At 62.9% G+C, this 56,005-nt stretch carries 52 protein-coding genes and 1 tRNA gene (2 of these 53 only partly in view); 19 read left to right on the forward strand and 34 right to left on the reverse strand.

Features of this window, described 5'->3' with window-relative positions:
• From ACFPU0_RS07590 to ACFPU0_RS07620, 7 genes are all read left to right on the forward strand, one after another.
• Window positions 1–529, forward strand: the 3' portion of a protein-coding gene (locus ACFPU0_RS07590) for an Rnf-Nqr domain containing protein (RefSeq protein ID WP_377692257.1). It extends 26 nt beyond the left edge of the window; only the last 529 of its 555 coding nucleotides appear in the window; its start codon lies off the left edge, out of view; it ends in the stop codon at window positions 527–529.
• Window positions 526–1,902, forward strand: a complete 1,377-nt coding sequence (gene rsxB, locus ACFPU0_RS07595) for an electron transport complex subunit RsxB (RefSeq protein ID WP_377692258.1) — start codon at window positions 526–528, stop codon at window positions 1,900–1,902. The genes ACFPU0_RS07590 and rsxB overlap by 4 nt, the downstream gene beginning before the upstream one ends.
• A gap of 12 nt (window positions 1,903–1,914) precedes the next feature.
• Window positions 1,915–2,922: an RnfABCDGE type electron transport complex subunit D gene (locus ACFPU0_RS07600; RefSeq protein WP_377692260.1), complete on the forward strand. Its 1,008-nt coding sequence runs from the start codon at window positions 1,915–1,917 to the stop codon at window positions 2,920–2,922.
• Entirely contained in the window at window positions 2,919–3,527 is a 609-nt protein-coding gene (locus ACFPU0_RS07605; protein WP_377692261.1) for an RnfABCDGE type electron transport complex subunit G, read from the forward strand. Before ACFPU0_RS07600 ends, ACFPU0_RS07605 begins: the two co-directional genes overlap by 4 nt.
• Entirely contained in the window at window positions 3,524–4,093 is a 570-nt protein-coding gene (locus ACFPU0_RS07610; protein ID WP_377692262.1) for an Rnf-Nqr domain containing protein, read from the forward strand. The genes ACFPU0_RS07605 and ACFPU0_RS07610 overlap by 4 nt, the downstream gene beginning before the upstream one ends.
• Complete coding sequence (nth, locus tag ACFPU0_RS07615) at window positions 4,093–4,731, forward strand: endonuclease III (protein ID WP_377692263.1); 639 nt, start codon at window positions 4,093–4,095, stop codon at window positions 4,729–4,731. Before ACFPU0_RS07610 ends, nth begins: the two co-directional genes overlap by 1 nt.
• 108 nt (window positions 4,732–4,839) lie before the next feature.
• Window positions 4,840–5,019, forward strand: a complete 180-nt coding sequence (locus tag ACFPU0_RS07620; protein WP_377692264.1) for a PA3496 family putative envelope integrity protein — start codon at window positions 4,840–4,842, stop codon at window positions 5,017–5,019.
• A gap of 144 nt (window positions 5,020–5,163) precedes the next feature.
• On the opposite strand, the gene ACFPU0_RS07625 is transcribed toward ACFPU0_RS07620, so the two are convergent.
• The 23 genes from ACFPU0_RS07625 to ACFPU0_RS07735 all read right to left on the reverse strand — a co-directional run bounded on the left by ACFPU0_RS07625 (window position 5,164) and on the right by ACFPU0_RS07735 (window position 28,298).
• Entirely contained in the window at window positions 5,164–6,399 is a 1,236-nt protein-coding gene (locus tag ACFPU0_RS07625) for a hypothetical protein (RefSeq protein WP_377692265.1), read from the reverse strand.
• A gap of 773 nt (window positions 6,400–7,172) precedes the next feature.
• On the reverse strand, window positions 7,173–8,129 hold the full coding sequence (locus ACFPU0_RS07630; RefSeq protein WP_377692266.1) for a PDR/VanB family oxidoreductase: 957 nt from the start codon (window positions 8,127–8,129) through the stop codon (window positions 7,173–7,175).
• Window positions 8,130–8,145: 16 nt separating this feature from the next.
• Window positions 8,146–8,580: a RidA family protein gene (locus ACFPU0_RS07635; protein ID WP_377692268.1), complete on the reverse strand. Its 435-nt coding sequence runs from the start codon at window positions 8,578–8,580 to the stop codon at window positions 8,146–8,148.
• Complete coding sequence (locus tag ACFPU0_RS07640; protein ID WP_377692269.1) at window positions 8,577–9,596, reverse strand: Rieske 2Fe-2S domain-containing protein; 1,020 nt, start codon at window positions 9,594–9,596, stop codon at window positions 8,577–8,579. The genes ACFPU0_RS07635 and ACFPU0_RS07640 overlap by 4 nt, the downstream gene beginning before the upstream one ends.
• Window positions 9,597–9,619: 23 nt before the next feature.
• On the reverse strand, window positions 9,620–9,838 hold the full coding sequence (locus ACFPU0_RS07645) for a recombinase-like helix-turn-helix domain-containing protein (protein ID WP_084311601.1): 219 nt from the start codon (window positions 9,836–9,838) through the stop codon (window positions 9,620–9,622).
• A gap of 1 nt (window position 9,839) precedes the next feature.
• On the reverse strand, window positions 9,840–10,157 hold the full coding sequence (locus ACFPU0_RS07650) for a hypothetical protein (RefSeq protein WP_377692270.1): 318 nt from the start codon (window positions 10,155–10,157) through the stop codon (window positions 9,840–9,842).
• A gap of 7 nt (window positions 10,158–10,164) precedes the next feature.
• Window positions 10,165–11,130, reverse strand: a complete 966-nt coding sequence (locus ACFPU0_RS07655) for a VOC family protein (RefSeq protein WP_377692271.1) — start codon at window positions 11,128–11,130, stop codon at window positions 10,165–10,167.
• 13 nt (window positions 11,131–11,143) lie between these two features.
• Entirely contained in the window at window positions 11,144–12,628 is a 1,485-nt protein-coding gene (locus ACFPU0_RS07660) for an aldehyde dehydrogenase (protein ID WP_377692272.1), read from the reverse strand.
• A gap of 11 nt (window positions 12,629–12,639) precedes the next feature.
• Window positions 12,640–13,443: an aspartate dehydrogenase gene (locus ACFPU0_RS07665; protein WP_377692273.1), complete on the reverse strand. Its 804-nt coding sequence runs from the start codon at window positions 13,441–13,443 to the stop codon at window positions 12,640–12,642.
• A 10-nt stretch (window positions 13,444–13,453) separates the two neighbouring features.
• The gene (locus tag ACFPU0_RS07670; protein ID WP_377692274.1) at window positions 13,454–15,136 is read right to left on the reverse strand and encodes a thiamine pyrophosphate-binding protein; all 1,683 of its coding nucleotides are present in this window, start codon (window positions 15,134–15,136) and stop codon (window positions 13,454–13,456) included.
• Window positions 15,129–15,926, reverse strand: coding sequence for an SDR family oxidoreductase (locus ACFPU0_RS07675; protein WP_377692275.1), 798 nt, complete (start codon window positions 15,924–15,926; stop codon window positions 15,129–15,131). Before ACFPU0_RS07675 ends, ACFPU0_RS07670 begins: the two co-directional genes overlap by 8 nt.
• Window positions 15,913–16,746: an IclR family transcriptional regulator gene (locus ACFPU0_RS07680; RefSeq protein WP_377692276.1), complete on the reverse strand. Its 834-nt coding sequence runs from the start codon at window positions 16,744–16,746 to the stop codon at window positions 15,913–15,915. The genes ACFPU0_RS07675 and ACFPU0_RS07680 overlap by 14 nt, the downstream gene beginning before the upstream one ends.
• A complete protein-coding gene (locus ACFPU0_RS07685) occupies window positions 16,739–17,608 on the reverse strand; it encodes an alpha/beta fold hydrolase (RefSeq protein WP_377692277.1) in 870 nt (289 codons plus the stop codon). Before ACFPU0_RS07685 ends, ACFPU0_RS07680 begins: the two co-directional genes overlap by 8 nt.
• Before the next feature lie 8 nt (window positions 17,609–17,616).
• Window positions 17,617–18,153, reverse strand: a complete 537-nt coding sequence (locus ACFPU0_RS07690; RefSeq protein WP_377692278.1) for a cupin domain-containing protein — start codon at window positions 18,151–18,153, stop codon at window positions 17,617–17,619.
• Window positions 18,154–18,166: 13 nt separating this feature from the next.
• Window positions 18,167–18,928, reverse strand: coding sequence for an SDR family oxidoreductase (locus tag ACFPU0_RS07695; protein WP_377692279.1), 762 nt, complete (start codon window positions 18,926–18,928; stop codon window positions 18,167–18,169).
• A gap of 5 nt (window positions 18,929–18,933) precedes the next feature.
• Window positions 18,934–19,710, reverse strand: a complete 777-nt coding sequence (locus ACFPU0_RS07700) for an ABC transporter permease (protein WP_377692280.1) — start codon at window positions 19,708–19,710, stop codon at window positions 18,934–18,936.
• Window positions 19,711–19,719: 9 nt separating this feature from the next.
• Complete coding sequence (locus tag ACFPU0_RS07705) at window positions 19,720–20,715, reverse strand: ABC transporter substrate-binding protein (protein WP_377692281.1); 996 nt, start codon at window positions 20,713–20,715, stop codon at window positions 19,720–19,722.
• Between the two features lie 37 nt (window positions 20,716–20,752).
• Window positions 20,753–21,604, reverse strand: coding sequence for an ABC transporter ATP-binding protein (locus ACFPU0_RS07710; RefSeq protein WP_377692282.1), 852 nt, complete (start codon window positions 21,602–21,604; stop codon window positions 20,753–20,755).
• Between the two features lie 498 nt (window positions 21,605–22,102).
• On the reverse strand, window positions 22,103–23,416 hold the full coding sequence (locus ACFPU0_RS07715) for an NAD(P)/FAD-dependent oxidoreductase (RefSeq protein ID WP_377692283.1): 1,314 nt from the start codon (window positions 23,414–23,416) through the stop codon (window positions 22,103–22,105).
• 109 nt (window positions 23,417–23,525) lie between these two features.
• Window positions 23,526–24,890 carry a glutamine synthetase family protein gene (locus tag ACFPU0_RS07720; RefSeq protein WP_377692284.1) on the reverse strand — a complete coding sequence of 455 codons (1,365 nt, stop codon included), beginning with the start codon at window positions 24,888–24,890 and terminating at the stop codon, window positions 23,526–23,528.
• A 96-nt stretch (window positions 24,891–24,986) separates the two neighbouring features.
• Window positions 24,987–25,196, reverse strand: coding sequence for a hypothetical protein (locus ACFPU0_RS07725; RefSeq protein WP_377692285.1), 210 nt, complete (start codon window positions 25,194–25,196; stop codon window positions 24,987–24,989).
• A gap of 187 nt (window positions 25,197–25,383) precedes the next feature.
• The gene (locus tag ACFPU0_RS07730) at window positions 25,384–26,019 is read right to left on the reverse strand and encodes a response regulator transcription factor (RefSeq protein ID WP_377692286.1); all 636 of its coding nucleotides are present in this window, start codon (window positions 26,017–26,019) and stop codon (window positions 25,384–25,386) included.
• Between the two features lie 26 nt (window positions 26,020–26,045).
• A complete protein-coding gene (locus tag ACFPU0_RS07735; protein WP_377692287.1) occupies window positions 26,046–28,298 on the reverse strand; it encodes a PAS domain S-box protein in 2,253 nt (750 codons plus the stop codon).
• Window positions 28,299–28,529: 231 nt separating this feature from the next.
• Between ACFPU0_RS07735 and ACFPU0_RS07740 the strand changes: the two genes are divergently transcribed.
• The 4 genes from ACFPU0_RS07740 (at window position 28,530) to ACFPU0_RS07755 (ending at window position 33,611) form a co-directional block, all read left to right on the forward strand.
• Complete coding sequence (locus ACFPU0_RS07740) at window positions 28,530–30,152, forward strand: acyl-CoA synthetase (protein ID WP_377692288.1); 1,623 nt, start codon at window positions 28,530–28,532, stop codon at window positions 30,150–30,152.
• A gap of 119 nt (window positions 30,153–30,271) precedes the next feature.
• On the forward strand, window positions 30,272–30,601 hold the full coding sequence (locus tag ACFPU0_RS07745; RefSeq protein ID WP_377692289.1) for a DUF485 domain-containing protein: 330 nt from the start codon (window positions 30,272–30,274) through the stop codon (window positions 30,599–30,601).
• Window positions 30,598–32,256 (forward strand): cation acetate symporter, encoded by a 1,659-nt coding sequence (locus ACFPU0_RS07750; protein WP_377692290.1) that lies wholly within the window; start codon window positions 30,598–30,600, stop codon window positions 32,254–32,256. The genes ACFPU0_RS07745 and ACFPU0_RS07750 overlap by 4 nt, the downstream gene beginning before the upstream one ends.
• 92 nt (window positions 32,257–32,348) lie before the next feature.
• The gene (locus tag ACFPU0_RS07755; RefSeq protein ID WP_377692291.1) at window positions 32,349–33,611 is read left to right on the forward strand and encodes an OprD family porin; all 1,263 of its coding nucleotides are present in this window, start codon (window positions 32,349–32,351) and stop codon (window positions 33,609–33,611) included.
• 179 nt (window positions 33,612–33,790) lie between these two features.
• On the opposite strand, the gene ACFPU0_RS07760 is transcribed toward ACFPU0_RS07755, so the two are convergent.
• From ACFPU0_RS07760 to pcsA, 3 genes are all read right to left on the reverse strand, one after another.
• Entirely contained in the window at window positions 33,791–34,210 is a 420-nt protein-coding gene (locus tag ACFPU0_RS07760) for a cupin domain-containing protein (RefSeq protein WP_377692292.1), read from the reverse strand.
• A 7-nt stretch (window positions 34,211–34,217) separates the two neighbouring features.
• Window positions 34,218–34,658 carry a carboxymuconolactone decarboxylase family protein gene (locus ACFPU0_RS07765; RefSeq protein WP_377692293.1) on the reverse strand — a complete coding sequence of 147 codons (441 nt, stop codon included), beginning with the start codon at window positions 34,656–34,658 and terminating at the stop codon, window positions 34,218–34,220.
• A gap of 538 nt (window positions 34,659–35,196) precedes the next feature.
• Entirely contained in the window at window positions 35,197–35,919 is a 723-nt protein-coding gene (gene pcsA / locus ACFPU0_RS07770) for a phosphatidylcholine synthase (protein ID WP_377692294.1), read from the reverse strand.
• A gap of 263 nt (window positions 35,920–36,182) precedes the next feature.
• Between pcsA and ACFPU0_RS07775 the strand changes: the two genes are divergently transcribed.
• From ACFPU0_RS07775 to istB, 6 genes are all read left to right on the forward strand, one after another.
• Window positions 36,183–36,395, forward strand: coding sequence for a cysteine-rich CWC family protein (locus ACFPU0_RS07775; RefSeq protein WP_377692296.1), 213 nt, complete (start codon window positions 36,183–36,185; stop codon window positions 36,393–36,395).
• Window positions 36,395–37,087, forward strand: a complete 693-nt coding sequence (locus tag ACFPU0_RS07780) for a pseudouridine synthase (RefSeq protein ID WP_377692297.1) — start codon at window positions 36,395–36,397, stop codon at window positions 37,085–37,087. The genes ACFPU0_RS07775 and ACFPU0_RS07780 overlap by 1 nt, the downstream gene beginning before the upstream one ends.
• 398 nt (window positions 37,088–37,485) lie before the next feature.
• Entirely contained in the window at window positions 37,486–38,370 is an 885-nt protein-coding gene (locus tag ACFPU0_RS07785; protein WP_377692298.1) for an alpha/beta fold hydrolase, read from the forward strand.
• A gap of 97 nt (window positions 38,371–38,467) precedes the next feature.
• Window positions 38,468–38,541 (forward strand) — tRNA-Gly (locus ACFPU0_RS07790).
• A gap of 218 nt (window positions 38,542–38,759) precedes the next feature.
• On the forward strand, window positions 38,760–40,259 hold the full coding sequence (gene istA, locus ACFPU0_RS07795; protein WP_377692450.1) for an IS21 family transposase: 1,500 nt from the start codon (window positions 38,760–38,762) through the stop codon (window positions 40,257–40,259).
• Entirely contained in the window at window positions 40,252–41,052 is an 801-nt protein-coding gene (istB, locus tag ACFPU0_RS07800) for an IS21-like element helper ATPase IstB (protein WP_377692299.1), read from the forward strand. Before istA ends, istB begins: the two co-directional genes overlap by 8 nt.
• Before the next feature lie 255 nt (window positions 41,053–41,307).
• On the opposite strand, the gene ACFPU0_RS07805 is transcribed toward istB, so the two are convergent.
• The 3 genes from ACFPU0_RS07805 to ACFPU0_RS07815 all read right to left on the reverse strand — a co-directional run bounded on the left by ACFPU0_RS07805 (window position 41,308) and on the right by ACFPU0_RS07815 (window position 46,142).
• On the reverse strand, window positions 41,308–43,908 hold the full coding sequence (locus ACFPU0_RS07805) for a neutral/alkaline non-lysosomal ceramidase N-terminal domain-containing protein (protein ID WP_377692300.1): 2,601 nt from the start codon (window positions 43,906–43,908) through the stop codon (window positions 41,308–41,310).
• A 186-nt stretch (window positions 43,909–44,094) separates the two neighbouring features.
• Window positions 44,095–45,141 carry an AraC family transcriptional regulator gene (locus tag ACFPU0_RS07810; RefSeq protein WP_377692302.1) on the reverse strand — a complete coding sequence of 349 codons (1,047 nt, stop codon included), beginning with the start codon at window positions 45,139–45,141 and terminating at the stop codon, window positions 44,095–44,097.
• A 245-nt stretch (window positions 45,142–45,386) separates the two neighbouring features.
• The gene (locus ACFPU0_RS07815; protein WP_377692303.1) at window positions 45,387–46,142 is read right to left on the reverse strand and encodes a methyl-accepting chemotaxis protein; all 756 of its coding nucleotides are present in this window, start codon (window positions 46,140–46,142) and stop codon (window positions 45,387–45,389) included.
• 85 nt (window positions 46,143–46,227) lie between these two features.
• Here ACFPU0_RS07815 and ACFPU0_RS07820 point away from each other — a divergent pair, with 85 nt between their 5' ends.
• Entirely contained in the window at window positions 46,228–47,208 is a 981-nt protein-coding gene (locus ACFPU0_RS07820; RefSeq protein ID WP_377692304.1) for an IS5 family transposase, read from the forward strand.
• Window positions 47,209–47,338: 130 nt separating this feature from the next.
• On the opposite strand, the gene ACFPU0_RS07825 is transcribed toward ACFPU0_RS07820, so the two are convergent.
• Genes ACFPU0_RS07825 through ACFPU0_RS07835 form a run of 3 tightly spaced genes read right to left on the reverse strand, consistent with a single transcriptional unit; the run spans window position 47,339 to window position 52,140 of the window.
• Window positions 47,339–48,577 carry a HAMP domain-containing protein gene (locus ACFPU0_RS07825; protein ID WP_377692305.1) on the reverse strand — a complete coding sequence of 413 codons (1,239 nt, stop codon included), beginning with the start codon at window positions 48,575–48,577 and terminating at the stop codon, window positions 47,339–47,341.
• 48 nt (window positions 48,578–48,625) lie between these two features.
• Entirely contained in the window at window positions 48,626–51,010 is a 2,385-nt protein-coding gene (locus tag ACFPU0_RS07830) for an efflux RND transporter permease subunit (RefSeq protein WP_377692451.1), read from the reverse strand.
• Window positions 51,011–51,021: 11 nt separating this feature from the next.
• Window positions 51,022–52,140: a WD40/YVTN/BNR-like repeat-containing protein gene (locus ACFPU0_RS07835; RefSeq protein ID WP_377692306.1), complete on the reverse strand. Its 1,119-nt coding sequence runs from the start codon at window positions 52,138–52,140 to the stop codon at window positions 51,022–51,024.
• Window positions 52,141–52,952: 812 nt separating this feature from the next.
• Here ACFPU0_RS07835 and ACFPU0_RS07840 point away from each other — a divergent pair.
• Window positions 52,953–53,948 carry an AraC family transcriptional regulator gene (locus tag ACFPU0_RS07840; protein WP_377692307.1) on the forward strand — a complete coding sequence of 332 codons (996 nt, stop codon included), beginning with the start codon at window positions 52,953–52,955 and terminating at the stop codon, window positions 53,946–53,948.
• Window positions 53,949–54,097: 149 nt separating this feature from the next.
• Here ACFPU0_RS07840 and ACFPU0_RS07845 read toward each other — a convergent pair whose 3' ends face one another.
• Both ACFPU0_RS07845 and ACFPU0_RS07850 read right to left on the reverse strand, forming a co-directional pair.
• On the reverse strand, window positions 54,098–54,850 hold the full coding sequence (locus ACFPU0_RS07845; protein ID WP_377692308.1) for a hypothetical protein: 753 nt from the start codon (window positions 54,848–54,850) through the stop codon (window positions 54,098–54,100).
• 247 nt (window positions 54,851–55,097) lie between these two features.
• Window positions 55,098–56,005, reverse strand: the 3' portion of a protein-coding gene (locus tag ACFPU0_RS07850) for a DUF1329 domain-containing protein (RefSeq protein WP_377692309.1). It continues 445 nt past the right edge of the window; 908 of the gene's 1,353 nt are visible here — the last part of the coding sequence; its start codon lies off the right edge, out of view; the stop codon is at window positions 55,098–55,100.

Raw genomic sequence — 56,005 nt, forward strand, 5'->3', positions numbered from 1 at the left:
CGGTGCAGCGCTGGTCAACAACCTCGTCCTCGGCCTGCCGCTGGGTGCCGACAGCCTGCGCCAGCCGCGCAGCCGCTCGCTGGCCCTGGCCGGTGGCGCACTGATCGCCCTGGCCACCCCGCTCGCCTGGCTGATCGACCAACTGCTGCTGGCCCCGCTGGAGCTGGGCGCATTGCGACTGTTCGTATTCCTCCCGCTGCTGGCGCCGCTCGCCTGGCTCTGCCTGCAACTGCTCGCACGCCTGCGCCCCGCCCTGCCACGTGACGGCCTCTGGCCCCTGCTGCTGGCCAATGGCGCAGCCCTGGGCGCCATGCTGATCGGCAGCGCCGGTGGTTTCGCCAGCGCACTGGGTCTGGGTATCGGCGGCGGGCTGGGCTTCTGGCTGGTGCTGAGGCTGTTCGACGACCTGCTGCAGCAGGTGGATGAATCGCAGGTGCCGGCCGCCTTCCGTGGCACGCCGCTGCTGCTGGTCTGCGCCGGACTGATGGGCCTGGCCTTCCTCGGTTTCAACGGCATGGGGGCGCAATGAGCCAGGCCAAGCTGATCCCGCTTATCGATGCCCTGCTGCCACAGACCCAGTGCGGCAAGTGCGGCCACCCGGGCTGCAGGCCCTACGCCGAAGGCATCGCCCGGGGCGAAGCCATCAACAAATGCCCGCCCGGCGGCGCGCCCACCATCCAGGCGATCGCCGAGCTGCTGCACGTCCCGATCCTGCCACTGGATGCCCCCAACGGCCCGGTGCCGCCGCAGATCGCCTTCATCCGCGAGGCCGAATGCATCGGCTGCACCAAGTGCATCCAGGCCTGTCCGGTGGACGCCATAGTCGGCGCCGCCAAGCAGATGCACACCGTCATCACCGACCAATGCACCGGCTGCGAGCTCTGCGTGGTGCCCTGCCCGGTGGATTGCATCGACATCCTGCCGCTCGCCGAACCCGAGGCCCGCGCCCAGCGCCAGCGTGCCGACCAGTTCCGTGAGCGCTTCGAATTCCGCAATGCACGGCTCGCCCGCGACGAAGCCCGCCGCCAGGCTGAGCGCGAAGCCCGCGCCGCACGTGCCGCCCAGGCCCAGCAGAGCACCGCCGGGCCCACGGACGCGGTGCAGGCCGCCATCGAGCGGGTGAAGGCGCAGAAAGCCGCCACCCCCAGCCTCAGCGACCAGCAGAAGCGCCTGAAGATCGAGGCTGCCATGGCCCAGGTGGCACTGAAGAAGGCCGAAGCCCAGTTCGCCACCTACGGCACTGCCGATCTGGAAGCCCAGGTCGCCGAACTGCGCAGTGCCAACGACAAGGCCCAGGCGGCCCTCGAGGCGGCGCTGGAAACGCCGGCTGCGGCCACCGCCGTGCTGGACGAGGCCGCCCTCAAGCAGGCGAAGATCGCCGCCGCCATGAGCCGCGCCCAGCTCGCCAAGGCCGAGAAAGCCTTTGGCGACGCGCCGACCGCGGACCAGCAGGCCCAACTGGCCGAACTGCGCCTCGCCGTGGAGCAGGCCCAGCAGCGCCTGGACGCCGCCCAGGCCGCCCCTGCGGCACCCGCGCCCACTGAAGGCGTGGCACGCCTGAAGCAGGCCAAGATCGCCCTCGCCAGCCGCCGTGCCGAGCTGAAGACTGCCGAACAGCGCGGCGCCGGCGATGCGGAACTGACCAGGCTGCGCCAGGCCCTGACCGATGCCGAAGCGGCCCTGCACGCCGCCGAGGAGGCCTCCGGCAAGCAGCCACCGGCACTGCAGCGCATCGACAAGCGCCCTGTGGACCCGACCACTCGCGCCCTGAAGACCGAACTGGCCTACGCCCGCGCCGACCTCGGCAAGCTGGAGCGCCAGGCCGATGTCGACCCGACCGCCCTGGACCAGGCCCGCGAACGCCTGGCCAAGGCCGAACGGGCCCTTGCCGAACAGTCCTGACGGCATCCGGCCATGACCACCCGCCCGGCCTTCGACCCGCGTCCCAGCATGCAGCTGGTGCTGGTCGCCTGCCTGCCGGGGCTCCTCGCGCTGGTCTGGCAATACGGCTGGGGCAGCCCGCTGCAACTGCTGGTCGCCCTGGCCACCGCCCTGGCCTGCGAAGCCCTGGTGCGGAGCCTGCGCCAGCAACCCGCCGCGCCGGAGGCCTCGCTGTTCAACCAGCCGCTGCTGGGCGAAGGCAGCGCCCTGGTCAGTGCCACCCTGCTCGCCCTGGCCCTGCCACCCTACTCGCCCTGGTGGCTCACCGCCTGTGCCTGCACCTTCGCCCTGCTGTGCGGCAAGGCGGTGTTCGGCGGCTTCGGGCAGAACCCCTTGAACCCGGCCATGCTCGGCTACGCCCTGGTGCTGGTGGCCTTCCCCGCCCAGCTCAACCAGTGGCCCACGCCCGGCCAGCACCCCGGCCTGGGCGAATCCCTGCAACAGGTGCTGGGCATCGGCGGCGGGCTGGTGGACGGCTGGAGCCAGGCTACCGCCCTGGACAGCCTCAAGCACAACGACCGCCTGACCGTCGACGAACTCTTCGCCGGCCACCTGGCCTTCGGCAGTTTCGGCGGGCGCGGCGCGGAATGGGTCAACCTGGCCTTCCTCCTCGGAGGCCTGTTCCTGCTGCAACGCAAGGTGATCCGCTGGCACGCGCCGGTGGGCCTGCTGGCCGGGCTCTTCGTCATCAGCCTGCTGTGCTGGAACGGCTCCGGCTCGGACTCCAACGGTTCGCCGCTGTTCCACCTGTTCAGCGGCGCCACCATGCTCGGCGCCTTCTTCATCGCCACCGAACCCGTGTCCGGCGCCGCCAGCGACCGTGGCCGCCTGCTGTTCGGCGTCGGCACCGGGTTGCTGGTCTATGGCATCCGCACCTGGGGCGGCTATGCCGACGGCATGGCCTTCGCGATCCTGCTGATGAACCTGCTGGTGCCGACCCTCGATCGCTACGCCCCGCGCAGCCAGGAGCCGCAGCCATGAACGGCCGCAACCTGGCGATCCTTGCCCTGCTGGCGGGCCTGGGCCTCACCGTGCTGATCGCCGCCGACCAGTTGCTGGCAGGCCGTATCGAGGCCGAACGCCAGGCCGCCGACGAGCGCGCCCTGCTCGACCTGCTTCCCCCCGGCAGCCACGACAACCATCCCCTGGCCCGTCCCATCGCCCTGCCAGCCAGCGAACTGCTGGGCGTGCCGCCCCCCACGGAGGCCTGGCTGGCCACCCGGGAAGGCGCCCCGGTGGCGGTGCTGCTGCCGGTCACGGCCAAGGGCTACGAAGGGCCGATCCGGCTGTTGCTGGCGATCCGCCCGGATGGTCGGCTGCTGGCCACCAAGGTCCTCGGCCATCGGGAAACCCCGGGGATAGGTGATCGCATCGAGCCGGCACGAAGCGCCTGGCTGAAATCCTTCGCCGATCAATCCCTGGCCAGCCACCCGGAAGCCGAATGGCGGGTGAAAGCCGACAACGGCCAGTTCGACCAGATCGCCGGCGCCACCATCACCTCCCGCGCCGTGGTCAGTGCCACCCAGCATGCCCTGCAGTTCTTCGATGGCCAGCGCCGCTTGCTGCTCGGGGAGAGAGCGCCATGAACGCCAGCCACCTCGGCCTCATGGGCCTCGCGCTACTGGTGGGTGCCACCGACCTGTTGGTGAAGGGCATGGGCCTCGCCCTGCTCGGCCTGCCCCTGCTGACGCTGTTCGGCCTGGTCCTGCCGCTCCTTGACCGCCACCTCACCGGCCACGCCCACGGGCTCGGCGCGCTGCTCCTCGCCGCCCTGCTGGTAAGCCTGGGCAACCTGCTGCTGCAGGCCGCCGCCTTCGAGCTGCACCGCGCGCTGGGGCCGTTCCCCTATCTGCTGGTGCTGCCCTGCCTGCAACTGGCGCAACAGGAACGCCCCGACGCCTTCGAAGGCCTGCGCGCCGGGCTTGTTTTCGCCCTGCTGGCCCTGCTGCTGGGTGCCCTGCGCGAAGCGTCCGGCCACGGCACACTGCTGGCCCACCTGGACTGGCTACTGGGCCCGACTGCCCTGGACTGGCACCTGCAGTTCGGCGCCGATGGCATTCCCCTGTTCGCCCTGGCGCCCGGAGCCTTTATCCTGATCGGTACGCTACTGGCGCTGTGGCGCCGCCTGACCAACCGGACCGCTGATTCCTGATGAACGCCGCGAAACGCTACGAAATCTTCCGCCGCCTCCACGACGACGACCCCAACCCCACTACCGAACTGGCCTACAGCACCCCCTTCGAACTGCTGATCTCGGTCATCCTCTCCGCCCAGGCCACCGACGTCGGGGTGAACAAGGCCACGGCCAGGCTCTACCCGGTGGCCAATACCCCGGAGGCCATCCATGCACTCGGCGTGGAGGGGCTGTCGGAGTACATCAAGACCATCGGCCTGTACAACAGCAAGGCGAAGAACGTCATCGAGACCTGCCGCATCCTCATCGAGAAACACGGCGGCCAGGTTCCGGACAACCGCGAAGACCTCGAAGCCCTGCCCGGCGTCGGCCGCAAGACCGCCAACGTGGTGCTCAACACCGCCTTCCGCCAGCCCACCATGGCCGTGGATACCCACATCTTCCGGGTCAGCAACCGCACCGGCATCGCCCCCGGCAAGAACGTGCTGGAAGTGGAAAAGAAGCTGCTGAAATTCGTACCCAAGGAATTCCTGCTGGACGCCCACCACTGGCTGATCCTGCACGGCCGCTACGTCTGCGTCGCCCGCAAACCGCGCTGCGGTGCGTGCCGTATCGAAGACCTGTGCGAGTACAAGGCGAAGACTACCGACGATTGATAACCTATTGATTCACTCAAGTATCCGATTGAAAAAATCTTTTTTACCGACCCTGGCTTTGTGGTTATAAGGTGCGCCAATAGCGCCCCGCATTGTGGAGTGAACCTTATGACCACTGCCAAAGAAGACATCGAACTCGAAGAAGACTTCGCTTCCGAGGATGCCGACGATTCGGATACCCCGGCAGAAACCGCGAAGACCAACCTGACCAAGCGCCGCATCATCGACAACTACCTCGAAGAGCGCCGCCTGCAGAAGCAGCTCTCCGATTACGACTTCGATCTGTAAGCGACCCCTTTTCGAGAAGCCCCGCCATGCGGGGCTTTTTGTTTTTGGGCTCTGGCCTGTGGAAGCGAATTCATTCGCGAAGGGGCGCAAAGCGCCCCCAATGCTCCGCAGGGCAGACCTGCGGCGCGCGTCACCACCGCCCGGTCAGAAGTAGTACCCGATGTTCAGGTTGGTGCGGAAAAGCCACTCGTCGCTGCGCGAGGAGGTGGTGCTGGTGAAGCCGGTGCCGCTCTCCGCGCCGCCGTAGGGGTTGGCGTTGCGGCCCCAGGTGAAGTCCAGCCAGCCCATGATCGGCATGGCGATGAACTGCACGCCGGCGGTGTACATCTGCGAGTCGTCCCAACCGCTCTTGTCCTTGAACATGCGGCTGTAGTCGTTATAGAAGCGCAGCTTCTTCAGCATGCCCATATTCGGCGTCGGCACGTCGTAGGCGACGTTGAAGGATGCCACGGTGGCCTCGGAGGCGATCAGGAAGGCCGGCGTCAGGCCGTTGGTGCCCATGAGGATGGCGTCGTCGCTGACACCGGCCGGGTTCTTCGGATCGAACTCGTAGCGGATGCCCTGGGTGGTCACCGTCCAGTTGCCACTGTTGATCGCCGCGTGCAGGGCGCCGGCCCAGTAGTCGCCGTCGTCGTCGGTGGTGGCGTTGTGCAGGCGCGCCGCCGCCAGCGAGGCGCCCACCTCGGTCTTCCAGCCGTCGCCGGCGAAGTTGCGCGCCACGCGCAGGTTCACCTGGTCACGCTTCTCGTTGTCCTGGCGCGAATGGATGGCGGGGATGGCGTTGTCGTTGAGGTCGGAGAAACGCCCCACTTCGGGGGAATAGCGCAGGTCGCTGGGCAGCATGCGCGGGAAGTAGCCGGCCTGGATATTCCACTCGGTATCCTTGTAGACGTACTTGGCGCCGGTGCCGGCGCTGACGCCGTAACCGAGGAAGAACGGGATGTGGTAGCTCCAGCCGAACTGCGGATAGGGCTCCAGGCCGAAGGGCTTGAAGGGGGCGCCCAGTTGCAGGCTGGAGGTGTCGTTGAACTTGTAGCCGATGAAGCCACGATCGATGGACTGCTTGCCGTCGTCCTGGAACCAGTAGCCCAGGTCCGAGAAGAAGTTGTGGTGGGTCGCCTGCACGTCCAGGCGGAAGGTATCGAAGAGGAAGCGGCCGTTGTTCTCGGTGGTGTCCCAATCCTCGTCGCGGTAGTTCATGCGCAGGGCACCACCGATATCCAGGGTGCTCTTGCCGTCGTCGCTGCGCAGGCCGATATGGGGGAACGGCTTGGGCTGCGCGGCCACCGGTGCCGTTGGTGCCGCCGGGCCGGCGGACTGGTCGGCCATGACGGAGTGGGTGCAAAGCGCGAGACCAATGGACAGCACGTACTTTTTCATTACGACCTCATCTGCAAGTTCGCTAAGGCAGAATTTCTTTGAGCAAAACGAGACCCGCCGCCCGAACTTCCCGAACAACTTGAAAGTTGTATTTGCGAGAAGGGTCAGGCGTTTCTCTTGTTGCTCGTTAATTGTTTTTCGGCCTTTCCATCGGCCTGTTCGGCTGTTACCCGGCAGCGCTGCCGAGAGGCCAACTCCATCGCATTTTGTTTCACCTGCGATACGTTGTTTTGAGCATGAATCATGCCATTGCATCGCCAGCAGGACGAATTGACAAAACACCTTTTAATTCAATTGTTTATATGTAGAACAAGGACTTTTGTACCACCCTTGAAACCTGACTATTCCGGGGTAACAAAAGCGCACGAAGTGTGTGCGTAGAATATTCACGGTGACACTTTTTGGGGGGATTTGTCGTTTCATACTGGAAACGTGACTGGATAGTCATTGAAGTTTCGCAGGGATAATACCGAGTGAACTTCCAGAGGGAGAGGAGGCTGTCCGTGCATGTAAGCCTCGTAGGATGGGTGGAGCGAAGCGATACCCATCACCATGGTTCGATGGGTATCGCGGAGCTCCACCCATCCTACCTGTCCGGTGCATGGACCAGGGGCTAACTGCGGGCGTTGGGCTTCGCGTAGCTCAGCCGCAACCTACGGGGGGTTTGCCGGGTCCGCCCCTCCGGGCTACATGGCCAGGTGCATTTCCCGCAGGCAAAAAAAACCGGCGTCACGAGCGCCGGCCAAAGTGGTGAGCAAAGGAACGACAGGGGATCAGAGGTCCAGCACCAGGCGCGCGCCCTTGCAGCCGGACACGCAGACCATCATGGTCTGGTTCGCCGCCTTCTCGGCCTTGGTCAGCACGCCGTCGCGGTGCTCGGGTTCGCCTTCCAGCACGCGGGTCTCGCAGGCGCCGCAGACACCTTCGCGGCAGCTGCAGTCGACTTCGATGCCGGACTCCAGCAGGGCATCCAGCAGCGATTTGCCACTGGGCACCTCGATGCTCTTGTTGCTGCGCGCCAGCTGCACTTCGTAGCTGCCCTGGGGCGCCGCCGGGGCCTGGGGCGCGGCGGCGAAGCGCTCGATATGCACGTTCGGGTGGCCGAGGCTTTCGCAGAGGTTCTCGAAGGCGTCGATCATCGGCGTCGGGCCGCAGCAGTAGAAATGCGCGGTGGACGGCCGCGCGGCGAGGAAGGCCTCGAGGTCGATGGGGCCGCCCTTCTCGTCGTCGAAGTGCAGCTGGATATTGGCGTCGCTGGCGGCCAGCTCCTCGACGAAGGCGGCCTCCTTGCGGGTGCGCGCGCAGTAGAGCAGCTCCACCGACCTGCCCAGGGCGCGCAGGCGGTTGAGCATGCAGTAGATCGGCGTGATGCCGATGCCGCCGGCCACCAGCACGCTGTGCTCGGCGCTTTCGTCGAGCTGGAACAGGTTGCGCGGCGGGGAGATCTGCAGCTGCATGCCCACCCGCAGGTTCTGGTGCACGTAGGCGGAGCCGCCACGGCTGTTGCGGTCGCGGAGGATGCCGACCACGTAGCGGCCGCTGTCCTCCGGGGAATTAAGCAGCGAGTAGCTGCGCACCAGGCCGTTGGCCAGGTGCAGGTCGATATGGGCGCCGGGGGTGAAGGGTACGAACACCTGGTCGCCATGGGGGCGCAGCTCGACGCTGATGATGCCTTCCGCCTCGAAGCGCAGGGTGTGGACGAAGGCCGTCAATGTGTTGTTGTGAGTCATCTTTCTACCTCTGTGTTCAGGCTTCGTCGCAGTTCGCCAGGTCGATGTCCAGGCGCGCCCAGGCGTCGATCTCCACCACCAGCTCGGGGAACACCAGGCCGCTCACCTCCACCAGGGTGGAGGCGGGAAAGGTGCCCTGGCCGGCGAAGAAATCGCGCCGCGCGCGCCCGACCTCGTCCTTGTCGGCGATGCGGGTGACATAGACGTTGAGCTTGTAGATGTTGCCGACATGGCCGCCCGCCTCTTCCAGCAATGCCTTCACCTTGCCCAGCACCACCAGGGTCTGGGCATGGGCGTCCAGCGGCTCGCCGCGTTTGGCGGCCTGACGGGTGGCCGGGTGCCCGGTCATGCCGGACAGCACCAGCTCCTGCCCCACCAGCAGGGCGTTGGACCAGCTGGCGCCGGGCAGGTCGGGCGCGCCGGCGGCGCGGATGCGGCGGACCGGGGTCATAGCTGCTTGGCCTCGATCAGTTCCAGCTGGGCCTTGGCCAGGTTCTTCATGTGCCGGCGCAGGCGCACCAGGCCGAGGTCGTGCTGGTAGAGGTTCTCGCGCTGGTTGGCGTCCGGGTCCATGAACTCGAGGATCTCGCGGTCCTGCTCCAGCACCGCCCAATGGCGCTCTTCCAGGCGGTTCTTGTAGAGGAAGCGCCAGGTGTCGCGCTGCCAGCCGGTGAGCGGGCGGCAGCGCCAGTGGAACACCGCGCAGAGGTCGCGGGCGATCGGGGTGTAGCTGCCGACGATATGGAAGTTGCCGCCCGGGCCGCCGGTTTTCGGATAGGGGATCTCCAGGCGCATCCAGTGCACGCCGGTATCGGCCCATTCGGTCCAGTCGAAGTTGACCCCGCGCTGGCCTTCCTTCTCGAAGATAAAGCCGGTATCGGTGTCGCGGGTGACGAACCTGGCGTGGCTCTCGCCTTCGGACATGGAGTGGGACTGCTTGTGCAGGTAGGTGCCGTGCATCGGGTCCATGACGTTGTCCAGCACGTAGCGGTAGTCGCCGCGCCACTCGGTGTAGCAGAGGAAGTGGGAGAACGCCGGATCGGTCAGTTGCTCGGGCAGCACCAGCGGCGGCGCCTCCTCGACATTGCCCGCCGAGTTGTACAGCCAGACGGCGCCGGCGGCCTCGGTGACATGGAAGAAGCGGGTCGCCTGGCTGCCTTCCAGCTTGCAGCCGGGGCTGCCGGGCACGCGGGTGGTGACGCCGTCGCAGCGCACTTCCACGCCGTGGTAGGGGCACTGCAGGCGGTCGCCCAGGTTGACCCCGCGCGACAGCGGCGCGCCACGGTGCGGGCAGTGGTCTTCGAGGGCGTGCAGGGTGCCGTCGGTGTCGCGCCAGAGGGCCAGCTTGTAGCCCAGGCGGCGCAGGGATACCGGCTTGTCCTGGATGAAGCCGACCGGGCAGATCGGGTACCAGAGGTTCTTCAGGCCGTTGGCGAGGAGTTGTTCAACAGGGTCCACGGTGCTCATAGCAGGTTCCTCTTGGAGGGAATTCATTCGCCCAGGCGGGCCATCAGGGTCTTGTAGGCGTCCTCGGTCCAGGGACCGCCGCCCGGACAGGTGGGGCCGGCCTGGTTGAGGTAGCCGAGCAGCCCCGGCAGGTCGTGGATGCCGGCGGCGTAGGCGCGCTCGATGGAGTCGCCGAGCAGGTCCTCGAAGGAGTTCGGCTCGCGGGTGCGGGCCTGATGGGGTTCCAGGTAACGGTCTTGCATTTCATTGGCCTCCATTGCGGACCCGTTCGCGGATGGTTTCGCGAACCGGGACGAAGTCGTAGGTCGGGTAGCACTCGGTGCGGAACACGCCCCAGGCGGAGCGCTCCAGTTCAACGTTGATGCGTGGCAGCAGGGCCGGCGGCAGGCGCAGGGTGACGATCTGCCCCAGGCCCATGGCGACGGTCCAGGAGACGATCTCGACGCCCTCGCCGGGGAATCGCTCCCACCAGTCCATGGCCTTCATGTGGGCCTGGATGTCTTCGAGGTTCTTCGACTGGTCGTGCCTGAGCAGCACGGTCAGCAGCAGCGTCTCGCTCATGGCCACCTCAGCTCTTGGGCTTGTCGGTGAGGAACTTGCCTTGCGGCGCCTCGGCGTTCTTCTGCCGCCGGGTGTTGCCGTCCAGGCCGCCGGCGATGGCCCACTCGGCGAACACCGTGGGGCCGGGCTCGAACTCGCGGGCCTGCCATGCGCCGGTCAGCTGGTCCTCGTCGGCGTAGTACTCCACCAGGGCGCCGGCGGGATTGCGGAAGTACCAGAAGTAGGCCGAGGACACCGGGTGGCGGCCCGGGCCGATCTCGGTGTCCCAGCCGCAGCGGGAGATGTGCATGCCGCCGCCGAACACTTCGTGGATGTCGCGCACGGTGAAGGCCACGTGGTTGAGGCCGGCGCGCGGCTGCGGCAGTTGCAGCATGAACAGGTCGTGGTGGCCGCCCTCCTCCGCGCAGCGCATGAAGGCGCCACGGTCCGGGTAGCGGTCGGAGCAGACGAAGCCGAAGCGCTCGCTGTAGAAGCGCTCGCAGGCATTCACGTCCTTGACGAAGAACACCACGTGGCCGACTTCGATCGGCTGGGCGCGCTCGTAGATCGGGCTGGCCTGGTTGATCCGGCCCTTGAACTGCCAGGTGTTGGACTGGCCGCACTGGACCTGGATATCGCGCTTGCGGGTGACCTGCAGGCGCACCGCCATGCCGTTGGGGTCAGTGCAGCCGATGCGGCCCTCGCCCTCGCTGAAGCCGGGGTCGCCCGCGATGCGCTCGGCGTACAGCTTGAGGTCCGCCTCGCTCTCCACGCCCCAGACCACTTCGCGCAGGGTCGAGCCGGCCTCGATGGCCGGCGGCAGGCCGGGCTTGTCCAGGGCCGCGACAATCACGCGGCAACCGTTGAGGCTTTCGAAGACCACCTGGTCGTCGCTCGCCTCCACCTGCTTCAGGCCCCAGTCGGCGAAGAAGCGGGCGCTGCTGGCCAGGTCTTCCACGCCGTAGGTGATTTCGTCGATTCCCAATACGCTCATCGCGTTTTCCTCATCAATGCTGGCCGGCCCAGGCCAGCGGCTGTTGGTTCAGGCCCCAGTAGAGGCTCTTCTGTTCCATGTACTGGAGTATCCCCAGGCGGCCCTTCTCGCGGCCCAGGCCGCTGTCGCGCCAGCCGCCGAAGGGGGTGGAGATGGAGAACTGCTTGTAGGTGTTGATCCACACGGTGCCGGCCTGCACGGCGCGGCCGAGCTGCCAGGCGCGCTGGAAGTCGCGGGTCCAGATGCCGGCGGCGAGCGCGTAGCAGCTGTCGTTGGCCTGCTCGACCAGCTCGGCCTCATCCGTGAAGGGCATGGCCACCAGCACCGGGCCGAAGACTTCCTCCTGGCACAGGCGGGCGTCGTTGGAGAGGCCCTCGATGATGGTCGGGGTGTAGAAGTAGCCACGGTCGAACGCCTCGCCATGGGGGCGGACGCCGCCGGTGCGCAGGCGGCCGCCCTCGGCCACGCCCATCGCCACGTAGCGCTCCACCGACTCGCGGTGGGCGGCGCTGATCAGCGGGCCCATCTGGGTGCGCTCGTCGGCCGGGTCACCGATGCGCAGGGCGCTAGCGCCGGCGGCCAGGCGGTCGAGGAATTCCTCGTAGTGCTCATGGGCGACGAACAGCCGCGAGCCGGCGATGCAGGACTCGCCGCTGGAGCTGAAGATGCCGTAGAGCACGCCGGCCACCGCGTGGTCGAGGTCGGCGTCGGCCAGCACCATGGTCGGCGACTTGCCGCCCAGTTCCATGGACACCGGCATCATCTTGTCGGCGGCGATGCGCGCGATGTGCTTGCCGGTGCTGGTGCCGCCGGTGAAGGACACGCGCTTGACCAGCGGATGGCGGGTCAGCGCATCGCCGATCAGCGAGCCCTTGCCCGGCAGCACGCTGACCAGGCCGCGCGGCAGGCCGGCATCGATGCAGATGCGCGCCAGGGCCAGGGCGGCCAGCGGGGTGATCTCCGCCGGCTTGACCACCACGGCGTTGCCGGCGGCCAGGGCCGGGGCGAGCTTCTGCGCCTCGGAGGCGATCGGCGAGTTCCAGGGGGTGATGGCCGCCACCACGCCCATGGGCTCGTACACGCTCATGGTGACGAAGTCGCCGCGCGACGGGGTGATGGTTTCCTCCAGGGTCTCGCAAGCGGCGGCGAAGAACTGGAAAGTGGCGGCGGCGCTGGCCACCAGGTTGCGGGTTTCCTTGATCGGCTTGCCGTTGTCCAGGCGCTGCAGCTGCGCCAGCTCTTCGCTGCGCTCGCGGATCAGCGCGGCGATGCGGTAGAGGACGGCGGCGCGCTCATGGGGCTTGCGCTGGGCCCAGCCGCTTTCGCGGAAGGCGCGGTGGGCGCCCTGGATGGCTTCTTCCACGTCGTCCAGGCTGGCGGCGTGCAGGCGGGCGATGGCCTCGCCGGTGGCCGGGTAGAGGCTCTGGTAGAGGTCGCCGCCGCCCAGGCGCCACTCGCCGGCGATGCAGATGGGTTGGATCGGGTTCAGGTCAATCACGGTTATTGTCCCTAGATCGAAATCACGTGGGCGTGGTTGCCCAGCGCGCGGACCACGCTGTACACGGTCAGCGCCGAGGTCTTGGGGTTGGCCGCCAGCGGCTTGCCGCGCAGGGTCAGCTCGAAGCCGCCGAAGGCACCGCTGGCTTCCACCTGGTGCACGTTCTCGCTGCTCGCCGGGTCGGCGATCAGGCGCACCTGGGTACGGTCCAGGCCGAGGCCGGCGAGCGACAGGGTGGCGGCGACGTTGGCGTTCTTCGGGTAGAGCCGCGCGGCTTCGCGGGCGCTGCCTTCGAAGATCACCCGCGCCTCGACCAGGTGTTCCAGGTCGCAGACCTGCTCTCCCGGCGTGCCCAGCCAGGCGCGCGCCGGCTTGCGGCCGGTGTAGCGCACCGATTCCAGGCCGCCGACCTTGGCCGCCGACAGCGCGTCGATGCCGCCGATGGCGCCGGGCAGCAGTTCGATGCGGGTGCCGCCGGACTCGGCAGCGGCCTCCAGGCGTTCCACCAGTCCCGGCTCGGACAGCGCGCCCACCGACACCACCAGGCAGGGGATGCCCTGGGCCAGTGCCGGCAGCACGTGCTGCTCGATGGCGCGGTGCCCGGCGCACTCCACCAGCAGGTCGGGGCGCGCCCCGGCCGGCAGTTCGGCGAGCACCTGCGGCGGCTTGCGCAGGCTGGCCAGGCGCTGGCGGACCAGGGCCTGGGAGTCTTCCGGGACTATCACCGCATCGACCCGGAGATGCGGGTCGCTCTCCAGCAGTTCCAACACACCGACGCCAATGGCGCCGCAACCGATCATGGTGATATGCAGCATGGCATGGGCCTCAGACGGTGGCCTTGGCGGTCTTGGCTTCGTTGGTCGGCGGGCCGGCGAAGATGGTCTTGAAGCTGCCAACCGAGAGCATGTCCACCTCCAGCAAGAAGGGACCGGACTCGGCCAGGGCGCCGTCCAGCACACCGCTGAAGTCCGCAAGATCGCTGACCCTGGCGTGGCGCAGGCCGAGGGAGGCGGACAGCTGGGCGTAGTCCGGGGTGTGCAGGTCGACGTAGCAGCGGCGGCCACCGTAGGCGGCGTCCTGGATGTTCTTGATCACCCCGTAGCCCTGGTCGTTCATCAGCACTATGACCATGTCGGCCTGCTCCTGCACGGCGGTGGCCAGCTCGCCCAGGTTGAGGATGAAGCCGCCGTCGCCGGCCAGCACGAAGGTCTTGCGGCCACGGGCGGTTTCCGCCGCGCCGACGGCCGCGCCGATGCCCATGGCCAGGCCCTGGCCGATGCCGCCGCCGAGGGCGTGCACGCCGGCGCGGGGGCTGAAGATCTTCAGGTGGCGGTTGCCCCAGGTGCTGTTGGACACGGTGACGTCACGCACCCAGTTGAAGTCGCTGCCGGCCAGCGCCTGCAGCTGCTCCACCAGGGAGGCGTACGGGCCGAGGCCATCCACCAGCTGGGCGCGGGCCTGGTTGCGCGCGGCGGCGAGATCCGCGGCGAAGGCCGGGTCCACCGACAGGCGCCCTTCGAGGCGGTCGGCGAGGCCCTTGAGGACCAGTGCGGAATCGCCACAGACGAAGAAGTCGCTGGGGTAGCAGCGGCCCTCCGCCGTGGCATCGGCGTCTGCCCGGTAAAGCGGACGCGGGAGCTTGAGCTCGTACTTGAGGGTTTCGTTGCCGCGCAGGCGCGAGCCGACGACAAGCATGGCATCGCAGGTCTGGTAGAACTGCTCCACGGGCTTGTTCAGGTTGAAGGCGCCGAGGGAACGCTCGTCGTCTTCGGGGACTATGCCGCGGCCCTGGGTGCTGGTGACCACGCCCACGCCCATGGCCAGCAGGCGCTGCACCTGCGGGCCGGCATGGCGGGCGCCGCCGCCGAGCCAGAGCATCGGCCGCCTGGCCTTGGCGAAGCGCTCGGCGAGGTCGTCCAGGGCCTGCTCGGAGGGCCTGGCCACCGGCACCGGCAGCGGCGAGAGGTCGGCCGGCATGTTGATCAGCGCCGACTGGATGTCGATCGGGATTTCCACGCTCACCGGGCCGGTGGGCGCGGTCAGGGCGGTCTGCACGGCCAGCTTGATGGTGCTGATGGCGGTGTCGACGCTGCGCACGCGGAAGGCCGCCTTGGAGATGGCCTTGAGCATGGTCAGCTGGTCCGGCGCCTCGTGGATGTAGGCCAGGCTCTGGTCCAGGTAGGGGGTTTCGATCTGCCCGGTCAGGTGCAGCAGCGGGGTGCCGGCGGTGAGTGCTTCGACCATGGCGCCGGCGGCGTTGCCAGCGGCGGTGCCGGTGCTGGTCAGGCACACGCCCAGGCCGCCGGTGGTGCGGGCGTAGGAATCGGCCATGTTGGCCGCGCCGGCCTCGCCACGGGCCATGACGAAGCGGATGTTGCCGCGGATGGCGAAGGCGTCGAGGATCGGCATGTTGTGGATGGAGATAACCCCGAAGGCGGCCTTGACGTCGCACTGCTCGAGGAAGGCGGCGATGGCGGCGCCGACTGTGACTTTGCTTTCGTTATGCATGACGGGACAAACCTCCGGAAACATCGATATGACTACCCGTCGTATAGGCAGACAGGGGTGAAGCGAGGAAAACGATGGCGCGGGCCGCTTCTACCGGCTTGCCCAGGCGCCCCAGGGGAATCTGCTTGCGTTGCGCCAGCTGGCCGGTCCACCGGGCCCAGTCCAGCTCGCGCTCTTCGCGGGCCTCGAAACGGCGGCGCCACTGGCCGGACTCCACCAGGCCGATGAGGATGCCGTTGACCCGCACGCCCTTCGGCGCGAACTCGAAGGCCATGGAGCGCACCAGGTTCTTCACCCCGGCGCGGGCGGCGCTGGTGGCCACCATGTGCGGCTCCGGCTGGCTGGCCAGCAGCGAGTTGACGCAGACGATGGCGGCGTCGGCCTGGCCTTCCAGCTGCGGCAGGAAGGCACGCACCGGGTGGATGATGGAGAAGAACTTCAGCTGCAGTTCCTCGCTCCAGGCCTCATCCGTGGTGTCGGCGAAAGTGGAGACACGGCCCTGGCCGGCGTTGTTCACCAGGATGCTGGCGCGGCCCAGCGCGCGCTGGCTGGCTTCGGCGAAGGCCTGCACCTGCGCCGGGTCGAGCACGTCGCAGGCCTGGGCGAACAGCCGCGCAGCGGGGAAGCGCTCGCGCAGGCTGGCCTCGGCGGCCTGCAGGCGCTCGCCGTTGCGGCCGCAGAAGGCCACGGCGGCGCCGGCTTCCAGCAGCAGCTCGACGGTGGCCAGGCCGATGCCGGAGGAGCCGCCGGTGACCACCGCCACGGCGGCGGACAGATCACACATGCTCATGCTGCTTGCTCCGGAAGATCGAGGTGACGTTGTCGTGGCTGTCCGGGGTGTAGTTGAGCAGGTGCGAGAGTTCGTCGGCGCTGTGGCGCACGCTGCTCACCAGGTGGTCGATGCGGTTCGGCTCGATGTGCGCCGAGGGGATGGTGGCGCCCATGGCCGCCACCACCCTGCCGCTGTGGTCGCGCACCGGCGCGGCCACGGTGGAGATGGTCGACTCGAAGAAGCCCTCGCCCTGGACGAAGCCGCGCTGGCGGTCGCCCTGCACCAGGTCGAAGAGTTCCAGCACGGTCTTCGGCGTGTTCGGCGAGAACTGCTCCAGCTGCTCTTCCGGGTACAGCTCGCGCAGCTCGCCCAGGGACAGGTCCTGCAGCAGGATGCGGCCGAGCACGGTGGCGTGGGCCGGCAGGCGGGTGCCGACGTTGACCGTGCTGGTCAGCAGGGTAGACGGCGAGACCTTGGCCACGTAGACGATGGAACGGCCATCGCGCACCACCAGGTTGCAGGGGTAGCGGATCTCGTCGCACAGGCGGTTCAGCAGCGGCTGGCCCAGCTCGGTCAGTTCCAGCGACGCCAGGTACTCGAAGCCCAGGCGCAGCACGGCCATGCCCAGGCGGTACTCGTTGCCGATGCGGTTGACGAAGCCCATGGTTTCCAGGGTGGTCAGCAGGCGGAAGATGGTCGAGCGCGGCAGCTTCAGGCGCCGCGCCAGTTCCGGTGCCGACAGGGTGCGGTTCTTCCGGCTGAACTCGCAGAGCAGCAGCAGGCCGCGCTCCAGGCCGGGCACGATGTACTTGTCTTGCTGGTCGTCGGGCTTATCCATTGACGGTTCCCTCGAGAGAGTGGCGTTGCGCGTGGCCGATACGTCCTGCGACCACTTCGGGTTGTTCGATGGGGCTGGCATGGCCGGCCCCGGGAATCAGCGAAAACGGCGCGCCGAGCTGGCGGGCGATGGCGCCGCAGGCCTGGGGCGTGGTGATGCCGTCGTCCTCGCCGCAGTGCACTTCGCAGGGCGCCGCGGGCACACCATGGCCCAGCAGGTCGTCGCCGCAGAGCAGCTCGACGGCCTGGCGGTAGCCGCCGGGATTGAGCCGCGCCATGTTCCAGCGCACCCAGGCCAGGGCATCCTCGCTCGGGTGGCGGCCGAGCAGGCGCGAGGTGCGCTCGCTGGCCATGCCGTCGATGCCGAGGCGTTCCAGGTTGTCCAGGCGCTGGCGGCGCACCTGGGCGCCGCTGTCGCGCAGCTCCTCGGCGCCATAGCCGCGCGCCGGGCTGAGCAGCACCAGGCGGCGGACCCGCGCCGCGCCGATGCCGGCGGCGTAGGCGGTGGCCATCAGCGCGCCGAGGGAATGGCCCACCAGCAGGCAGCTGTCCACATCCAGCGCCTGCAGCAGCAGCTCCAGGCGCGCGGCGTAGTCGGCGGCTTTCGGCTGCGCTTGCGGCAGCGGCGTGGACAGGCCATAACCCGGCGCGTCCCAGGCGATCACCCGGCATTCGGCGGCCAGGTGCCGGGCACAGTGCAGCCAGGATGCCGAGCCCGAGCCGATGCCGTGCAACAGCACCACCACCGGGCCCTCGCCGCACTCGCGGATGGCCACCTGGGCACCGTCGGCCAGTTGCACCAGGCGCTCGGGGAAGCGCTGCTGCAGGCTCGGGGCGGGGATGTGGGTCTGCGCCATGTTCATCGCCGGCCTCAGCGCTTGATGCTCGCCAGAGGGTGCTCCGGCGGGTAGGTCGGGGTGATCGGCTTCTGCGCGCCGAGCATCACGCACATCAGCGCGTCCTCGTCGCCGATGTTGATCTCCTCGCGGTACACGCCCGGCGGCACGGAGATCACGTCGCGGTCGGTGAGGATGGTCTCGAAGCGCTCGCCGTCCTTCTCCAGGATCACCTTGAGCTTGCCGCGCAGGACGAAGAACACCTCTTCGACGTCGATGTGCAGGTGCGGCGGGCCCTCGTGGCCGGCCGGGATCACCATGGTGGAGAAGGTGAAGTGCTCGGACGGGATGGTGTTCATGTCACTGGCGACGCCGGTGCCGCCGGTGCCGATGTAGCGCATCTGCGCACGGCGGAACTTGGGGTCGTAGTCGGCCTGGAACTTCAGCGCGTCCCAGTCGTACTTGCGGGTGGAGTAACGGGCGATGCGGGTGTTGCACCATTCCTCGAAGCTGGCGCCTTCGGGGCGGTCCCAGGATTTCGGGGCGTTCGGGTTCTGGTTCAGATCGGTCATGGAATCCTCCTGATCAGGGCATGACGAACCCGCCGTTGACCGGCAGGGTTTGTCCAGTGATGAAGCGGGAAAGGTCGGAAAGGGCGAACAGCACCGCGCCGCAGACATCCTCCGGGACCTGGCCGCGCTGGATGGCGCGCTGGTCGCGGTAGAGCTGGTGGCGGGCGGCGGGCACGTACTGGGTGGCCTCGACTTCCACCAGGCCGGGGGCGATGGCGTTCACGGTGATGCCGTCGCCGCCCAGCTCGCGGGCCAGGCTGCGGGTCATGGCGATCACCGCGCCCTTGCTGGCGGTGTAGGCCAGCAGGTTGGGCGCGCCCCACAGCGGGGTGTCGGAGGCCAGGTTGACCACGGCGCCACGGCCGGACTCGCGCAGGGCCGGCAGGCACGCGCGGGTCATCAGCCAAGTGCCGCGCACGTTGACCTGCAGCACGCGGTCGAACATCTCGATCTCCAGCTCCTCGCAGCTCTTGCCGCCGGAGTTGGTGATGGAGGCGTTGTTGACCAGGCCATCGAGCCCGCCGAGCAGGTCGAGGGTCGCGGCAACGCAGCGCTCGATGGAAGCCGGGTCGGCCAGGTCCAGGGCCAGGCCGCTGACGTCCAGGCCCTGGGCGGCGAGTTCGCCGGCGGACTGCTGCACGCGCTCCGCGAGGATGTCGGCGATCACCACCCGGGCGCCGGCGCGGGCCGCCGCTTCGGCGAAGGCCAGGCCGAGGCCGCGGGCGCCGCCGGTGACCAGCACGCGGCGGCCGGCGAGAAGGGAATTCAGGCTCATGGCGCTCACACCGTGCTCAGGTTGGCTTTGGGCAGGTAGTGCAGCACCCGCTTCTCGGCCCAGACCACCGCGCTGTAGGCCAGCACGCCGATCAGGGTGAGCATGACGATGGCGACGAAGACGCCGGCGGTGTTGCCCTGCCCTTCCGAATCCACCAGCAGGAAGCCGAGGCCCTTGTTGCCACCGACCAGCTCACCGACGGTGACGCCGATCACCGCCAGGGTGGAGGCGATGCGCAGGCCGGAGAACAGCGCGGCCATGGCCGAGGGGAACTCCACCAGGCGGAAGATCTGCCAGCGGCTGGCGCTCATGGCGCGCACCAGGTTGATCATGTCCGGGTCGACGGTGCGGATGGCCGAGAGCACGTTGATCATCACCGGGAAGAACACGATCAGCACGGCGATGAGGATCTTCGGGTACACGGTGTAGCCCAGCCACATCACGAACAGCGGGGCGAAGGCCACCTTCGGCGCGATCTGCAGCGCCAGGATGTAGGGCGAGAGCATGGCCTCGGTGGTCGGCGACAGGCCGAGGGCGACGCCGATGGCCACGCCGAGCAGGGCACCCAAGCCGAAGCCGATGATGATCTCCAGGGTGGTGATCGCGGTGTGCTCGACCAGGTTGGCGTTGTGCCACATGGCCACGCCCTCCTCCATCACACGGCTCAGCTTGGGCAGGACGAATTCGGGCATGCCGAGCAGGCCCGGGCCCCACTGCCAGCCGGCGAGGAACAGGACCAGCAGCGCGATACTGCCGAGCATGGGTTTGTTCAGGCTGTTCATCAGGTCACCTTATTGCTTGGCGGCCACGCCGTCGTTTTCGACGAAGCGGTTGGTGTAGAGCTCGTCCAGCGGGGTCTCGCGGCTGACGATGCCTTCGCTGACGTAGAACTTGCGCACCTTGTCCAGGCGCTGCGGGTCGATGTGGCCGAGCGGCTGCTGGTTGGCGTAGACGTGCTCGACGTAGAGGCGCAGGACCTTCTCCAGGCTGGCTTCCTTGCCCTTGTAGCTGGGCACGGCCTCGGCGAAGGTGGCGGCGGCGGCCTTCGGATCATTGATGATGTCGCGCATGCCCATGAGGGTGGCCTTGACCACGCCGCCGACCACTTCGGGCTGCTTCTCGATGGCTTCCTCGGAGGCGAGGATGGCCTGGGCCATGCTCTCGAACACCTCGCTGCTCGGCAGCAGCTTGACCGAGAGGCCGGCGTCCTCGGCGTTCACCACCCAGTCCGGCACACCGGCCATGGCCTGGGACTTGCCGGCGGAGAACAACTGCCAGACACCGGACGGGCCGGCGGCCTGGACTTCCACGTCGGACTTGTTCAGCCCGGCCTTGCGCATGGACGCCAGCAGTGCGTAGTAGGTGGTATCGGAGTAGGACATGACGGTCATGGTCTTGCCCTTGAGGTCCTTGACGCTGTTGATGCCGGCCTTGCCGTCGGTGGCGATCATGGTCACGCCGCTGGCGCCGAGCACCGCCACCGCCTTCACCGGCACGCCGTTGGCGCGGACGATGATCGGCGTGTCGCCGATGGCGCCGCCCACCAGGGCGTTGCCGGCGCCGATCTGCTTGGCCACGTCCACCCCGCCCTTGCCGGCGACGAAGGTGACGGCGAGGTCCTGCTGGGCGTAGTAGCCCTTGTGCTGGGCGATGATCCAGGGGGCGAAGGCCGGGGAGTTCGGCGGTGCCGGCAGCAGGTAGGTGATTTCCTTGGGCGCGGCCTGGGCGGACACGCCGGCGGCCAGGGCAAGGGAAAACAGCGAGGCGTTGATCAGGGACTTGAACATCTGCAGCTCCTGTTGGGAATTCGGGACGGGTGGTCGGTCAGTGCAGATCGGTGTCTTCGCCGACCTTGAGCAAGGTCATCAGGCGCCCGGCCAACGGGCCGATCTCCGGAAGCTTGCGGCGTTCGAGGGGGTCGTTGCGCAGCGGCAGGTTCACCTCGATTTCCTCGATGATGTTCCCCGGGCGGGCGCTCATGACGAGGATGCGATCGGACAGCGCGATGGCTTCGATCAGGTCGTGGGTGATGAACAGCGCGGTCTTCTTCTGCTCATAGAGCATCTGCGCCAGGTCCTGCTGGAGGATCATCTTGGTCTGCGCGTCGAGGGCCGAGAACGGCTCGTCGAGGAACAGCACCTGCGGGTCGGTGGCCAGGGTGCGGGCCAGGGCGGCGCGCTGGCGCATGCCGCCGGAGAGCTGGAAGGGATAGTGGTCGCCGAAGCCGGTGAGGTGGCACTTGTTCAGCATTTCCTCGGCGATGGCGCGGCGCTCGGCGGCCGGGCGGCCTTCGATCTCCAGGCCCAGCTCGATGTTGCGACGGATGCTGCGCCAGGGCATCAAGAGGTCCTTCTGCAACATGAAGGACACCTTGCGCACCGGGCCGGTAACCCGCTCGCCACCGACGTACACCTCGCCCTCGGTGGGGGTATAGAGGCCGGAGCCCATGTTCAGCAGCGTGCTCTTGCCGCAGCCGGACGGGCCGATGATGGACACGATCTCGCCACTGCGGATGCTGAAGTTCAGACCTTGCACCGCGACGGTGGGCTCAGCCTTGCCCTTGACCGGGAAGCGCTTGGTGACACCCCGGAATTCGATCTCGACACGGGCCTGTTCCGCCTTGGTCGAGCCTTGCGGCTGTTCTGAGGTGTAGATACTCAACGAGGTGGCTCTCATCTTATTAGTGGCCTCACACTTGTTTCATATACGAAACACTGTTTTATTTATAAAACGTGCACGAGGCGTGCCAGGAAGATGGCACCTGAGAGAGCTCCCTTGTTTCGAGGGTTAAACCTTTAAAATCAAATAGTTAGATTATTTTCAGGATGAGCCGGGAGAAAATTCCCGACAAACGTCACCAGGAGGACCGAGCAGCCGCTCGCCCTGGTTTCGGACGGTTGAGTTGTCACTGCACAACGCGAGCGCATGGGCTGCTCCGTTTGGTAACAGCCGTTGCCGTTCTACACATGAAACGTGGTTTTATAGATGGAACAAATGACAAAGATCGCGCGCCCTGTGTAGGGGCGAATTCATTCGCCAAGGGACGCGCAGCGGCCCCCAATGAATCGTAGGGCGGAACTTCGGCCCGCTTGGCGATCGCAATCGCCCCCACAAACAGCGGACAAAAAGAAGCCGGCACGGAGCCGGCTATATAAGGACGCACAGCAAAATCGGTCAGCGCAGCTTTTCCATCATCTGGTAGTACCACATGCCCACCGCCAGCATGTGGTTGCCCAGGCGCTCGCTCAGCGGCACGCGGATGTGCTGGCAACGGGCGAAGGTGTCGAACTTCTCCAGGCTGCCGCTCATGGCATTGGCCATGACCTCGCCCATGATGTGGGTGGTCGCCACGCCGTGGCCGGAGTAGCCCTGGCAATACCAGACGTTGTTCGACAGCTTGCCCAGCTGCGGGATGCGGTTCATCACGATGCCCATGGCGCAGCTCCACTTGAAGTCGATCTCCACACCCTTGAGCCTGGGGAAGGTGCGCTCGATGCACGGCCGCAGCTCGGCTTCGATATCGCGGGAGTCGCGCCCGGAGTAGTTGGCGCCGCCGCCGAACAGCAGGCGGCCGTCGGCGGTCATGCGGTAGTAGTCGAGAACGAAGCGGCAATCGTAGACGGCCAGGTCCTGCGGGTTGATCTGCCTGGCCAGGTCGCCCAGGGGCCTGGTGGTGACGATGCCGCCCATGGCCGGGAAGATCATGCCCTTGAGCTGCTTGCGTTCCAGCTTGTGGTAGACGTCGCCGGCCAGCAGCACCTGCGCGGCATTGATGCGGCCACGGCTGGTGACCACCGCCGGGCGGTCGCCGTGGATGATGTCCTGCACCTCGGAGTGTTCGAAGATCAGCGCGCCCAGGCTGGCGGCGGCCTTGGCCTCGCCGATGCACAGGTTGAGCGGGTGCAGGTGCATGTTGCGGGTGTTCTTGATGGCACCGACATAGAGGTCGGAATCCAGGTGCTCGCGCATGCCGGCGGCATCCAGCAGGGTCACCTCGTCGCCCATGCCGCGACGCACCGCCTCTTCATGGGACGCCTTCAGCTCGTCCATGTGCGAGGCCTTCATCGCCGCGTGCAGGTGGCCGTGCTTGAGGTCGCACTGGATGCCGTACTTCGCCACGCGGTTCTTGATGATCTCGTGGCCGCGCCAGCGCAGGTACCAGATGAAGTCGTCGACGTCCTTGCCGAGGAAGCGGCTCATCTGCTTGCGCATGGCCGCGTCGCCGGAAAGGCTGCCAGTGACCTGGCCGCCGTTGCGGCCGGTGGCGCCCCAGCCGATCTTGTGGGTTTCCACCAGCGCCACCTTGTAGCCGCGCTCGGCCATCTCCACCGCCGTGGCGACGCCGGTGAAGCCGCCACCGATGATGGCGATGTCGACATTCACCTCGCCTTCGAGGGTCGGGTAGGCGGTCTCCTCGTTGAGGGTCGCGGAATAATAGGAAGGCGCGCGTTCGGCGGCGGGCAGCGGGTGTTTGATTGCAGCGGTCATGGTGGAGTCCTTTGGAAATGCACGAGCCCGTCAGGGCAAGCCTTCGGCTTGCTTTGGCGAGTGAATTCGCCCCTACAAGAGCGGCCTCGAATCAATACGAAACTCGGGTTCAGGCCTGGTTCAGGTACCAGCGCCAGTCCTGCTCGCCGACTTCGGACATGAACTGGCGGTACTCGGCGCGCTTCACCGCCAGGTAGACACCGAGGAAGGCGGTGCCGAAGGCATCGCGGGCCCAACTGGACCGCTCCAGCGCGCGCAGGGAGGCGAGCCAGTCGGTGGGCAAGAGTTCCTTGGCCTGGGCGTAGCCATTGCCTTCCACCGGATCGCCCGGATCGAGGTTCTCGCGGATGCCACGGTGGATGCCGGCGAGAATGGCGGCGGCGGCCAGGTAGGGGTTGGCGTCGGCGCCGCAGATACGGTGTTCGATGTGCCGGCTGTTGGCCGGGCCGCCCGGCACGCGCAGGCTCACGGTGCGGTTGTCCACACCCCAGGTCGGCGCCAGGGGCGCGTAGCTGTTGGCCTGGAAGCGGCGGTAGGAGTTGGCGTTGGGGCAGAACAGCAGCAGCGAATCCAGCAGGCTCTCCAGCATGCCGCCCACCGCCTGGCGCAGCAGCGGCGTGCCGGCAGGGTCTTCGCTGGCGAACAGGTTGCGGCCTTGGGCATCGGCCAGGCTCACGTGCATATGCATGCCGGTGCCGGCGATCTCGGCGAAGGGCTTGGCCATGAAGCAGGCCTGCATGCCGTGGGCGTGGGCCACGCCCTTGACCAGGCGCTTGTAGCGCACGGCCTGGTCCATGGCTTCCAGCGCATCGCCATGCTCCAGGGTGATTTCCACCTGGCCCGGCGCGTACTCGGAAATGGCGGTGCGCGCCGGAATGCCCTGCGCCTTGCAGGCGGCGTAGAGATCGGCAAGGAAGGGCTCGATCTGCTCCAGCTCGCGCAGGCCGTAGACCTGGGTAGCGCGCGGGCGATGGCCATCGGCGTCCAGCGCCGGTTGCGGGCGGCCATCGGCGTCGCGCTTCTGGTCCAGCAGGTAGAACTCCAGCTCGCAGGCCATCACCGGGTGGTAGCCGTCGGCCTTGAGGCGGTCGATCACTTCGATCAGCACATGGCGCGGATCGGCAATGGCGGCGGGCATGCCGTCCTGCGGATGCATGCTCACCTGCACCGCGGCGGTGGGCATCCTGCGCCAGGGCAGGCGCACCAGGCTGCCTTCCAGCGGGTAGGCGCGGCAGTCGATATCGCCCACCTCCCAGACCAGGCCGGAGTTTTCCACATCCTCGCCATGCAGGGTCAGGCCGAGGATGGTGCTGGGCAGCGGACGCCCGGTTTCGTACACGGCGAGCAGTTCGTCGCGGTGCAGCAGCTTGCCGCGTGGCACGCCATTGGCATCGAGGATGAAAAGTTCGAAGGCATCGATATCCGGGTTCTGCTCGAGGAAATCCCGGGCTTCCTGCACGCTGGCAAATGTCATGGCGCTCTCTTTAGTGCCGGTGGGCACGCAATCAGGCCCTCGCCTCCAGGGGCAAGGGTCGTCTATCTCGTTCGGGGTGAGGTGTGGCGACGCGGATCAGACGAGAGCGTTATCCGGCGGACGGGCGTGGCGGCAATGCCAGAGCGCCCAGAAGGCGAGTTCGAGCGGCAGGGAAGTCAGGAGATGGGAGGCCCACTTGCGGGAGAACAGGACCTTGGGCGCGACTCCGGGAGCACGACGCGCGGCACGCACCAGCCCGAGGGGCAAGGCGGCCAGCAGCGATTGGTGCGGAGTGGGACAACCCATGAGGGAAAGCCGTGTTATTGGTATGCCCGGCAGGCTCGCACGGCGCCAAGGGTGAATAAAATCCAGGTTTTTCTATCTTTGGTTCAGTGATGGCTAAACATTGTCGGCTGGATTGGCTCCACAACCCTCTCCCCCGGCCCCTCTCCCTGAAGGGCGAGGGGCCGGGGGAGAGGGGGACAGGCGCCAGCTACCGAAGCTTCAACGGATCCACCAACCCCGCCGCGATGGCCATGCCCACCAGGTCCGGCAGGCGTTCGGCCTGCATGCGCTTCATCACCCGGGCGCGGTAGAGGTCGACCGTCTTCACGCTGATATCCAGCTGCTCGGCGATCTCACGGTTGGTGTAGCCCTGCACCAGCGGCAACAGCACGTCGCGCTCGCGCGGGGTGAGGCTGGCGAGACGCTCTTCCAGCTCGCCCTGGCCGCTGCTGGCGGCCCGGCGCTGGTCGAAGCTGCCGAGGGCCTGCTGCACACTGTCCAGCAGCAACTGTTCGTTGTAGGGCTTCTCGATGAAGTCGCGGGCGCCGGCCTTGAAGGCGCGCACCACTATAGGCACGTCGGCATGGCCGCTGACGAAAATGATCGGCAGGTCGAGGCCACGGCTGCGCATTTCCTCCTGCACGTTGAGACCGCCCATGCCGGGCATGCGCACGTCCAGCAACACGCAGGCATCGAGACTGGCGTCGCAGGCCTCGAGGAAGGCGCGCCCGTTGGTGAAGGGCAGCGCCTTCAGGCCCACGGATTCCAGCAACCAGACGGTGGAATCGAGCATGCCCTGGTCGTCATCCACCACGTAGACCACCTGTTCGCCGCCGTTGGACATCAATCCCCTCTCCTTTGCGATTCTTGTTATTGCAGCGGCAGGCGGCAGCGCATCAGCAGCCCGCCCTGCTCGCTCGGCATCCCGTCGAGGGAGCCGCCGAAACCTTCGATGATGCTGCGGCTCATCGACAACCCCAGTCCCAGGCCGTCCGGCTTGCTGGTGTAGAAGGGGGTGAAGATGCGCGCCAGTTCTTCTTCGCCGAGTCCCGGCCCCTGGTCGCGGACCTCGATGACCAGATACCCCTCTCCCGCCCGCGCCACCAGGCGGATCGACGAGTCCCGCCCCGGGTGGGCCTCGCGGTTGGCGTCGATGGCGTTGCGCAGGAGGTTGAGCAGCACCTGCTCCAGCAGCACCCGATCGGCATACACCGGCGGCAGATTCTCCGGCAATTGCTCTTCGACCGCCACCTGGCTGGCTCCAGCCTCCCAGGCGCAGAGGCGCACGGCCTCGCGGGCCACTTCGGCAACGTCCAGGGCCTGCATGCGCCGCTGCCCCTTGCGCAGGAAGGCACGCAGTCGCTTGATCACTTCCGAGGCGTGGTTGGCGTGCTCGGTGATGCGTTCCAGGCCCTGGGCCACCCGCTCGGCGGCCTTGGGATTGCTGGCCAGGGATTGCAGGTAACGCTGGCTGGCGCCGGCGTAGTTCATCACCGCCGCCAGGGGCTGGTTGATCTCGTGGGCGATACCGGAGGCCAGCTCACCCAGGGTGACCAACCGCGCAGTGTGGGCCAGCTCATCCTGGTGGCGGCGCTGCTGGGCCTCGCGCAGTTCACGTTCGGTCATGTCCCGGGCCACCAGGGAGTAGTAGCGCTCGCCGCCCGCCGTGCTGTGGGCCAGCAGCACCATGGAGACCGGTACCGAAGCGCCGCCGGCCGGCGGCTGCAGGCGGGTGTCGATCTTCCACACCCCCTGCCGCTCGGCGGTGCTCCAGCCTTCGCGCTGCAGGCGCGCGAGGTCGTCGGCGGCGACAATCTGGTCCAGCGCCGGCATCGGCTGTTGCGCCCCCAGGCCCAGTGCACGCCGCGCCGCCGGGTTGAGGTAGGTGATGTCCCCGGCCGGATCGACGAAGAGCACCGGGTCGGTATTGGCTTCCACCACCTCGGCCAGGCGGCGCTTGTTCTCTTCCGCCTGCACCCGCGCGGTGATGTCGCGGGACACGCTGACCACCTCCACCACGGCACCGGTGTAGGTCTCGCGGATGGCGCGGCTGGCGGTCTCGAACCAGAGGTAATGCCCGGCGCGGTGGCGGATGCGGTAGGTCATGGTGTGGTAGCCGTCCTGCTCCAGCGCATCGCGGGCGCGTTGCACCAGCTGGGCCAGCTCCTGGGGATGGAACAGGCACTGGGCGAGTTGCCCGCGCAGCTCCTCCGGCCAATAGCCGAGCAGCGTCCAGGAGGCCGGCGAGGCATCGAGGAAACGGCCGTCCGGGGTATGCCGGGAAATCAGGTCGGTGGTGTTCTCGGTGATCAGCCGGTACAGCCGCCGCGCCCGCGCCGCCTCGCGTTCGGCGAGGATCTGCGCGGTCGCCTCGCGGCAGCGCGCCAGCACCCGCTGCTCCTGCGGATCGGGGATGTAGGTCCAGATCAGCATGCGCTCGCCGCAATCGGCCTCCACCCCTTCGATGGCACGCTCCTGGGCCAGGCAGGCCCGCACCAGGGCGGTGTGATTGACCGGCAGGAAGCGCAGCACCTCGGCCAGGGGCAGTTCGCCCAGCAAGGCCAGTAACGCTGCGTTCAACTCCAGCGGACGCGCCTCGGCATTCACCAGCAGGCTCGGTTGCGGGTCATGGCCCAGCAAGGGCGAGGCACGCAGCAGGCCCGTGACACTGCCAAGCAGGGCGCCGAGCAATTCGTGGACCCAGCCGAGCCAGTCCAGGCTCGCACCCTCGCGCACTTCCACCAGCAGCAGGCCCTGCTGGCCGGCCTGCAGCGACATGTCGAAGGCCTGGCCGTGGCTGATGGCGGCGCGGCGCAAGCGACCGGCCAACCAGCAATCCAGCTGGCGCAGCTGGTCCAGCCCCAGGCGCCCTTCCGCCCTCAGCCGCTCGGCCAGGACCTCGTCGCTGGCCAGCAGAGGGTCGCCCTGCCCCGGCGGCAGTTGCTGGCCGCTGCCCTCGTGGCTGTAGATGCGCGCGCCGGGCTGCCAGCTCAGGTAATAGGCCTGGCGCACTTCGGGACAGCCGCGCAGGGCCCGGCACAAGGCATCGGCGCGGGCGGCCAGGGGCACGCCCTCGCGTTGCAGGCGCAACCAGGTGTGAAGTCGAACCGGAGTCTGGGTCATGGCGAATCCAGCGGCTGGGGGTGGGCAAGGATATACCGGAAGCTCGTGACGGCTGGCGGGCTGAAACCCACCCTACAAAAACACTCGAAACAATATAGTATTTTTACTATACGACTCTAGGAGTGCTTCCATATATTTCCAGTATTGGTATATAAATCACCCCAGAGAGTCACTGGCCTTCCCAGATGAGCCGGTGAAGAAGAGCTAATAATCAGCCGCCGGGTATCCAGCATGTCCATCTACGATCAGGGCCTTGCGCCTGCTGCCGTCAACCATATCGCCCTCTCCCCCCTCAGCTTCATCGAGCGCACCGCCGCCGTTTATCCCCACTACCCGGCCGTCATCCACGGTTCGATCCGCCGCAACTGGGCCGAAACCTACGCGCGTTGCCGGCGCCTGGCCTCGGCCCTTGCGGGGCGTGGCATCGGCAAGGGCGACACGGTGGCGGTGATGCTGCCGAACATCCCGCAGATGCTCGAGGCGCACTTCGGCGTGCCCATGATCGGCGCCGTGCTCAACACCCTGAACGTGCGCCTGGACGCCGAGGCCATCGCCTTCATGCTGCAGCACGGCGAGGCCAAGGTGCTGATCACCGACCGCGAGTTCTTCGATGTGATCCATGCCGCCATCGGCATGCTCGACCAGCCGCCGCTGGTGATCGACGTCGACGATCCCGAGTACGGCGAAGGCCAGGCGGTCAGCGACCTGGACTACGAGGCGCTGCTGGCCGAGGGCGACCCGGAGTTCGCCTGGCAGTGGCCGGAGGACGAGTGGCAGGCCATCTCCCTGAACTACACCTCCGGCACCACCGGCAATCCCAAGGGCGTGGTCTACCACCATCGCGGCGCCTACCTGAACGCCCTGGGCAACCAGATGACCTGGAACATGGGCAACCACCCGGTCTACCTCTGGACCCTGCCGATGTTCCACTGCAACGGCTGGTGCTACCCCTGGACGGTGACCGCCCTGGCCGGCGTGCACGTGTTCCTGCGCCGCGTGGACCCGCAGAAGATCCTCAACCTGATCCGCGAGCACCAGGTCAGCCACCTGTGCGGCGCGCCCATCGTGCTCAATGCCCTGGTGAACATGCCCGAATCGGCCAAGGCCGCCATCGACCACCCGGTGCACGCCATGGTGGCCGGCGCCGCACCGCCGGCCAAGGTGATAGGCGCGGTGGAGGAAATGGGCATCCGCGTCACCCATGTCTACGGCCTCACCGAAGTCTATGGGCCGGTCACCGTCTGTGCCTGGCACGAGGAATGGGACGAATTGCCCCTGGAAGAACGCGCCCGGATCAAGTCCCGCCAGGGCGTGCGCTACCCGACCCTGGAAGGGGTGATGGTGGCCGATCCGAAGACCCTGGAGCCGGTGCCCATGGACGGCCAGACCATCGGCGAGATCTTCATGCGCGGCAACACCGTGATGAAGGGCTACCTGAAGAACCCCAGCGCCACCAGCGAAGCCTTCGAAGGCGGCTGGTTCCACACCGGCGACCTGGCGGTCTGGCACCCGGACGGCTACGTGGAAATCCGCGACCGCTTGAAGGACATCATCATTTCCGGCGGCGAGAACATCTCCACCATCGAACTGGAAGGCGTGCTCTACCGCCACCCAGCGGTGCTGGAGGCGGCCGTGGTGGCACGACCCGACGAGAAGTGGGGTGAAACACCCTGCGCCTTCATCACCCTCAAGGCCGACCAGCAGGACACCCGCGAGGCGGACATCATCGCCTTCTGCCGCGAACACCTGGCGGGCTTCAAGGTGCCGAAGACGGTGATCTTCACCGCGCTGCCGAAGACCTCCACCGGCAAGATCCAGAAGTACGTCCTGCGCGACATGGCGAAGAACCTCTAACCCCCGACTCAGGAACAAAGGCGGCAGCCCCTACGGCTGCCGCCATGGGTCGTCGCATGCCTGAAAAAGCTGCGGCGGCCTGCAACAGGCATCGACAACAACAACAAGCGGAGCCCGTCATGAGTACCCACGACACACCTCACAGCCAAAGCTGCGACCGTATCCGGTCCAACCCCAAGTTCCAGCGCCTGGCCCGCCAGCGCGCGGTGCTCGCCTGGTCCCTCAGCGCCGTGGTGCTGGGGATCTATTACCTGTTCATCCTGCTGGTGGCCTTCGTCCCCGGCTGGCTGCACACACCGCTCTACGAGGGCAGCCACCTGACGCGCGGCATCCCGGTCGGCGCCGCCATCATCCTCCTCTCCTGGCTGCTGACCGCCTGGTACGTGCGCCACGCCAACACCCGCTTCGACAGCCTCAGCGCGGAAGTCCTCGAGGAGGCCCAGGCATGAAAGCGCGTCTCGCCCCAGCGGCCCTCCTCGCCCTGTCGCCCCTGACCAGCTTCGCCGCCCCCATGGTGGCGGAGAAACAGGCACTGAACCTCACCGCCATCGGCATGTTCTTCGTCTTCGTCCTCGCCACCCTGGCGATCACCTGGTGGGCGGCACGGCGCACCCGCTCCACCGCCGACTTCTACACCGCCGGCGGCGGCATCTCCGGCTTCCAGAACGGCCTGGCGATCGCCGGCGACTACATGTCGGCGGCCACCCTGCTGGGCCTCACCAGCCTGGTGTTCGCCAAGGGCTACGACGGCTTCGTCTACATCATCGGCTTCTTCGTCGGCTGGCCGGTGATCACCTTCCTGATGGCCGAGCGCCTGCGCAACCTGGGGCGCTACACCTTCGCCGACATCGTCTCCTACCGCCTGGACCAGGTGCGCGTACGCAGCTTCGCCGCCCTCGGCTCGCTGACCGTGGTCTGCTGCTACCTCATCGTGCAGATGGTCGGCGCCGGCCAGTTGATCAAGCTGCTGTTCGGCCTGGACTACCAGCTGGCCGTGGTGGTGGTCGGCGTGCTGATGCTGGTCTATGTGATCTTCGGCGGGATGATCGCCACCACCTGGGTGCAGATCACCAAGGCGGTGCTGCTGCTCGCCGGTGGCACGACCCTGGTGCTGATGGCCATGAGCGAGTTCGGCTTCAGCTTCGAGAACCTCGCCGGACGCGCCGTCGAAGCCCACGCCATCGGCAACGGCATCATGGGCCCCGGCTCCATGCTGGCGGACCCGGTCAACGCCGTGTCCCTGTCCCTCGGCCTGGTCTTCGGCATCGCCGGCCTGCCGCATATCCTGATGCGTTTCTTCACCGTGCCCAACGCCAAGGAAGCCCGCCGCTCGGTGCTCTTCGCCACCGGCTTCATCGGCTTCTTCTTCCTGGTGGTCTGTGTGCTCGGCTACACCGCCATCGTCATCGTCGGCACCGACCCGCAGTACTTCGTCGACGGCAAGCTGGGCGGCGCCCTGGTCGGCGGCGGCAACATGGTGGCCATGCACCTGGCCAAGGCAGTGGGCGGCAACCTGTTCCTCGGCTTCCTCTCGGCCGTGGCCTTCGCCACCATCCTCGCCGTGGTCGCGGGCCTGGCCCTGGCCGGCGCCTCGGCCATCTCCCACGACCTCTACGCCACGGTGCTGAAAAAGGGCCGCGCCAGCGAGAAGGACGAGATGCGCGTCAGCCGCATCGCCACCGTCTGCCTGGGCCTGGTGGCCATCGGCCTGGGGCTGCTGTTCGAGCAGATGAATATCGCCTTCCTCGTCGGCCTGACCTTCGGCGTGGCCGCCTCGGCCAACTTCCCGGTGTTGATCATGGCCATGTACTGGCGGGGCCTGACCACCCGCGGCGCCCTCTGGGGCGGCTTCACCGGCCTGGCCTCCGCGCTGGTGCTGGTGATCCTCTCGCCGGCGGTCTGGGTCACCGTGCTGGGCCATGCCAAGGCCATCGTCCCCTACGACCACCCGGCGCTGTTCTCCATGCCGCTGGCCTTCCTGGTGATAGTGGTGGTTTCCAACCTCGACCGCAGCGCCCGCGCCGAGCGTGAACGCGCCGCCTTCGACGACCAGTTCGTCCGTGCCCAGACCGGCCTGGGCGCGGCGGCAGCCAGCAGCCACTGACAACCCCGCGCTATCCGGGCGCGCCCCTGGCTCCTTTGGGGCCGCGCCCTTTTCTTCCCGCGCACCCGACAACAAGAACAAGAGGACTCACCATGCACCGCAACACCCTCACCACCGGCCTGCTGCTGGCCGGCGGCGCCCTCGGCTTGTCCACGCCCGCCCTGGCGGACTTCATCGAGGACAGCAAGGCCAGCCTGGAACTGCGCAACTTCTACTTCAACCGCGACTTCCGCCAGGACAACGCGCCCCAAAACAAGGCCGAGGAATGGGCCCAGGGCTTCCTCCTGCGCTACGAGTCGGGCTTCACCGAGGGACAGATCGGCGTCGGCGTCGACGCCCTCGGCCTGCTCGGCGTCAAGCTCGACTCCAGCCCCGAGCGCGCCGGCTCCGGCCTCTTGAAACGCGACCGCGAGGCGCCCAAGCGCGCCCAGGACGAGTACGGCGAACTCGGCCTGACCGCCAAGCTGCGCGCCTCGAAGAGCACCCTCAAGCTCGGCACCCTGCTGCCCAAGCTGCCGGTGCTGCTGGCCAACGACTCGCGCCTGCTGCCGCAGACCTTCAAGGGTGGCCAGCTCAACTCCCTGGAACTCGACGGCCTGACCCTCGACGCCGGCCGCCTGACCGAGGTGAACCAGCGCGACTCCTCCGACTACGAGGACCTGGGCATCACCACGGTCGGCGTGAAGAACATCCGCGCGCGCAGCACCACCAGCGATGCCTTCGATTTCGCCAACCTCAGCTACAAGTGGAACGACCGCCTGACCACCGGCTACGGCGTCGCTCGCCTGGACGACTTCTACCGCCAGCACCTGCTGACCCTGAACCACCTGCTGCCGCTGGGCGACGGCCAGTCGCTGAAGAGCGACCTGCGCTTCGCCCGCTCCAGCGACGAGGGCGGCAGCAACGTGGATAACAAGGCCTTCGGCGCGCTGTTCACCTACGCCGTCGGCGGCCACGCCCTGGGCCTGGGCTACCAGCGCATGAGCGGCGACACCGGCTTCGCCTATGTCAACGGCAGCGATGCCTACCTGGTGAACTTCGTGCAGATCAGCGACTTCGCCAACCGCGAGGAACGCTCCTGGCAGGCCCGCTACGACTACAACTTCGCCGCCGTGGGGATTCCCGGGCTGACCTTCATGACCCGCTACCTGTCCGGCGACGGCGTGGAACTGGGCGCCGGCCGCGCGGATGGCGAGGAATGGGAACGCGACACCGATCTCGCCTACGTGGTGCAGGATGGGCCGCTGAAGAACCTCGGGCTCAAATGGCGCAACGCCACGGTGCGCTCGACGCATTTCGGCAGCGATATCGACGAGAACCGGTTGATCCTCAGCTACACCCTGGCGCTCTGGTAAAGCCGCGCGGAACCTTGCACTTGGCATCACCCGTCGGAGATATGCGTAGGGTGGAAATCCCTTTAGGGATTTCCACCTTCTGCACAACCTCGCTGGTGGATAGAAAAGCGCTATCCACCTACACGGCGAGTAAGCCCGAGTGATGGCCTTGAAGGGGGCGGCCCGTCCCGGTCCCAGACTCACTGCTCGTACGGCTCCAACACTTCGTCCTTCTCGCCCTGCAGTATCCACACCACCAGCTTCGCCGGCTTGCTCTCACTGGCATTGCGCGATTGCAGGTGGACACTGCCTGCCGGCTCGTACCAGGTTTCGCCGGCCTTGTAGACCTTGGGCTCCTGCCCCTTGAGCTGGGAAATCACCTCCCCTTCCTCCACATAGGCAAAGACCGAGCCCGGATGGCTGTGGGCCAGGGAACGCTGGCCCGGCGCGTAGTTCACGGTGAGCATGAGGGCCTTCTTGCCCGGTGCATTGAGCAGGGCCTGTTCCTGCAGCACGGCCACTTGCTCCTTGCCGTCGCCGGCGTCATGGGCGAAGGCCAGCGGGTTGTTCAGCAGTGCCAGGCCGGCGAACAGGGTGGTCAGGGTTTTCAGATTGCGCATGATGGATTCACTCGCTGGGGACTTTGCGGAAGCCGACAGCCAGCCGGTTCCAGCTGTTGATGGAAATGATGGCAAGGGTCAGGTCCACCCTTTCGCGCTCGTTGAAGTGAGCTTCGAGCTCGGCGTAGTCCAGGTCCGGGGCATGGGTTTCGGCGAGGCGGGTCAGGGATTCGGCCCAGGCCAGCGCGGCGCGCTCGCGTGGGGTGAAGAAGGGGCTTTCGCGCCAGACGGCCACCGAATACAGGCGGCGCTCGGTTTCCCCGCGTTTGCGCGCATCGTGGCTGTGCAGGTCGACACAGAAGGCGCAGCCGTTGATCTGCGAAGCACGCAGCTTGACCAGCTCCAGCAGCGGCTTTTCCAGCGGCAGTTTGCTCACCGCCGCCTCCAGGGCGAGCATCGCCTTGAGGGCATCGGGCGATGCGGCGTAATAGTCCAGGCGTGGGAGCATCGAGGCATCCTCGTATCGGGGAGGGATGCCTCCAAGCTAATGGCGGTGGAACCTGCAACCTATGGCCAATCAGGCTGAATACCAGGTGGCCAATCCGCTGCGGAAACGACTTGCGCTAACCCCCTGGAAGGGGGCGAATCCTCCCCGTGCACAAGACCGCCCCCTTTCGCCAGGCCTGGACCCTAGGGTGCGCTGCACGCACCGATTCCGGGATCGGCTTCGGCACCACGTCAAACCGCCGGTGCGCACGGCGCACCCTACCGCATCGGCTTCATCCTGCTGGCCTGGGTATTCGAATCGTCGCAGGCAGAGCCGCTGACTCATGACCACGTCCTCAGGACGTGGTTTCCCAAGTGCGAATGAATCCGCTCCCACAGGAAAGGCAGGAAGCTGTCAGGCCTTCAACCGCGTAGGGTGGATAGCGCTCTTCTATCCACCAGCGTGGCCATGCAAGACATCGATGGTGGAAATCCTCACAGGGATTTCCACCCTACGCCGACTGACATGGAATCTCCCACTGAAGATGACGGCCAGTGCATCAGGCCTTCAGCTTGTGGGTCCAGTCCAGCAGGCTGCGCCACAGGCAGATGCCCACGAAGTAGGCCGAGGCCAGCCACCAGATGCCCAGTACCAGCGACTTGTAGAAGGGATGCTGGAGGATGAGGAACATGCTGCTGATCATCCAGATGAAGGTGACCAGGATGTTCAGCGGCATCAGTTTGCGCACGCGGAAGGGGTGGAGGAACTTCAGCTTGGTCAGGGTCAGGGCCGCGAGGACGCAGATCAGCGCCAGGGTGGCCACCGGCGGCGGGTCGATGATCCAGATATACAGCGCCACCACGTTCCACGCGGCGGGGAAACCGACGAAGTAGTTGTCGCTGCTCTTCATGTTCAGGTTGCAGAAGCAGAACAGCGAGGACACCAGGATCAGGCTCACGGTGACCAGCGCCGTATGCTCGGGCAGGTCGATGTAGCGATAGATGAAGATCGCGGGGATGAACACGTAGGTGAGGTAGTCGATCACCAGGTCCAGGGTGGAACCGTCGAAGTTCGGCAGCATGGTGCTGGTCTGCACCCTTCTTGCGAAGGTGCCATCGAGACCGTCTACCAGCAGCGCGGCTCCCAGCCAGAGCAGGCAGTCGCGGGGCTGATTGTCGAACAGGGCGAGAATGGCCATCAGGGCCAGCACGACCCCGGTGGCAGTGACAGCGTGAGCGGACCAGGCCTTGGCCTTGTTGACGACATTGATGTTGGTGGACACGAGGCAGCTCTGCTCTGAAGTATGAGTGACAGAATCGATAGACCGCGATTATGCGTCAGCTTCTTAGAAGCCTTCAGACTTTTGTGAATCCGGCCATGTCGCTTTCAGACATCTTCACCTTGCTTATTCGAGCCTAGGCGATCCACGCCAGACGGCAATGCCGTCCGGCTCGCGATCATCGGGAAACGGCGCCCATCGGCATGCACTTGCAGCCCGCCGTGCAACGCTGCACCCTTGCGCCCTTTGCATCGCGAACTCCCTTCATGAGCACCCCGTCCGCCCCCACCCGCTGTCCGCTCTGCGGCCAGAGCAACCAGTGCACCCAGGCCGATCCTTCCCGCGCCGGCCAGGACTGCTGGCGCTTCACGGTGCGGATCGACCCGGCCGCACTCGAGCGCATCCCGCCGCAGGACATCGACCGCGCCTGTCTCTGCCCCCGCTGCGCCCAGGCGCTGCCAGTCGATGCACCAAGCTGATGCGCCTTGATCGATTCTTGAGCAATTTCCCCGAGTTCAGCCGCCTCGACGCGCGCCTGCTACTGGCCGCCGGCCGGGTCAGGGTGGACGGCCAGCGGGTCACCGATGGCCGCATCGAGGTCCGCGAGTTCAGCCGCGTGGAACTGGACGAGCGCCTGCTCCAGGCAGGCAAGCCGGCGCGCTACTTCATGCTCTACAAGCCTTCCGGCCACGTCAGCGCCACCGAGCACCCGGATCATCCCACCGTGCTCGACCTGCTGGATGAACCCGACAAGCATGAGCTGCATCTGGGCGGGCGCCTGGACCTCACCACCACCGGCCTGCTGCTGATCACCAACGACGGGCACTGGTCACGCCGGCTCACCCTGCCCGGCAGCAAGCAGCCCAAGGTCTACTACGTGGAAACCGAGCAGCCCATCGGCACCGAGTACATCGAGACCTTCGCCCAGGGGCTCTATTTCGCCTACGAGGACCTGACCACCCTCCCCGCCCAGTTGGAAATCCTCGACGCCCGCGCCGCCCGCCTGACCCTGCACGAGGGCCGCTACCACCAGGTCAAGCGGATGTTCGGCCACTTCCGGAACCGCGTCGTGCGCCTGCACCGCGAGCGCGTCGGGCCGCTGAAACTGGACCCCTGGATGCAGCCGGGCGACTACCGGTCACTCACCAACGAAGAAGTGGCCTGCTTTTAGCTAGGTACTCTCCGAGTCACATCGGGATTGAATAACCCGACGAACTGCAAGAATTTTTCCTTTCAATGAGCTTGCAGGTGAAAAGATGCCCTGCTTAAATCGAACCCGAGGTCAGAGCGTGACCAAAGAGTCACGCCGGCCATCTAAGCGTTCCCTGCGGTCCCTTGTGCATTGCACTCGTAGGTTCCCTGCCTGGTTAGAAGACCCCGTCCGGCGCCTTCCGAAGCGCCGGGCCCCGCCGTCTTTTTTCGACCTAACCGCTTGAAATACAAAGAATTTTAAAAATCTTCGCCTGACATTGGATTGTCATCGAAAGGCGCTTTCCTACTGCCACGACTTAGAGCGAGCCAAGCCGTTGAGAGGGCTCGCATGACCCATCTGCGCCAGGAGGAAACGACATGAGGCCGGAAACCGCCATCGTCGAGATTCACAGCCAGTACAAGGTTTACACGGAGTTCTACGGCAACCCGGAAGCCAAGGGGACCATCATCCTGGTCAACGGCTCCTTGTCGACGACCGCCTCGTTCGCGCAGACAGTGAAATACCTGCAACCGCATCTCAACGTGGTGCTCTTCGACCAGCCCTATGCCGGCCAGTCCAAGCCGCACAATGACAACACCCGTTTCATCGGCAAGGAGACCGAGGCCGACATCCTCCTCCACCTGATCGAGCATTTCCGGGTGGACTACCTGATGTCCTTCTCCTGGGGCAGCGTCTCCGCCCTGCTCGCCCTGGCCCAGTGCCCGGCGCGGATCAAGAAGGCCGTCATCACCTCCTTCTCCCCCATCCTCAACGAGCCAATGATGGACTACCTCAACCGCGGCCTGGACTACCTCTCGGCCATCGACCGCGACAACGTCGGCCACCTGGTGAACAACACCATCGGCAAGCACCTGCCGTCGCTGTACCAGCGCTTCAACCACAAGCACTGCAGCAGCCTGGACGATCACGAGTACCTGCAGATGCACCACCATGTCCGCCAGGTACTGAACATGGATTCGCGCTGCTACGTGGATTGCCTGGCCAACGTCGACATCCCGCTGCTGTTCGTCAACGGCGAGCGTGACGAGTACACCTCCCCCGAGGATGCCCGCCATTTCGCCAAGCATGTGCGCGACTGCCAGTTCGCCGTCATCGACAACGCCGGCCATTTCGTGGATGTGGAAACCAAGGCCGCCTGGCTGCAGACCCAACAGACCCTGCTGAGCTTCCTCAAGGCACCGGTGAACAAGGGCCTTGCCCGTCACCAACAGGCAGCCGACTACCAGGCTGTGGCGGTTTGAGCGCGTGGCCGCCCGGGCAGGTTCAAGTATTTTCAGTAACTTGTAACTGCCCCGGGCTTCACCTTGCGGCTCGCTTCTGGTAAAAATGGCACCCTTCGCGGGCGTCGTATAATGGCATTACCTGAGCTTCCCAAGCTCATGACGAGGGTTCGATTCCCTTCGCCCGCTCCAGATTTCTATTCCCACATGCCCCCACTTGTTCCGGCATGAAGCGGAACCCCACAGAAACCGGCAGCTGCAGCCGGTTTTTTTGTGCCCGCATGTTCCCTGTTGTGTTGCCGCTGACCGAAAACTGACCCAGTAAAGCCCGTTGTGCTGACTGAAAACTGACCCAGGTGTTCCACTGCCCCTGCTCAATTTTTGAGCAGGAGAACACAGGGGTGATCAGCATGGAAATGATGGGCAAAATTCGGCGGATGTACTTTCGCGACAAGCTGTCTTTGCATGAGATAGCCAAGCGTACCGGGCTGTCGCGTAACACCATCCGCAAATGGGTCAGAGCACCCGAGTCAACGCAGCCGGTCTACCAGCGGCGGGCCGTGTTCAACAAGCTCAGTCCCTTTCACGAGACGTTGGAGCAGGCACTCCGGGCCGATGCCTTCAGGGCGAAGCAGAATCGCCGGAGTGCCAAGGCATTGCTGTCGATGATCCGGGCTGAAGGGTATGACGGCGGCTACAGCCAGCTCACCGCCTTCATCCGTCACTGGCGCGGCGAACAAGGCAAGGCGGTACGCGCCTTTGTGCCGTTGGCGTTCGCGCTGGGGGAGGCCTTTCAGTTTGATTGGAGCGGGGAAGGTCTGCTGATTGGCGGCATCTTCCGACGCCTCCAGGTCTCGCACCTGAAGCTGTGTGCCAGCCGTGCCTTCTGGTTGGTCGCCTACCCCAGCCAGGGACATGAAATGCTGTTCGATGCCCATACCCGCTCGTTCGCCGCCTTGGGTGGCGTGCCCCGGCGCGGCATCTACGACAACATGAAGACGGCGGTCGACAAGGTCAGCAAGGGCAAGGGCCGCACGGTCAATGCCCGCTTCACCGTGATGTGTTCGCACTACCTGTTCGACCCAGACTTCTGCAACGTCGCGTCTGGCTGGGAAAAAGGTATCGTCGAAAAGAACGTGCAGGATAGCCGCCGCCGCATCTGGTTGGACGCCCGCGCCTGCACCTTTCACAGCTTCGAAGCGCTGAATGCCTGGCTCGCGCAGCGCTGTCGCGCCTTGTGGGACGAACTGGTGCACCCGCAGTACCACGGGCTGACGGTGGCGGAAGTCCTGGAGCTGGAGCGGGAGGAAATGATGCCGATGCCCACCGCCTTCGATGGCTACGTCGAACGTACGGTGCGCGTCTCCAGCACCTGCCTGATCAGCGTGGCCCGCAACCGCTATTCCGTACCCTGTGAGCGCGTTGGCCAGTGGGTCAGTAGCCGGCTCTATCCCGCTCGGATCGTCGTGATGGCCGATGACGGCATGATTGCCAGTCACGAGCGCCTCTTTGATCGAGACCAGGTCAGCTATGACTGGCAACACTACCTCCCGTTGATCGAGCGCAAACCGGGTGCCTTGCGCAACGGCGCTCCGTTTGCTGATTTACCGAAACCCTTGCGCCTGCTCAGGCAGGGGCTGAGGCGACACGCCCAGGGCGACCGGATCATGACCCAGGTGCTGGCCGCCGTGCCCATTGCCGGCCTGGATGCCGTGCTGGTTGCGGTGGAGCTGGTACTGCAATCCGGCAGCCTGAGTGCCGATCACATCCTGAACGTCGTGGCCCGTTTGACCTCGACCGAAGCCCCGCCCGCGGTCGAGACCACGCGGCACCTCAAGGTCGCCCCGGCCGCCAATACCGCACGCTATGACCGACTGCGCAGCACCGATGAGGAGGTGCGCAATGCGTGATCTGACCGACGAACTCAAAGGGCTGCGTTTGCACGGCATGGCCAACGCCTGGGCCGAGCTGGCCGCTCAGGGCGAATCCACCACGGCGGCGTCCAAGTGGTTGCTCGAACATCTGCTCGACCAGGAGCATGCCGACCGCGCCGTGCGCTCCGTGAGCCACCAGATGCACATGGCCAAACTGCCCATGCACCGCGACCTGGCGGGCTTCGACTTCAGCGTCTCCAGTGCCGACGCTCGCCTGATTAAGGAGCTGTCCAGTTTGGCGTTTACGGATACCGCGCAGAACGTGGTGTTCATCGGCGGCCCGGGGACGGGGAAAACGCACCTGGCGACGGCACTAGCCGTATCTGGCATCACGCAGCACAACAAGCGGGTGCGCTTCTACTCCACGGTCGATCTGGTCAACCTGCTGGAGCGCGAAAAACACGACGGCAAGACGGGCCGCATCACCCGGGGGCTGCTGCGAGCGGATCTGGTGATCCTCGACGAGCTGGGGTATTTGCCCTTCAGCCCAAGCGGTGGCGCGCTGCTGTTTCACCTGCTCTCCAAGCTGTACGAGCACACCAGCGTGATCATCACCACCAACCTCAGCTTCGCCGAATGGTCGAGTGTGTTTGGCGACGCCAAGATGACCACCGCGCTGCTGGATCGACTCACGCACCACTGCCATATCGTCGAAACCGGCAACGAGTCCTACCGCCTGCAAAACAGCAGTCTGGCGGCACAGACCAAGATCCAGGCACGGGAGCGCAAACGGCAGCATGGGGAAGAAGCGGAGGACGGCCCATTCTGATCTCGCCGGGCTGACCCCGCCACAGGATTGGAAGGTGGGGTCAGCTTCGTTTGCAGGTTTGTCGACTGCTAGGCTTATCCACAATTGCCGAGGTGAAAATCGGCAAGCCGCCCTGGGTCATTTTTCAATCGGCAGGGTGGGTCAATATTCAATCAGCGCCGACAATGTATAGCCCGGTGCAACTTATTCGCAATAATCTTCAATGAAAGGGGGAGCAATGGAAAAATCCAATGCCCCTCCCTAAGCGCTGCCAGCTTAAGGGCATGCTGCAGCTATTCCTGAAACTTGGAATACTCGAGACACACCTGTATACGGCGTCGGTTGTGAATGGACAGATATACGCGAGACTCCCTCGTGCCGGATACGATACTTACCCGGCGGCGTATTTTTTGGGATAGTCCATTGTGCGATGGCCATAGACGAATCCACAGCATGAATGAGCGTAAGCGCCGGACTCTGGCTCCACGTCCAAAGAAACACCAGCTCAGCATCTTTATCGGTAGCTACGACGTCCCAACCGCCAGATGAGTTCTGTCGCTCAACATATAGATATGACGACATAGTTTTTGGATCGTTCCCCGGATAGCCTCCTTGCCAGCTCACGTCGACGACATTGCCTTGAGTGTACAAGGGTAAAGCATCATTAAGCAGTGCGCCAAAGTTAGCCGGGAAATCCACAGTGATAGGCGCTGTGGCACCTTTGCTGAAGGTTTGCTGAGGTCCAATCGGCGCCTGCAGATTATCAACCATGGTCTGGGCCAAACGACGGTACTCCTGCATCGCAGCAGCCAACTGCCAAGGACCATATGGAGTAGACGCTCCCTCATACATCTGGGCGCTGTACTCCTCCCGCGTGGTCATATAGTTAAGGTATCCGTTGGATATACCGGAAATGACGACTGTATCCACTCCGACAGGGGCCAGGACCTCCATAACGGCTTTCTTCAGCCGCCGGGCAGCCATCGTCGTGACCTCCCAAGGAACACCGAGGACGGCCAGGTTGCCTATCCTGAAAATCTGCAAGGGCGCAAACTCCCCAGGAAACTCCCCGGCCACAGGCTTTTCGGCCTGACAATCCATCTTAGGATTCGCAGCTTTTGCGGCACAGAAAACAGGAGCCAGTATCGACGTCACCGCCACGCCATCGAATGGCACATTGGAAGGGGTATTTTGATCATAAACAGTGATCGAACCCTGTCCATTGAAAAGACCGTTATATCCAGTTCTTGCCTCTAGAAAGTAAGGTGAAGGAGCCGTTCCGCTGCATGCGAATCCGCTAGCCAAGAAACCTAAACCGTTGGGTGCACCGGCAGCGAAGGCCACTCCAGAACCCGCTGTGCAGGTTTTCTTTGGATTGTCGGCATAAAGGGCCCCAGGTAAATCCGCAAAGGTATTCGCGGTCAGCACAGCTGGATCCGCAACAACGACTTTACTCATGTCAACATAGAAGAACCGATAATCAACAGGTCCCGTGAGCCGTCCACCACCGTCAAACTGCTTGATGGCCTGCGCCAAATGTTTGGTACCGTGTACTTTGACCGCCTCACGAGCACCAAGAGCAAAGCCTGGCTCATTGAATTCGAACGGATCCTCGGTCCCAAATCTGTATCTATAAGGAACACCGAAGCCCGGAAAGTCGCTTCCCGTCACCCCCTTGTCCAAGACAAATAGATCCGGAACTGAATCTCCTTCCCCGCTTTGCGAAAACGCGGCAACAAAGTTATCTGCGCCATCAGCGACGCCATTGACATCAGGCTTGTACTTTGTCCCCATTAATTTTTCAAAACCAAGCGCGGCATAGCCTTTCGTATCACTTGACACCAGTCGGTTGTGGTTCCCCATTGCAGTAGGGTGAACTCCAAACCAGTTCAATACTCCCACCGCACTGCCACTATTACGGACAAAGTTCAGCTGCAGAAAGCGTTTATCCACATCAATTTCGTTGCCATCCGAATCTACGAAGCCGGCACGCTCAGACGGTGAATTCTGGCGATACCCCAGAGGACTGCGATTGCTGTTGGCATTCAGCAACTCCCCAACGGACATATTGATACCTGCCACTTGAGGATGCGCCTCAAGGTTGGCGTGAGCCCTGCGTATAGCTTGCACGATCCCATCCGAGACAATACGGAAATTATCGGAATCGAACTGGGCAACACTACTCGCACCACCCTGGATCAATTTATATAGATCAACAATTACCTGAGGCGTACCGGCATCCAACTCTGGAAATACACCAGGCTCGCCATACCCACCGGGAGTTGCATGGGTATGTGTGCTCGAGAGCATAATATTCTCTGACCCATAGTACGCCGCCAGAGCAGGGTCCTCTGAAATTTTTCTGAGCACCTCTTGTCGCAGCAACCCCGAGGGAAATGCATGATCATCCGTTACCATCATTACTCGTTTGGAATTACACGGAGACTCGACAACGAAAGCGCGAGCGAAAAGTCGCATATGGATGCCATTTGGCACTTGGGTTGGCACCACATGCCCCACCAGATCAGAATGCCCCACTGGCCTCCCACCAATAGGACCAGTTGTATCGTACAAGCCGCTACCAAAGCGATAACCACTTTCCACGGTACAGTTATCCGCTTGCGCTACCACAGGTATGCCAGTCGGGACTTCCAACGGACCTGGCGCGTCCGGACGGTGTGTTCTGGTATAGGTAACACCATTAACGGCCATAACCGATGATCCGCCGATGGCGTTTAGCGGACTATCAATGAAGCACCCAGCCCCAGCTATGTTGTCGACCGACGAAGCAGCTATCGCGGTGGACACCACCCCGCCACAAGAAACACCACTAACAAGTGCAAGTCGAACAAACCAGACCAGCCGCATAAGAATCATTTTAAAGCCCTTCTTATTTTCGTTGACCTCTTGAGGCTACCTCCAATACTGGACCAAATCTTGACCGTACCGACCTGTACTTGACCGCAGAGCACACATAGGAGACTCTTTAAACGAGCAATTCTCAACGAATATACATTTTCGCAAGACGTAGCGCTCTCACCATCACTGGCAGCTATATAAAGCTTAGAGATTCCGCCCCTCTAGCATTGTGCGTCTTGTGCGCCCTGGGGCTTCTCCAGTCCATCTCCGGAACGCCCGCTGAAAAGCGCTCTGCTCAGAAAAACCAAGAAGGAATGCAACATCAAGCAAACTCAAATCCGGATTGGCCATGTAATGCCTGGCCAAGTCTTGGCGTACACTGTCAACTAAGTCACGAACTGTAAGACCTTCTTTTGCCAAAAGGCGCCGCAGCTTCCAGCCTGGCACACCAACAGTAGAGGCAATATGGTCAAGCGACGACGACGCATCCTTGAGCGACTCGGCAATCGCTTGCCTGCAAACCGTCATCCACTCAGGCTCCGAGCGTGCTTCGAGAAAATCTAATTGCTGGGAACTAAGTGATTCCATCACCTGCAAGACTTGACGGTTTTCTTGTATCAGGCGGAGGTCCAGAATCTCCGGAGGGTAGGAAATGGAGTTCTCCATGGCACCGAAATGCAATGGGCATGCAAAGAACTCTTGTTGCTCCCTGATATCATCGGGCCTGGCGTGACGAAATGAAACCCACAGCGGATGTACTGTCTTTCCAGTAGCCCACGCTTGCATGGTAACAAGCGAAGCAAAGTTCTGCTCCACATGATGCCGCCCAGGACATACATTCTCCGGATGATTGCTGCACCAGTGAAGAATCCACTCTCCATTGGCCTCCTCAACTTCATCTCGGCAAGCTTCATGCATCAATGCAGCGTAGCGCACCATTCGCGGCACTAACTCTGCGATGGTTGCACAGGACATCATCATTAGCCCATAGCTTCCGAGGTGACCGATTCTCATTTGCTGCCCCAGATGAAGGCCAAGATTCACATCTTCGAGTTTATGCGCAACCAACTCCATCATTTCCGCATAGCAATGAAATGCCAAACGGGATTCAGCATCGAGCAATGCATCGGCCGAGAGACCGACACCTTGCAACAAGTCTTGCACAGACAAACCGTGCTGGCATGCATAGTCGGCCAGCAATCTGACATAACAAACGGATATTGTGGGCTCGTATCGGGCGTATGTGCGCATGACCAAGTTCACTCCTAGCAGAGGAGCCTAGCCCAGTCATCAGTCCCGCTTAGTTAGCATGAATAACGCGGCGAACTATCTGACTGCCCGGCATGACTGATAGACATTGCTCTCCTAGTACGACGGAAGAATTTTTTATAGATCATTTCAGATTCGAGGAACGTTGAGCGAGCCTGCAGGCATTAAACCCTGCGCTATGTCACCAGGCCACCACCTCAATGCGGCGTGCCATCAACCACCAGCTCTCACACACGAAACATGCTGATCCGCCCATTCAATTGCTCCACCAGCCGCCTAAGTTGCTGGCTCGCCTGCTCGGCTCGGCTGGCTCCGGCTGCTGTGTGCTCTGCGGCTTGGTTAATCTGCAGAATATTGCTATCGACCTCTAATGCAACCTCTGTCTGACCTTCTGCACTAGTTGATATACTCAAGCTCTTCTCTGCAATCTGACTGACTGTTTTAAGTATATTCTCCAGGCTTGATCGAACTTTCACCGAGCTCGCGACGTTTTCATTAGCCATAACCTGACTGTTGTCCATCGACTGAACGGCAGCAGCGGCCCCCTCCTGCAGCTGGCATATCATCCGTTCTATCTCACGGCTTGAATTTTGCGTGCGCATCGCCAGGCTGCGGACCTCATCTGCTACAACCGCAAATCCTCGACCTTGATCACCGGCTCGAGCGGCCTCTATGGCGGCATTGAGTGCTAACAAATTAGTCTGTTCGGCAACACTCTTGATTACATCCAGTACCTGGCCAATGGTGCTGCTATCACTCGCAAGTCGCTCGATGACTGCCACTGATCCCTCAATACCTTGAGCCAAAGCTTCGATAGCAGCTGCCTGATTGATAACCAGGCTGCTGCCATAGGAGGTTTCATGACTAACCTGTTGAGTGCCATCTACAGCACTGATTGCACTCCCGGCGACCGCTTGGGCCGCCTCGGTCATCTGTTTCATTGCGGCAGAAACCTGACCAATCATTTTGCGTTGGAGAATCATTGCAGCGTTGGTTTCACTAGGGAAACCCTGAAGAAGACTTCCCGTTTCTGGTGAAATACGCCGATCCCGTTGCCCGAGTTTCCCGATGAAACAGATGACCTTCGCCGACGCCGAGTACGCCGGCAAGCGCAAGCAGACCCGCAAGGAGTTGTTCCTGATCGAGATGGATCAGGTGGTGCCGTGGAAGGGCTTGGTTGCCCTGATCGAGCCGCACTACCCCAAGGGTGAAGGCGGTCGTCCGGCGTATCCGTTGATGGCGATGCTGCGCGTACATCTGATGCAGAACTGGTTCGGCTACAGCGATCCGGCGATGGAGGAGGCGCTGTACGAGACCACGATCCTGCGCCAGTTTGTCGGGCTGAGCCTGGAGCGTATTCCCGATGAAACCACCATCCTCAATTTCCGGCGTCTGCTGGAGAAGCACGAGTTGGCGGCTGGGATTCTGGCGGTGATCAATGGTTACCTGGGTGACCGGGGTCTGTCGCTGCGCCAGGGCACTATCGTCGATGCCACGCTGATCCACGCGCCCAGTTCGACCAAGAACCAGGACGGCAAGCGTGACCCGGAGATGCATCAAACGAAGAAGGGCAACCAGTATTACTTCGGCGCGAAAGCGCACATCGGTGCCGACGAAGAATCGGGCCTGGTGCACAGCGTGGTGGTGACCGCCGCCAATGTCGCGGACATCACCCAGGTCGACAAACTGCTGCACGGCGAGGAAAACGTGGTGTGTGCTGACGCTGGTTATACCGGAGTCGAAAAACGCCCTGAACATGAAGGTCGCCGAGTCATCTGGCAGGTCGCCGCCCGACGCAGCACCTATAAGAAGCATGGCAAGCGCAGTGCCTTGTACAAAGCGATCCGCAAGATCGAGAAAGCCAAGGCCCAGGTGCGGGCGAAGGTTGAGCATCCATTCCGCGTGATCAAGCGACAGTTTGGCTACGTGAGGGTGCGCTTCCGCGGATTGGCCAAGAATGCCGCGCAAATGGTGACGCTGTTTGCTCTGTCGAATCTGTGGATGGCCCGCCGACATTTGTTGGCCAACGCAGGAGAGGTGCGCCTGTAATGCGGGAAATGGCTGCTGCGAGGTGCTCGCGGCAGCGAATAAGAGAGTGAAGCGCGACGGATCTAGGTGTTATGGGTCGAGTGGGCGCTTTCAAAATCGGCAGGCGCTGAAGTTAGCCAGAAACGCATGGCTACTTCAGAGCATCCCTAGCAATACCTTCAACTTGCCTGGCTTGCGTCTCAACCTGCCCTACTGCGTCACGAACTTCACTGATCAACCCGCGAACACGTTGAATACTACTGTTGAGCACCTGTCCCAAATCTTTGAGTTCGTCTCGGCCTTCCGCATGATGACAGCAGGTAAAATCGCCGTCGGCAACTCGTTGCAGGGTGTCCGCGAGTGAGTTCAAGGTTCTCCGAAGCGACATATAGAACGCACGACAGAGATAAATGATCAAGGTCAAACTCAGCACAGTCAGAGCAACCTGCATGAACATCGACCGTTGGCTATTTTCGAGATTTTTCTCCAACTGTTGCTCCAGAGCCGCCAGCGCGCTCTGCTCTATAGTCAGGATGCTCTGCAAACGCTCCGACATATCAGAATAAAAATCCTGCCACGGCGACGCCAGAACATCGGAAAAGAGTAATTTTCTCTCCAGCATCGTACGCGTCACGGCCAACGTATCGATATTGGCTTGCAAATCCCTACCGAGCGAGGCAGGTAAAGCACCATTCTCCAATATTGCCTGGAACTCATTACCCAAGCTTGCAAGTTCAACACTTACGCCATCGAGCTGATCACTCGCCGCCCCTGGTAACCGTTGTAGCAGAAAGGCTTCCGATCCAATCGCGCGAGCCTGCCCCATCACCCAACGAACCTTTGCGCCTTTCTGTATCAACAAGTCCACCAGATTGCGCACGTGGGCAGAACTATTCTGAGTCAGACCTGACCCACTGGCAGCAAGCTTGAGCAGTTCCGGCGCTTGATCCAACGCCTGCTTGAGTTGGCTTTGGCGAGTTGTGACTGACTGAGACAAAACGCCTTGCAATATCTCCTTCAACTCGTCTCTAAGTTCAACAAAGCGTACTGTGCTCGCGGTATCGTCCCAATCAGGGATTAGTTCATTAAGTTGACTGATCCCCTGCTCCCGCAATGGATTAAGATCGGTCGCCGTCGCACTGCCCTGCAAGGTCCTTTGGGCCTGACTCATATCGTATAGCGCTTGGAGGGTACTGATGAAATCAAGGCTATTACGAATCAATGGAACACCTTTCAACTCATTATTAACAGATGAGTTGTATCGCAAACGCTCCTCGATAAGCAATGCATTGACCAGCATGACTGGAACGAATATCACCAGGCTAATCAACGCAAATTTCTGCCTCAGCGGCAATCGATCCAGCAGTCGTATCCCCGGGAGAAACATCATATCCGCCCTCATGACACGGAGCCCAGTCCAAGATATACAGCCAAAACCCTATTCCGACGGACTGGCCAAACCAGTTCCGGCCACTGGGGCACGCCCATTTAATATCAACAAGGACGCCAACGCCGGCAACAACAGGAGGGAGCCCACCATGTTCCATACAAACAACAACATCAGTAGCAAACCCATATCGGCCTGAAACTTAAGCGACGAAAATACCCAGGTAGTCACTCCGAGAGCCAAGGTAATACCAGTGAAGGCAATGGAAGTTCCTGTTGTTTTCAGTGCCTCGAAATAAGCAGCACGGAAATTCAACCCCATACGCAGGAAACTTTCCATGCGGCTATAGAGATAGATACCGTAATCAACGCCTATACCGACTCCAAGAGCAATCACAGGCAAGGTAGCAACCTTCACCCCCAGCCCCATCTTTGCCATCACGGCCTCGCAAAGCACGGTGGATAGATAAAGCGGTGCCATTAGGGAAAAAGTCACCTTTAGCGAACGGAACTCCCAAAGCACCACCAATGAGATAATCACGAAGACCAGAACCAACATAAGCTTCTCGGACTGCTTGATAACCATATTGGTCGCTGCCTCAATTCCCGCATTCCCGGCCGCCTGTAGAATTTCGACCTCGCCGGTCTCGTACTGACGAGTGAATTTGTCCACGGCCTCGACGACACGATCCAGAGTTTCCGCTTTATGATCGGCCAGGTAGAGACTGATTGGCACAACACTACAATGTGCATCAACGAGCTCAGCCGACACACTTGCTCGGGCGTTATTCATTACGTACTGATCACGCGACAACTCAGCCCACTTGGGATTGCCCTCGTTTCGAGCCAGGATATCGAAGCGCATGGCCCGATACAGCGATTGTACCGACTCAACACCGTCAACCTGTTGCAAGGTCTGCTCTAGTTGATTCGCCAGATCCGCGACAGCAAATCGCGAGCAGCGTTCAGGCGGCGTTTTGAGCATCAAAATGAAGACATCAGTGCTGGTGCTGTAATTTTTTAACAGGTAAGCATTGTCCTGATTGTAACGAGCCTCCGGACGAAACTCAGGCGCGCCCTTGTCTAGGTCGCCAATCTTCAAATCATGCCGTGCGTAATAGCCAATGCCGAGCAACACTACGCTTATCAACACCAGGGGCAGTGCTATACGCGGCTCCACAACCGCGGACAAACGCTGAAAAACAGGCCAGTCCGAATTCGCACGCTCTTGTTGCTGACGCATACCTCGAGGGCTGACTCCAACATAGGACATCAATACCGGCAGCAGAAACATCTTCGTGAATATAGCGACAAGTACGCCGACACTCGCAGTAACGGCAAGCTGCTGAATCACGCCGATATCAATGACCAACAGCGTAATGAAGCCAACTGCATCGGCCAGCAACGCTGTCGAACCTGGGATGAAAAGGGCGCGAAAGGTACATTTTGCCGCTTCCAGCGGAGTTGCTCCCGCTCCCATCTCTCCCATCATCAGGTTAATGTTCTGGACCGCATGGCTAATCCCGATTGCGAAGATCAGGAAAGGCACGAGTATGGAATAGGGATCAAGGCCATAACCCAGAATCCTAAGCAACCCGAGCTGGCACACCACAGTCAGCAAACAGGTCAAGATTGTTACAGCGGTACTACGCCAGCAACGACAGTAGATATAGAGCAGGACGCCGATAAGAACCACGGTTACCGAGAAAAACAAAGCGATGTCTGCAGCTGCCGCCAGAAGATCACCGATGATCTGGGCGAAACCGATTATACGAATTACTACCCCCTGGCCCGCAAAGTATTCGCGCACTTCGGTCTCCAGTGTCTGGCTAACCACCCCGTAGTCCAATGGCTTGCCGGTTTCCGGATCATTTTCCAGCAATGGAACACGGATCACCGCCGACGTGAAATCGTTTGCGACGAAGCTGCCAATCATATCAGCCCGTTGAATATTGTGACGGACCTGGGCCAGGGCCGCCGGGCTCCCGTCATAGGTGTCGGGAATCACCCTGCCGGCACGCAACCCCTCTGTGGTCACTTCGGCCCACATGGCGTTTGGCGTCCACAATGACTTGAGGTTGCCACGGTCGACACCGGGCACGTAGAAGATCTTGTCGTTTACCTCACGCAAAGTTTCTAGAAACTCTTTTGTAAGAATGTCTCCTTTCGGGTTCTCCACCACAACTCTTAAGACATTGCTCTGCGGGCGCAGCACATCTTCAAACTTCAGATAATTCTGGATGAACGGGTGGCTACCGGGAATCATTCGGGTGAAGCTGGCGTCCGGGCGAAGTGACAATGCGGCAATACCCAGCGCCACGGATGCAAAAAGAAACACCAGAAGAACTGTCAAGCGGTTGTGGAACAGCACTCTCTCGACCAGATCAATCAGCCGTTGCAAGGCAGTCGATTTCAATGGAGCCAAGACATTTTTCATTTGCGCATTCATTAAAGCCGCTCCTTCAACTCAGCCACAGGCAATAACTGCAGGCCGCTGCTACCAACCAAGGCCAGTACTTCGGGGCTGAGTTGGGCCACCCCGAGAAGAGAGTCAGTATGTCCATTGTTGATAGTTTCGAACTGCTGCCCATCACCGCTGTACAACAACATGCCCCCCTGCCCCGCGAGTACCAGGCTGCCATCGCTCAGTTGTTCACCGCCGTAAATGCTGACCGGCACCGGCAAAGCGATTGTTTTCCAGTTCCGTCCCCCATCCACACTGGAGAGCAACGCCCCTCCGAAACCGAGGGCGAGCACTTGACCATCTTTGAGTTGCATCAGCCTGTAGATCGATGCCTGAGTGAGTTGTTGGGAAACCTCCCAGTGGCGCCCTCCATCACTAGACGAATACAAGCGCCCCCCCTCGCCCGCCACGAGCAAACCGCCATCGACCAATCCGAGAACAGCGTTGAGATGCAGGCGGTCCGGATTGGCCAGGTCCGACACAAACTCCCAACTCTGTCCGCCATTGCTGGTGTGAACGATCATGCCGTAGGCACCTACTGCCCACCCCTCTTGTGCATCGCGAAACCACACGTCCAGCAAAGGACGGGAAGGGCCGGACGCTCTACCTGCCTCGGCATCGTCAAGAGCAAAGAGCGCATTATCCAGTGCGGTGGAAATCTCTTCGTCACCCGGCGCACCCGCGTTTTCCTTTTCCCGGCGCGCGACGTCGGCTTTAGCCCAGTCGAGCATCAATTGACTGATATGCCGCCCGTCTAGCTGCTTGTTCCAGGTCTTGCCGCCGTCCGCACTGCGAAGAACCACGCCATCATGACCAACGGCCCAGCCGTTGATTTCGTCGACAAAATGGACAGCTGTCAGCAACAGATCGACCGGAACTTCGGATTGCTTGATATTTCCATCTGTATCTCGGAGCAATATATGGCCGCTTTCGCCGACCATAACCAATCGCCCCCTTATGCTTTGAACATCGGTAAGCGGTGCATGAATGGCAAACGGTGATAAGTGCGACGCACGCTCCAAGCGGTCACCCAAGGGCGCGGCCTGCAGGTTTACGCCCAAGCCAAACAGCAGCGCGAGCGCGGTGAAATTCACGGTTTTCATGCGGGATACTCGAAAGAGAAGGGCTTCAGGCCGGACCTTCCACCCCAAAGTGAAGGAGCAACACATTGCCTAGCCGTCTCCATTGAAGTCAGCGCGGCAGGCCAGGGCTGGCAGAAAGCGGAAAAGGCCCATCTTTTGAACGCGAGCCTTGCAAAGCACCAAAAAGGTGCATCGACCTTGAAGAGTGCTCATTTGAACCCTTTGATGAGTTATTGTTTTGAGGCCCGACCAAGACCTGACTCTTGACGCACTCGCCTTGCCGGGTGGCCTGAGTATCTCAGCCGGCCACTGGCGGTACTGAACGTTTCGTGCCAAATAATTGCTATTTGGTGCCACAGCTCCCCACCCAAATCCCCGCCAGCCATCCAGGCGCCGGATATCTCTCTGGCACAGCCCCTCACAAACTTTTCTAATCAACTGGACTGGAAAAGGTGCGCCAACCTCGGGGATCAAGACGCATATGGCATACGCATTGCTTTCGTTTTGGTAGCAAATTGCCCGCGTAGACTACCGGCTTCCCTACTGCGGCCAGGGTTGTTACGCTTTATTTCAACGCGAACGCACCACTGCCCTGCCCAGGCTCCGCTTCAGGGCGCAGGGACGGACTGGCGCCTTACAAGAACAACTATCCGCGCAAGCCCATGAATCCAAGGTCCCACCACGCTCCCGCCCTCCGTGCTTCCAAAGCAGGAAGGGGTCACATCGACCCGCAATTTCCGCCTGCCCACCCGCCGCCATCAGGCACATTTCTTCGTTCCACCAGCCCGAAACCTTCCATTGCGCCATAAACGTCAACCGAGATATCACAAGCCATGACAACTTCACCGGTTAACGCATCGCATCCGGAGCTATTGTTCAGCCGGTTCGCAGACATACTCAGCCCTTACCTTACGGAAGCCGGGCTGGATTCTTCGTTCTTCAGCGACCCTGAGATCCAGTGCCCACAAGCCTGCGTGGTGAAATTGCTTGAACTGGCGGGAAACGCTCTTGGAGAGCCGATCGGATTACGCATCGGAAGCCAGATGCGCACAGCGGACTTTGGTGTGGTTGGGCAAGCGACCCGCAGCATGGATCGGCTCAGTGATGCAATCGACGGCCTGTGTCGTTACATGGTGGTGCGTAGCCAGGCTGAAAAGCTCGATGTCAATGAGGAAGATGGGCTGGTCGTGATCTCGTATCAAGTGACCGACACGACCATTACACAACGAAGGCAAGATGCCGAACTTTCCATCTCGGCACTGCTATCTTGCTTCAGGGAAGTGACGGGGAGTCCCCTGGCACCTACCCGCGTCGACTTCGAACACGCCCCGCCGAAGGACCTGGCTCTACATCGCGAAATATTCCGATGCCCAATATTCTTCAATCAGGACTGTAATAGGCTCTATTTCAGCAAGGTCATCCTTGACTTACCAATTCTTACAGCGAACAAGCGCTTGTTACAGGCCCTTCAACCATTTCTTGAAGAGCAGAGAAAACGTCTTAGCCAACCCGCCAATTTGCTCGCGGATGTCTCACAGGCGATCGCCATCGAGTTAAGACGTGGACGAGTTGGCGTGGCTCAGGTCTCTGAGTCGCTCAACATGAGTGTTAGGACGCTCCAGCGTCGACTCAGTGAACTTGACCTGGAGTTTGGTACATTGGTCGAAGATGTTCGACGCGCGCTCGCCCTCGAATATGTCAGCAATAGCAATGATCGTCTGACCGATATAGCACTAATGCTTGGTTACAACGAAGCCAGTTCCTTTACCCGCGCCTTTCGTCGCTGGACAGGCCTTACTCCGCGCGAGTACCGCAAGAAGGCTATCTAGACTTGAATAGCCCCCAACACTTTCCTTGCTTACCCGCTCAGAGACAGCCTCGGTGCTGTCGACTCGTCACTATAGATACGGGCTTGATGCGATGAATAGCAGACACGATCAGCCAGACTCCTGATCGAATAGAATATCAGGAAATGAACTCACGCCTCACTTGATCGACGCAACAACAAGAGATTGCTTCTAATTTTACCTATTTGTTTCGCAACGCTTAGTGGCGCCGGGTCTGTATTGACCTTGAGCAACAGCTTGGCAATATATCGCCAACGCGCTTGCGCATCTTCTAGGATCCGCCGTTGATGCTCGTCATTTAACGAAACCCAATCATCACGAAGCAGATCGCGCTCGATGCTTTCTGCCAAGTATGGAATATCCAAACCCAAGTAGCTATCAGACTGCTCTCGCGCCGGGCGCAAGCTACCAATCTCAGCCCACGAGACATAGAGCACCAAAGCAAAATCGAGGCGCTCAGGCAAGTCGGTCAACGGCGTTTCGTATGCCGAAGAGCCAGGTTTTACCAACGTCAGCATGTCCAACAACGCGATGTTGAACTCATCATGATCTTGAGGAGAGAGAGGGGACTGCCCATGCAGTGTCGCCAAGAGCTTATCCATGCTTCGGATCAGACGCTGCATGGGAGGCTGCAACTTATTGTCAAGCTGCGGCAGAGTAGCACGAAGGTCCTCCAACTGCTTCAATCGGGGACTTGAGAATCCTGGCGGCTCCAGCATGACTTTCACCGCCGTCAAGCAAATGTCACCATGCAGATCCTGTGCAGCCGCCACGGTCAATGGAAACAGTTGGACCAATAGCAAGGCAATGAACGCAATTCGAAAATAGGAGCTAGCGAAATTCACTCCATGACGTGGAGTACCGTAGGAGCAAGCAGCGCTCATCTTGTTGTCACTCGCTATCAGCCAAAAGAAAGTTTACCTTCTATTTTTTACTTAGTACACCCCAGACCAAAATGGTCGACCCGGAAGATTATCATTCCGCGAATGCCCTTCCATTCTTTCGCCCCCCTAGACCATTCCCGATATCATTGATTTCCTCGAACGCTGCGAATTTAAAATAAACCGCGTCCTCAATTGAAAAGGGTACGGAGAGCGATAATTCTCTCCACACCACATTGAGAATGTCTGGTTATCGACCGGAGCGGCGCAAAGCCGAGGGATTAAACTCCCGCAACGTCCCTCTCCAGCCGAACTGGCTCAGCGCTTTCTCCTCATTCTCTACGCCGTTAACGACATAGCGGCGCGCCTGCAGGTCATAGCCGACATCGCTGGCGGGGAAATTCACCTTGATGTCATACCGCTGCAACGTGTGTGCCTCCATGACCCTCCAGAGTTCGCCACGTCCGTCGTACATATCCGCTTGAACAATGTTCCAACTATCCTCATCAAGATAGAAGCGGCGTTTTGCATAGATATGACGTGCCCCAGGTTTAAGATTAGCCTCGACCACCCAGACACGGTGCAACTCATAACGGATCAGATCTTGATTCATATGCTCCTTGCCGACAATTTGAGCATGTTTCAAGCCACGATCACTTAGCTTGTAATTATTATAAGAGATCAGCATCTCCTTCTTCCCAACCAGATTCCAGTCATACTTATCCGGCGCACCGTTGAACATATCCACACTGTCCGTGGTGCGCAGACCATCGGCGCTGAGTTCAGGGGTATCGTAGGATACTTCTGGAGCACGCAGCACTCGGCGCTGCCCAGGGTTATACTGCCAGGCAAGGCGAGTTTCACTAACTTGATTGAGAGGTTCATGAATGAGTGTCTGGAGTCCTGCAAGGCTTTCCGGACCAGTAACAGCGTCCAAATAATAGTAAAGCCGGTTTGGCTCCGGATTCCCCAGCGTGCTCGCCATAATCTGCTTGGCTTCGGTCTGAACCGCCGAGAAACTACCGTTACTCTGCACGATCAGCTGGCTATAAGAACGCTTATTCCCTCCTGCGCGATAACGCACAATATGGTTCCAGATAGCTTCCAAGCCGCTTTTCGGTATTGGAAAAGGAACACTGGTTTTCTGGTAGTTAGTCA

This window comes from Pseudomonas sp. GCM10022186, from assembly GCF_042656385.1.
Taxonomy (GTDB): Bacteria; Pseudomonadota; Gammaproteobacteria; order Pseudomonadales; family Pseudomonadaceae; genus Metapseudomonas.

Excerpts from the sequence above, each read along its gene's own strand:
- ACFPU0_RS07755 (WP_377692291.1), top strand. The coding sequence starts at position 32,349 with ATGCACCGCAACACCCTCACCACCGGCCTGCTGCTGGCCGGCGGCGCC.
- ACFPU0_RS07655 (WP_377692271.1), bottom strand. The coding sequence starts at position 11,130 with ATGAGCGTATTGGGAATCGACGAAATCACCTACGGCGTGGAAGACCTG.
- ACFPU0_RS07745 (WP_377692289.1), top strand. The coding sequence starts at position 30,272 with ATGAGTACCCACGACACACCTCACAGCCAAAGCTGCGACCGTATCCGG.
- ACFPU0_RS07700 (WP_377692280.1), bottom strand. The coding sequence starts at position 19,710 with ATGAACAGCCTGAACAAACCCATGCTCGGCAGTATCGCGCTGCTGGTC.
- rsxB (WP_377692258.1), top strand. The coding sequence starts at position 526 with ATGAGCCAGGCCAAGCTGATCCCGCTTATCGATGCCCTGCTGCCACAG.
- ACFPU0_RS07730 (WP_377692286.1), bottom strand. The coding sequence starts at position 26,019 with ATGTCCAACGGCGGCGAACAGGTGGTCTACGTGGTGGATGACGACCAG.
- ACFPU0_RS07715 (WP_377692283.1), bottom strand. The coding sequence starts at position 23,416 with ATGACCGCTGCAATCAAACACCCGCTGCCCGCCGCCGAACGCGCGCCT.
- ACFPU0_RS07735 (WP_377692287.1), bottom strand. The coding sequence starts at position 28,298 with ATGACCCAGACTCCGGTTCGACTTCACACCTGGTTGCGCCTGCAACGC.
- ACFPU0_RS07705 (WP_377692281.1), bottom strand. The coding sequence starts at position 20,715 with ATGTTCAAGTCCCTGATCAACGCCTCGCTGTTTTCCCTTGCCCTGGCC.
- ACFPU0_RS07750 (WP_377692290.1), top strand. The coding sequence starts at position 30,598 with ATGAAAGCGCGTCTCGCCCCAGCGGCCCTCCTCGCCCTGTCGCCCCTG.
- ACFPU0_RS07600 (WP_377692260.1), top strand. The coding sequence starts at position 1,915 with ATGACCACCCGCCCGGCCTTCGACCCGCGTCCCAGCATGCAGCTGGTG.
- ACFPU0_RS07765 (WP_377692293.1), bottom strand. The coding sequence starts at position 34,658 with ATGCTCCCACGCCTGGACTATTACGCCGCATCGCCCGATGCCCTCAAG.
- ACFPU0_RS07630 (WP_377692266.1), bottom strand. The coding sequence starts at position 8,129 with ATGACTCACAACAACACATTGACGGCCTTCGTCCACACCCTGCGCTTC.
- ACFPU0_RS07605 (WP_377692261.1), top strand. The coding sequence starts at position 2,919 with ATGAACGGCCGCAACCTGGCGATCCTTGCCCTGCTGGCGGGCCTGGGC.
- istB (WP_377692299.1), top strand. The coding sequence starts at position 40,252 with ATGCGTGATCTGACCGACGAACTCAAAGGGCTGCGTTTGCACGGCATG.
- ACFPU0_RS07680 (WP_377692276.1), bottom strand. The coding sequence starts at position 16,746 with ATGGATAAGCCCGACGACCAGCAAGACAAGTACATCGTGCCCGGCCTG.
- ACFPU0_RS07610 (WP_377692262.1), top strand. The coding sequence starts at position 3,524 with ATGAACGCCAGCCACCTCGGCCTCATGGGCCTCGCGCTACTGGTGGGT.
- ACFPU0_RS07820 (WP_377692304.1), top strand. The coding sequence starts at position 46,228 with ATGAAACAGATGACCTTCGCCGACGCCGAGTACGCCGGCAAGCGCAAG.
- ACFPU0_RS07720 (WP_377692284.1), bottom strand. The coding sequence starts at position 24,890 with ATGACATTTGCCAGCGTGCAGGAAGCCCGGGATTTCCTCGAGCAGAAC.
- ACFPU0_RS07710 (WP_377692282.1), bottom strand. The coding sequence starts at position 21,604 with ATGAGAGCCACCTCGTTGAGTATCTACACCTCAGAACAGCCGCAAGGC.
- ACFPU0_RS07825 (WP_377692305.1), bottom strand. The coding sequence starts at position 48,577 with ATGATGTTTCTCCCGGGGATACGACTGCTGGATCGATTGCCGCTGAGG.
- nth (WP_377692263.1), top strand. The coding sequence starts at position 4,093 with ATGAACGCCGCGAAACGCTACGAAATCTTCCGCCGCCTCCACGACGAC.
- ACFPU0_RS07620 (WP_377692264.1), top strand. The coding sequence starts at position 4,840 with ATGACCACTGCCAAAGAAGACATCGAACTCGAAGAAGACTTCGCTTCC.
- ACFPU0_RS07780 (WP_377692297.1), top strand. The coding sequence starts at position 36,395 with ATGCGCCTTGATCGATTCTTGAGCAATTTCCCCGAGTTCAGCCGCCTC.
- ACFPU0_RS07835 (WP_377692306.1), bottom strand. The coding sequence starts at position 52,140 with ATGAAAACCGTGAATTTCACCGCGCTCGCGCTGCTGTTTGGCTTGGGC.
- ACFPU0_RS07815 (WP_377692303.1), bottom strand. The coding sequence starts at position 46,142 with ATGATTCTCCAACGCAAAATGATTGGTCAGGTTTCTGCCGCAATGAAA.
- ACFPU0_RS07845 (WP_377692308.1), bottom strand. The coding sequence starts at position 54,850 with ATGAGCGCTGCTTGCTCCTACGGTACTCCACGTCATGGAGTGAATTTC.
- ACFPU0_RS07675 (WP_377692275.1), bottom strand. The coding sequence starts at position 15,926 with ATGAGCATGTGTGATCTGTCCGCCGCCGTGGCGGTGGTCACCGGCGGC.
- ACFPU0_RS07685 (WP_377692277.1), bottom strand. The coding sequence starts at position 17,608 with ATGAACATGGCGCAGACCCACATCCCCGCCCCGAGCCTGCAGCAGCGC.
- ACFPU0_RS07670 (WP_377692274.1), bottom strand. The coding sequence starts at position 15,136 with ATGCATAACGAAAGCAAAGTCACAGTCGGCGCCGCCATCGCCGCCTTC.
- ACFPU0_RS07830 (WP_377692451.1), bottom strand. The coding sequence starts at position 51,010 with ATGAAAAATGTCTTGGCTCCATTGAAATCGACTGCCTTGCAACGGCTG.
- ACFPU0_RS07645 (WP_084311601.1), bottom strand. The coding sequence starts at position 9,838 with ATGCAAGACCGTTACCTGGAACCCCATCAGGCCCGCACCCGCGAGCCG.
- ACFPU0_RS07635 (WP_377692268.1), bottom strand. The coding sequence starts at position 8,580 with ATGACCCCGGTCCGCCGCATCCGCGCCGCCGGCGCGCCCGACCTGCCC.
- ACFPU0_RS07650 (WP_377692270.1), bottom strand. The coding sequence starts at position 10,157 with ATGAGCGAGACGCTGCTGCTGACCGTGCTGCTCAGGCACGACCAGTCG.
- ACFPU0_RS07725 (WP_377692285.1), bottom strand. The coding sequence starts at position 25,196 with ATGGGTTGTCCCACTCCGCACCAATCGCTGCTGGCCGCCTTGCCCCTC.
- ACFPU0_RS07740 (WP_377692288.1), top strand. The coding sequence starts at position 28,530 with ATGTCCATCTACGATCAGGGCCTTGCGCCTGCTGCCGTCAACCATATC.
- ACFPU0_RS07775 (WP_377692296.1), top strand. The coding sequence starts at position 36,183 with ATGAGCACCCCGTCCGCCCCCACCCGCTGTCCGCTCTGCGGCCAGAGC.
- ACFPU0_RS07805 (WP_377692300.1), bottom strand. The coding sequence starts at position 43,908 with ATGATTCTTATGCGGCTGGTCTGGTTTGTTCGACTTGCACTTGTTAGT.
- ACFPU0_RS07695 (WP_377692279.1), bottom strand. The coding sequence starts at position 18,928 with ATGAGCCTGAATTCCCTTCTCGCCGGCCGCCGCGTGCTGGTCACCGGC.
- ACFPU0_RS07760 (WP_377692292.1), bottom strand. The coding sequence starts at position 34,210 with ATGCGCAATCTGAAAACCCTGACCACCCTGTTCGCCGGCCTGGCACTG.
- ACFPU0_RS07810 (WP_377692302.1), bottom strand. The coding sequence starts at position 45,141 with ATGCGCACATACGCCCGATACGAGCCCACAATATCCGTTTGTTATGTC.
- istA (WP_377692450.1), top strand. The coding sequence starts at position 38,760 with ATGGAAATGATGGGCAAAATTCGGCGGATGTACTTTCGCGACAAGCTG.
- ACFPU0_RS07625 (WP_377692265.1), bottom strand. The coding sequence starts at position 6,399 with ATGAAAAAGTACGTGCTGTCCATTGGTCTCGCGCTTTGCACCCACTCC.
- ACFPU0_RS07785 (WP_377692298.1), top strand. The coding sequence starts at position 37,486 with ATGAGGCCGGAAACCGCCATCGTCGAGATTCACAGCCAGTACAAGGTT.
- ACFPU0_RS07690 (WP_377692278.1), bottom strand. The coding sequence starts at position 18,153 with ATGACCGATCTGAACCAGAACCCGAACGCCCCGAAATCCTGGGACCGC.
- ACFPU0_RS07665 (WP_377692273.1), bottom strand. The coding sequence starts at position 13,443 with ATGCTGCATATCACCATGATCGGTTGCGGCGCCATTGGCGTCGGTGTG.
- ACFPU0_RS07640 (WP_377692269.1), bottom strand. The coding sequence starts at position 9,596 with ATGAGCACCGTGGACCCTGTTGAACAACTCCTCGCCAACGGCCTGAAG.
- ACFPU0_RS07840 (WP_377692307.1), top strand. The coding sequence starts at position 52,953 with ATGACAACTTCACCGGTTAACGCATCGCATCCGGAGCTATTGTTCAGC.